At 70.9% G+C, this 55933-nt stretch carries 56 protein-coding genes (1 of these 56 cut by a window edge); 40 read left to right on the top strand and 16 right to left on the bottom strand.

Annotated features, from left to right (window positions below):
• From mqnE to ABZY57_RS10950, 6 genes are all read left to right on the top strand, one after another.
• On the top strand, positions 1 to 933 hold the 3' portion of the coding sequence (mqnE, locus tag ABZY57_RS10975; RefSeq protein WP_356510419.1) for an aminofutalosine synthase MqnE. The gene continues 231 nt to the left of window position 1, outside the view; only the last 933 of its 1164 coding nucleotides appear in the window; the start codon falls outside the window, past its left edge; the stop codon is at positions 931 to 933.
• 119 nt (positions 934 to 1052) lie between these two features.
• On the top strand, positions 1053 to 1577 hold the full coding sequence (locus ABZY57_RS10970) for a GNAT family N-acetyltransferase (RefSeq protein WP_356510417.1): 525 nt from the start codon (positions 1053 to 1055) through the stop codon (positions 1575 to 1577).
• Between the two features lie 108 nt (positions 1578 to 1685).
• Positions 1686 to 2000, top strand: a complete 315-nt coding sequence (locus ABZY57_RS10965) for a DUF4229 domain-containing protein (RefSeq protein WP_356510415.1) — start codon at positions 1686 to 1688, stop codon at positions 1998 to 2000.
• A gap of 174 nt (positions 2001 to 2174) precedes the next feature.
• Entirely contained in the window at positions 2175 to 2282 is a 108-nt protein-coding gene (locus ABZY57_RS10960) for a putative leader peptide (RefSeq protein ID WP_356510414.1), read from the top strand.
• A 202-nt stretch (positions 2283 to 2484) separates the two neighbouring features.
• Complete coding sequence (locus tag ABZY57_RS10955; protein WP_356510438.1) at positions 2485 to 3774, top strand: dicarboxylate/amino acid:cation symporter; 1290 nt, start codon at positions 2485 to 2487, stop codon at positions 3772 to 3774.
• A gap of 87 nt (positions 3775 to 3861) precedes the next feature.
• A complete protein-coding gene (locus tag ABZY57_RS10950) occupies positions 3862 to 4515 on the top strand; it encodes a DUF6461 domain-containing protein (protein ID WP_356510412.1) in 654 nt (217 codons plus the stop codon).
• Positions 4516 to 4839: 324 nt separating this feature from the next.
• Here ABZY57_RS10950 and ABZY57_RS10945 read toward each other — a convergent pair whose 3' ends face one another.
• The 3 genes from ABZY57_RS10945 to ABZY57_RS10935 are packed head-to-tail and all read right to left on the bottom strand — an operon-like array spanning position 4840 to position 6438.
• Positions 4840 to 5382 (bottom strand): sugar O-acetyltransferase, encoded by a 543-nt coding sequence (locus ABZY57_RS10945; RefSeq protein WP_356510410.1) that lies wholly within the window; start codon positions 5380 to 5382, stop codon positions 4840 to 4842.
• 7 nt (positions 5383 to 5389) lie between these two features.
• Complete coding sequence (locus tag ABZY57_RS10940; protein WP_356510408.1) at positions 5390 to 5581, bottom strand: DUF397 domain-containing protein; 192 nt, start codon at positions 5579 to 5581, stop codon at positions 5390 to 5392.
• Positions 5578 to 6438 (bottom strand): helix-turn-helix transcriptional regulator, encoded by an 861-nt coding sequence (locus ABZY57_RS10935; RefSeq protein WP_356510406.1) that lies wholly within the window; start codon positions 6436 to 6438, stop codon positions 5578 to 5580. Before ABZY57_RS10935 ends, ABZY57_RS10940 begins: the two co-directional genes overlap by 4 nt.
• A gap of 157 nt (positions 6439 to 6595) precedes the next feature.
• On the opposite strand from ABZY57_RS10935, the gene ABZY57_RS10930 reads away from it, so the two are divergent.
• On the top strand, positions 6596 to 7060 hold the full coding sequence (locus ABZY57_RS10930; protein ID WP_356510404.1) for an ATP-binding protein: 465 nt from the start codon (positions 6596 to 6598) through the stop codon (positions 7058 to 7060).
• A gap of 319 nt (positions 7061 to 7379) precedes the next feature.
• Complete coding sequence (locus ABZY57_RS10925) at positions 7380 to 8393, top strand: helix-turn-helix domain-containing protein (protein WP_356510402.1); 1014 nt, start codon at positions 7380 to 7382, stop codon at positions 8391 to 8393.
• On the opposite strand, the gene ABZY57_RS10920 is transcribed toward ABZY57_RS10925, so the two are convergent.
• Positions 8339 to 8935 carry a DinB family protein gene (locus tag ABZY57_RS10920; protein WP_356510400.1) on the bottom strand — a complete coding sequence of 199 codons (597 nt, stop codon included), beginning with the start codon at positions 8933 to 8935 and terminating at the stop codon, positions 8339 to 8341. The two genes, ABZY57_RS10925 and ABZY57_RS10920, sit on opposite strands and share 55 nt — an antisense overlap.
• A 196-nt stretch (positions 8936 to 9131) precedes the next feature.
• On the opposite strand from ABZY57_RS10920, the gene ABZY57_RS10915 reads away from it, so the two are divergent.
• On the top strand, positions 9132 to 11000 hold the full coding sequence (locus ABZY57_RS10915) for an AMP-binding protein (protein WP_356510436.1): 1869 nt from the start codon (positions 9132 to 9134) through the stop codon (positions 10998 to 11000).
• Between the two features lie 284 nt (positions 11001 to 11284).
• On the top strand, positions 11285 to 12811 hold the full coding sequence (locus ABZY57_RS10910; RefSeq protein WP_356510398.1) for an alpha/beta hydrolase: 1527 nt from the start codon (positions 11285 to 11287) through the stop codon (positions 12809 to 12811).
• A gap of 30 nt (positions 12812 to 12841) precedes the next feature.
• On the opposite strand, the gene ABZY57_RS10905 is transcribed toward ABZY57_RS10910, so the two are convergent.
• A complete protein-coding gene (locus ABZY57_RS10905; protein ID WP_356510396.1) occupies positions 12842 to 14002 on the bottom strand; it encodes a lipase family protein in 1161 nt (386 codons plus the stop codon).
• A 339-nt stretch (positions 14003 to 14341) separates the two neighbouring features.
• On the opposite strand from ABZY57_RS10905, the gene ABZY57_RS10900 reads away from it, so the two are divergent.
• The 3 genes from ABZY57_RS10900 to ABZY57_RS10890 are packed head-to-tail and all read left to right on the top strand — an operon-like array spanning position 14342 to position 16037.
• Positions 14342 to 15055, top strand: coding sequence for a DUF6232 family protein (locus ABZY57_RS10900; RefSeq protein WP_356510394.1), 714 nt, complete (start codon positions 14342 to 14344; stop codon positions 15053 to 15055).
• Positions 15052 to 15672 carry a DUF6232 family protein gene (locus ABZY57_RS10895; protein ID WP_356510392.1) on the top strand — a complete coding sequence of 207 codons (621 nt, stop codon included), beginning with the start codon at positions 15052 to 15054 and terminating at the stop codon, positions 15670 to 15672. The genes ABZY57_RS10900 and ABZY57_RS10895 overlap by 4 nt, the downstream gene beginning before the upstream one ends.
• Positions 15669 to 16037, top strand: a complete 369-nt coding sequence (locus ABZY57_RS10890) for a hypothetical protein (protein WP_356510390.1) — start codon at positions 15669 to 15671, stop codon at positions 16035 to 16037. Before ABZY57_RS10895 ends, ABZY57_RS10890 begins: the two co-directional genes overlap by 4 nt.
• Before the next feature lie 24 nt (positions 16038 to 16061).
• Here the strand turns inward: ABZY57_RS10890 and ABZY57_RS10885 are convergent, their stop codons facing one another.
• Together ABZY57_RS10885 and ABZY57_RS10880 are read right to left on the bottom strand one after the other, a co-directional pair.
• A complete protein-coding gene (locus tag ABZY57_RS10885) occupies positions 16062 to 16295 on the bottom strand; it encodes a hypothetical protein (protein WP_356510388.1) in 234 nt (77 codons plus the stop codon).
• Positions 16296 to 16355: 60 nt separating this feature from the next.
• A complete protein-coding gene (locus tag ABZY57_RS10880) occupies positions 16356 to 17372 on the bottom strand; it encodes an AraC family transcriptional regulator (RefSeq protein ID WP_356510386.1) in 1017 nt (338 codons plus the stop codon).
• 118 nt (positions 17373 to 17490) lie between these two features.
• Here ABZY57_RS10880 and ABZY57_RS10875 point away from each other — a divergent pair, with 118 nt between their 5' ends.
• Positions 17491 to 19284: a long-chain fatty acid--CoA ligase gene (locus ABZY57_RS10875; protein WP_356510384.1), complete on the top strand. Its 1794-nt coding sequence runs from the start codon at positions 17491 to 17493 to the stop codon at positions 19282 to 19284.
• Positions 19285 to 19362: 78 nt separating this feature from the next.
• On the opposite strand, the gene ABZY57_RS10870 is transcribed toward ABZY57_RS10875, so the two are convergent.
• Together ABZY57_RS10870 and ABZY57_RS10865 are read right to left on the bottom strand one after the other, a co-directional pair.
• Positions 19363 to 20115: a class I SAM-dependent methyltransferase gene (locus tag ABZY57_RS10870; protein WP_356510382.1), complete on the bottom strand. Its 753-nt coding sequence runs from the start codon at positions 20113 to 20115 to the stop codon at positions 19363 to 19365.
• Positions 20116 to 20212: 97 nt separating this feature from the next.
• The gene (locus ABZY57_RS10865) at positions 20213 to 21013 is read right to left on the bottom strand and encodes a thioredoxin domain-containing protein (RefSeq protein ID WP_356510380.1); all 801 of its coding nucleotides are present in this window, start codon (positions 21011 to 21013) and stop codon (positions 20213 to 20215) included.
• A 291-nt stretch (positions 21014 to 21304) separates the two neighbouring features.
• Between ABZY57_RS10865 and ABZY57_RS10860 the strand changes: the two genes are divergently transcribed.
• Positions 21305 to 23041, top strand: coding sequence for a lytic transglycosylase domain-containing protein (locus ABZY57_RS10860; RefSeq protein ID WP_356510378.1), 1737 nt, complete (start codon positions 21305 to 21307; stop codon positions 23039 to 23041).
• 218 nt (positions 23042 to 23259) lie between these two features.
• Here ABZY57_RS10860 and ABZY57_RS10855 read toward each other — a convergent pair whose 3' ends face one another.
• Positions 23260 to 23463, bottom strand: coding sequence for a cold-shock protein (locus ABZY57_RS10855; protein ID WP_112451444.1), 204 nt, complete (start codon positions 23461 to 23463; stop codon positions 23260 to 23262).
• A gap of 237 nt (positions 23464 to 23700) precedes the next feature.
• Between ABZY57_RS10855 and ABZY57_RS10850 the strand changes: the two genes are divergently transcribed.
• The 8 genes from ABZY57_RS10850 (at position 23701) to ABZY57_RS10815 (ending at position 31949) form a co-directional block, all read left to right on the top strand.
• Positions 23701 to 24564: a menaquinone biosynthesis protein gene (locus ABZY57_RS10850; protein WP_243339969.1), complete on the top strand. Its 864-nt coding sequence runs from the start codon at positions 23701 to 23703 to the stop codon at positions 24562 to 24564.
• 193 nt (positions 24565 to 24757) lie between these two features.
• Positions 24758 to 25588 carry an MBL fold metallo-hydrolase gene (locus ABZY57_RS10845; protein WP_356510375.1) on the top strand — a complete coding sequence of 277 codons (831 nt, stop codon included), beginning with the start codon at positions 24758 to 24760 and terminating at the stop codon, positions 25586 to 25588.
• A 139-nt stretch (positions 25589 to 25727) separates the two neighbouring features.
• Complete coding sequence (locus ABZY57_RS10840; RefSeq protein ID WP_356510373.1) at positions 25728 to 26510, top strand: A24 family peptidase; 783 nt, start codon at positions 25728 to 25730, stop codon at positions 26508 to 26510.
• A gap of 138 nt (positions 26511 to 26648) precedes the next feature.
• A complete protein-coding gene (gene mqnC, locus ABZY57_RS10835) occupies positions 26649 to 27848 on the top strand; it encodes a cyclic dehypoxanthinyl futalosine synthase (protein WP_356510371.1) in 1200 nt (399 codons plus the stop codon).
• Between the two features lie 6 nt (positions 27849 to 27854).
• Entirely contained in the window at positions 27855 to 28517 is a 663-nt protein-coding gene (locus ABZY57_RS10830) for a hypothetical protein (protein ID WP_356510369.1), read from the top strand.
• 370 nt (positions 28518 to 28887) lie between these two features.
• Complete coding sequence (locus ABZY57_RS10825) at positions 28888 to 29580, top strand: demethylmenaquinone methyltransferase (protein WP_356510367.1); 693 nt, start codon at positions 28888 to 28890, stop codon at positions 29578 to 29580.
• A gap of 84 nt (positions 29581 to 29664) precedes the next feature.
• The gene (locus tag ABZY57_RS10820; protein ID WP_356510365.1) at positions 29665 to 30576 is read left to right on the top strand and encodes a glutaminase; all 912 of its coding nucleotides are present in this window, start codon (positions 29665 to 29667) and stop codon (positions 30574 to 30576) included.
• A 65-nt stretch (positions 30577 to 30641) separates the two neighbouring features.
• Positions 30642 to 31949 carry a hypothetical protein gene (locus ABZY57_RS10815; protein WP_356510363.1) on the top strand — a complete coding sequence of 436 codons (1308 nt, stop codon included), beginning with the start codon at positions 30642 to 30644 and terminating at the stop codon, positions 31947 to 31949.
• A gap of 91 nt (positions 31950 to 32040) precedes the next feature.
• Here ABZY57_RS10815 and ABZY57_RS10810 read toward each other — a convergent pair whose 3' ends face one another.
• Complete coding sequence (locus ABZY57_RS10810; protein ID WP_356510361.1) at positions 32041 to 32619, bottom strand: GNAT family N-acetyltransferase; 579 nt, start codon at positions 32617 to 32619, stop codon at positions 32041 to 32043.
• A 55-nt stretch (positions 32620 to 32674) separates the two neighbouring features.
• Between ABZY57_RS10810 and ABZY57_RS10805 the strand changes: the two genes are divergently transcribed.
• Complete coding sequence (locus ABZY57_RS10805) at positions 32675 to 33958, top strand: geranylgeranyl reductase family protein (RefSeq protein WP_356510359.1); 1284 nt, start codon at positions 32675 to 32677, stop codon at positions 33956 to 33958.
• 145 nt (positions 33959 to 34103) lie between these two features.
• Here ABZY57_RS10805 and ABZY57_RS10800 read toward each other — a convergent pair whose 3' ends face one another.
• Positions 34104 to 34361, bottom strand: a complete 258-nt coding sequence (locus tag ABZY57_RS10800; protein ID WP_356510357.1) for a hypothetical protein — start codon at positions 34359 to 34361, stop codon at positions 34104 to 34106.
• Between the two features lie 187 nt (positions 34362 to 34548).
• On the opposite strand from ABZY57_RS10800, the gene ABZY57_RS10795 reads away from it, so the two are divergent.
• Positions 34549 to 35562, top strand: a complete 1014-nt coding sequence (locus ABZY57_RS10795) for a hypothetical protein (protein WP_356510355.1) — start codon at positions 34549 to 34551, stop codon at positions 35560 to 35562.
• Positions 35563 to 35579: 17 nt separating this feature from the next.
• Here ABZY57_RS10795 and ABZY57_RS10790 read toward each other — a convergent pair whose 3' ends face one another.
• The gene (locus ABZY57_RS10790; RefSeq protein WP_356510353.1) at positions 35580 to 35906 is read right to left on the bottom strand and encodes a hypothetical protein; all 327 of its coding nucleotides are present in this window, start codon (positions 35904 to 35906) and stop codon (positions 35580 to 35582) included.
• 375 nt (positions 35907 to 36281) lie between these two features.
• Here ABZY57_RS10790 and ABZY57_RS10785 point away from each other — a divergent pair, with 375 nt between their 5' ends.
• Complete coding sequence (locus tag ABZY57_RS10785) at positions 36282 to 36695, top strand: hypothetical protein (RefSeq protein WP_356510351.1); 414 nt, start codon at positions 36282 to 36284, stop codon at positions 36693 to 36695.
• A 230-nt stretch (positions 36696 to 36925) separates the two neighbouring features.
• Here the strand turns inward: ABZY57_RS10785 and ABZY57_RS10780 are convergent, their stop codons facing one another.
• Entirely contained in the window at positions 36926 to 37786 is an 861-nt protein-coding gene (locus ABZY57_RS10780; protein ID WP_356510349.1) for an NlpC/P60 family protein, read from the bottom strand.
• An 884-nt stretch (positions 37787 to 38670) separates the two neighbouring features.
• Between ABZY57_RS10780 and ABZY57_RS10775 the strand changes: the two genes are divergently transcribed.
• From ABZY57_RS10775 to nuoN, 14 genes are read left to right on the top strand one after another with little or no spacing between them, the layout of a single operon-like run.
• Complete coding sequence (locus ABZY57_RS10775) at positions 38671 to 39030, top strand: NADH-quinone oxidoreductase subunit A (protein WP_030010013.1); 360 nt, start codon at positions 38671 to 38673, stop codon at positions 39028 to 39030.
• A 15-nt stretch (positions 39031 to 39045) separates the two neighbouring features.
• Positions 39046 to 39600 (top strand): NADH-quinone oxidoreductase subunit B, encoded by a 555-nt coding sequence (locus tag ABZY57_RS10770; RefSeq protein ID WP_243339941.1) that lies wholly within the window; start codon positions 39046 to 39048, stop codon positions 39598 to 39600.
• Positions 39597 to 40337 carry an NADH-quinone oxidoreductase subunit C gene (locus ABZY57_RS10765; protein WP_356510346.1) on the top strand — a complete coding sequence of 247 codons (741 nt, stop codon included), beginning with the start codon at positions 39597 to 39599 and terminating at the stop codon, positions 40335 to 40337. The genes ABZY57_RS10770 and ABZY57_RS10765 overlap by 4 nt, the downstream gene beginning before the upstream one ends.
• Positions 40337 to 41686: an NADH-quinone oxidoreductase subunit D gene (locus ABZY57_RS10760; RefSeq protein ID WP_356510344.1), complete on the top strand. Its 1350-nt coding sequence runs from the start codon at positions 40337 to 40339 to the stop codon at positions 41684 to 41686. The genes ABZY57_RS10765 and ABZY57_RS10760 overlap by 1 nt, the downstream gene beginning before the upstream one ends.
• On the top strand, positions 41683 to 42438 hold the full coding sequence (gene nuoE / locus ABZY57_RS10755) for an NADH-quinone oxidoreductase subunit NuoE (RefSeq protein ID WP_356510342.1): 756 nt from the start codon (positions 41683 to 41685) through the stop codon (positions 42436 to 42438). The genes ABZY57_RS10760 and nuoE overlap by 4 nt, the downstream gene beginning before the upstream one ends.
• Positions 42438 to 43805 (top strand): NADH-quinone oxidoreductase subunit NuoF, encoded by a 1368-nt coding sequence (gene nuoF / locus ABZY57_RS10750; RefSeq protein ID WP_356510340.1) that lies wholly within the window; start codon positions 42438 to 42440, stop codon positions 43803 to 43805. Before nuoE ends, nuoF begins: the two co-directional genes overlap by 1 nt.
• Positions 43802 to 46309: an NADH-quinone oxidoreductase subunit G gene (locus ABZY57_RS10745; RefSeq protein WP_356510338.1), complete on the top strand. Its 2508-nt coding sequence runs from the start codon at positions 43802 to 43804 to the stop codon at positions 46307 to 46309. Before nuoF ends, ABZY57_RS10745 begins: the two co-directional genes overlap by 4 nt.
• Entirely contained in the window at positions 46306 to 47676 is a 1371-nt protein-coding gene (nuoH, locus tag ABZY57_RS10740; RefSeq protein WP_356510336.1) for an NADH-quinone oxidoreductase subunit NuoH, read from the top strand. Before ABZY57_RS10745 ends, nuoH begins: the two co-directional genes overlap by 4 nt.
• Entirely contained in the window at positions 47669 to 48298 is a 630-nt protein-coding gene (gene nuoI / locus ABZY57_RS10735) for an NADH-quinone oxidoreductase subunit NuoI (RefSeq protein WP_356510334.1), read from the top strand. The genes nuoH and nuoI overlap by 8 nt, the downstream gene beginning before the upstream one ends.
• Positions 48295 to 49107 (top strand): NADH-quinone oxidoreductase subunit J, encoded by an 813-nt coding sequence (locus ABZY57_RS10730; protein WP_356510332.1) that lies wholly within the window; start codon positions 48295 to 48297, stop codon positions 49105 to 49107. Before nuoI ends, ABZY57_RS10730 begins: the two co-directional genes overlap by 4 nt.
• Positions 49104 to 49403, top strand: a complete 300-nt coding sequence (nuoK, locus tag ABZY57_RS10725) for an NADH-quinone oxidoreductase subunit NuoK (protein WP_356510330.1) — start codon at positions 49104 to 49106, stop codon at positions 49401 to 49403. The genes ABZY57_RS10730 and nuoK overlap by 4 nt, the downstream gene beginning before the upstream one ends.
• 9 nt (positions 49404 to 49412) lie before the next feature.
• Complete coding sequence (gene nuoL, locus ABZY57_RS10720) at positions 49413 to 51332, top strand: NADH-quinone oxidoreductase subunit L (RefSeq protein WP_356510328.1); 1920 nt, start codon at positions 49413 to 49415, stop codon at positions 51330 to 51332.
• 1 nt (position 51333) lies between these two features.
• Positions 51334 to 52926 (top strand): NADH-quinone oxidoreductase subunit M, encoded by a 1593-nt coding sequence (locus tag ABZY57_RS10715; RefSeq protein ID WP_356510326.1) that lies wholly within the window; start codon positions 51334 to 51336, stop codon positions 52924 to 52926.
• Positions 52927 to 52961: 35 nt separating this feature from the next.
• Complete coding sequence (gene nuoN, locus ABZY57_RS10710; RefSeq protein WP_356510434.1) at positions 52962 to 54581, top strand: NADH-quinone oxidoreductase subunit NuoN; 1620 nt, start codon at positions 52962 to 52964, stop codon at positions 54579 to 54581.
• 86 nt (positions 54582 to 54667) lie between these two features.
• Here nuoN and ABZY57_RS10705 read toward each other — a convergent pair whose 3' ends face one another.
• Together ABZY57_RS10705 and ABZY57_RS10700 are read right to left on the bottom strand one after the other, a co-directional pair.
• Positions 54668 to 55258: a hypothetical protein gene (locus tag ABZY57_RS10705; protein WP_356510324.1), complete on the bottom strand. Its 591-nt coding sequence runs from the start codon at positions 55256 to 55258 to the stop codon at positions 54668 to 54670.
• A gap of 94 nt (positions 55259 to 55352) precedes the next feature.
• Positions 55353 to 55933: hypothetical protein (locus ABZY57_RS10700; protein WP_356510322.1), on the bottom strand; the 581-nt coding region annotated here is incomplete at its 5' end.

Here is a 55933-nt window from a genome sequence, read left to right as displayed (position 1 = left end):
AAGCCGGGCGAGAAGGACGCGTACACGATGCGCATCGAGGAAGCCGTTCGCCTGGCCAAGACCATGGAGAACGAGAACCTCACCGAGCTGCACATCGTCAACGGCCTGCACCCCAGCCTGCCGTGGCGGTACTACCCGCGCTCGCTCTCCGCGCTGAAGGAGGCGCTGCCGAACGTCTCGCTGAAGGCGTTCACGGCGACCGAGATCCACCACTTCGAGACGATCTCCGGCATGTCGGCCTCCGACATCCTGGACGAGCTGATCGCGGCCGGCCTGGAATCGCTCACCGGCGGCGGCGCGGAGATCTTCGACTGGGAGGTCCGCCAGCACATCGTCGACCACAACACCCACTGGGAAGACTGGTCGCGCATCCACCGCCTCGCGCACTCCAAGGGCCTCAAGACCCCGGCGACGATGCTCTACGGGCACATCGAGGAGCCGCGCCACCGCGTGGACCACGTGCTCCGGCTGCGCGAACTGCAGGACGAGACCGGCGGTTTCCAGGTCTTCATCCCGCTGCGCTACCAGCACGACTTCGTGGACATGAAGGACGGCAAGGTACGCAACAAGCTCCAGGCGCGTACGACGATGGCGACGGGCGCCGAGGCGCTGAAGACCTTCGCGGTCTCCCGCCTGCTCTTCGACAACGTCCCGCACGTGAAGGTCTTCTGGGTGATGCACGGCGTGCAGACGGCGCAGCTCGCCCTCCAGCACGGCGCGGACGACATGGACGGCTCGGTCGTCGAGTACAAGATCACGCACGACGCGGACAACTACGGCACCCCGAACAAGCTGGGCCGCGAGGACCTGCTCGAACTGATCCGCGAGGCGGGCTTCCGCCCGGTCGAGCGCAACACGCGCTACGAGATCATCCGCGAGTACCCCGGCCCGGACGCGGAGCTCCGCGAGACCCCGCAGGCGATGCGGGTCTGACGCCGGTCCCGTCCGTCCCTTCCCGTTCCTGCCCGTCCTGACGCCCTGGGCCCCGGTTCCCCCCTCGTGGGGGCCGGGGCTCTTTGCGCACGGGGTGAGGTAATAGATAATCTCGCCCCATGACCCTTACCTACACCTTCGATCCGGTCGTCGACCCCGCCCTGGTCGAAGACTTCGCCGCGCTCTGGGCCGACGTGTCCAACGCCGGCGGCGCGGTGGGCTTCGTACCGCCCGTCGCCCTGGAGGACGTCCGCCCCGAGGTGGACAAGCACCTCGCCGCGGCCGCCGAGGGCCGCAGCCGCCTGCTCGTCGGGCGCGACACCGCCGGCCGGGTGCGCGCCACCGCCGTCATCGCCCCCAACCAGCACCGGCTGCAGAAGCACTGGGTCTGGGTCTACACCGTCATGGTCGACCCCGCCCTCCAGGGCAGCGGCGCCGGCCGTGCGCTGATGGAGGCCGTCGCGGACGCCGCCCGCACGATGGGGGGCATCGAGGCGATCCGCCTCGGCTGCCGGGGCGGGCTGGGCCTGGAGCACTTCTACGCCGCCTGCGGCTACAAGGAGGTCGGCCGCGTCCCCGGCGCCATCCGCGTGGCCCCGGGCGACGACCGCGACGACATCACCCTCGTGCTGCCGCTGTACTGACCTGCGGGCCCTCGCGGGGCGCGACCCCGGCGGGCCGGTGCCGGGGTCCGGCGTGCTTCACTGGACGGGCACGTACCGCCGTAGGACGACCAGAGAGAAGGGGTCACCGTGTCCCTCAAGCCGAGCGCGACGATCCGTTACACCGCGATGCGCCTGGGGATCTTCGTCGGGTGCCTCGTCCTCGTCGCCGGTCTCGTCCGGCTGGGCTGGGTGCCCTCCGGGCTCGGTGACGCCAACCCCGCCTGGGTCGTGCTGCTCGCCCTCGTACTGTCCGCGCCGCTCTCCTTCGTGCTGCTGCGCAAGCAGCGCGACGAGATGTCCGCGGTCATTGCCGGACGCGTCGCGGGCGCGAAGGACAAGCTCGCCGCGAACCGCAGCCAGGAGGACGACGCGGTCGACGAGGCCGCGCGCGCCGGCCGTTAGGGCCAGTTGGCTTCATCACACACCGAAATGCCTCGGCACCGGGTTCGCCGCCCGTGATGCCGGGGCTTTCGGCGTTTTCCGAGGGGTTCGGCGGGATTCGCGGCCCGCGGTCGAGACAGTTGACCCAAAGGGAGACTTTGAGATTCCCAAAGGTGAAGTGTTAGCGTGTTCAACATGTTGACGACAGCGGCGCACCAGACGATCACGAGCGTTCCGCTCGTGGCGCGCCTGCACGTCGACCTCTGCCGCCGCGCGTCCGCGGCCTGTTGCTGCTGTCGCTGAGTCCCGCGACCAGCCCTGGCACAGCAGCGGTCCCGCCCGCCCGGCTCTTCGCTTTTCCGGGTGCTGCCGCACCGCACCACCACCCCACCGCAGAAACCGCAGAACCACCCGGAGAGTGTCCGTGTCCGCGTCACCGCAGACCCCTGCCGTCGAGGCCCCCGCCCCGGCGAAGAAGTCCTTCTCGTTCCCCTTCTGGGCCCAGATCGTCACCGGCCTCGTGCTCGGCGTTCTGCTCGGCTGGGTCTCCCGCAGCCAGGAGATCAGCTGGCTCGGTACGACCCTGGAGCAGATAGGCGACATATTCGTCCAGCTCCTGAAGCTGGCCGTCGCCCCGCTCGTCTTCTTCGCCATCCTGGTGTCGATCACCAACCTCCGGAAGGTGAACAACGCCGCACGGCTCGCCTCGCGCACGCTGCTCTGGTTCATGATCACGTCGCTGATCGCGGTGGCCATCGGCCTCGCCATCGGCCTGCTCACCAACCCGGGCTCCGGCACCGGCCTCACCCCGCAGGACGGCAAGCTGCCGAAGCGCGAGGGGTCCTGGCTCGACTTCCTGACCGGCATCGTGCCGACCGACGTCATCACGCCGTTCACCGAGCTGAACGTCCTGCAGATCGTCTTCCTCGCCGCCGTCGCGGGCATCGCCGCCCTTCAGCTCGGCGCCAAGGCCCAGCCGGTGCTGAACCTCGCCGAGTCCGTGCTGGAGCTGCTCCAGAAGGCCCTGTGGTGGGTCATCCGCCTCGCCCCGATCGGCACCGTCGGTCTGATCGGCACCGCGATCGCCACCTACGGCTGGGACCTGCTCGGCAAGTACGCCACCTTCACGGTGGACGTGTACGTCGGCTCCGCGCTCGTGATGTTCGGCGTCTACCCGCTGCTCCTGTGGACCGTCGCCAAGGTCAACCCGCTCCAGTTCTTCAAGGGCGCCTGGCCGGCCATCCAGCTGGCCTTCGTCTCCCGCTCCTCGGTCGGCACCATGCCGGTCACCCAGAAGGTCACCGAGCGCCTCGGCGTCCCGAAGGAGTACGCCTCCTTCGCCGTCCCGTTCGGCGCGACCACCAAGATGGACGGCTGCGCCGCGATCTACCCGGCGCTCGCCGCGATCTTCATCGCGCAGATCTTCGACGTGCAGCTCGGCATCACCGACTACCTGCTGATCGCCTTCGTCTCGGTCGTCGGCTCCGCCGCCACGGCCGGCCTGACGGGCGCCACGGTCATGCTCACCCTGACCCTCTCCACGCTGGGCCTCCCGCTGGAGGGCGTGGGCCTGCTGATGGCGATCGACCCGATCCTGGACATGATGCGCACCGCCACGAACGTGGCCGGCCAGGCGCTGGTCCCGGTCATCGTCGCGGCCCGCGAGGGAATCCTGGACAAGGCCGCCTACGCCACCGCCTCCTCCTCCCTCCTGGACGAGCCGGCCGAGGCCGTGGCCCCGGCCGGGTCCGACGCCGAGGACGCAGACCCGGCGAAGGTCCTCGTCACCGCCTGAGGCCACGCGCGTCCCGCTCACCGCAGCCCCCGCCCCCGTCCGGGCGGGGGCTGCGGCGTGTCGGTGGGGGGTGTGAGGATGCGCCGTATGACATCGGAGAGCTCGGCCACCGCCGCCGACTACAGCTGGATACGGGCCTCGCCCTCGCTGTTCGCGTACGCGCTGGAAGGCGGGTACACCCTGACGCTGGTACGGGGCCTCTCGCCCGTGGAGGTCCTGGACGCGGTGGGGGCCGAGCCGCGGGACGCGTGCGAGGGGTTCCACGACCTGGTCTTCGAGCACACGGAGATCCTCGACGCGTACGGGTACTCGCCCGACTCCTTCCTCGCGGGCGCCTTCACCGTCCCGGGCGAGGGCGGGGACTGGACGCTCGTGCTGGAGTTCGGCGGCGACGTCGGGACGCGGCCGCGGTTCATGGAGGCCCTGTCGGCCGGCTCGCGTGCCGTCTCGCACACGAGCAACGGGGGCAAGCCCATGGACTTCTTCCACTGGTACGAGGACGGGGAACTGCGGACGACCTTCGAGTACCCGGCGGACCGCACCGGCAGCACCCCCGACGAGCTGAACGCCGTGATGAGCGAGCTCGGCCTGAACCCGACGGGCGACACGGACCCCGAAGTCGACGAGAAGGCGGCGGTGTTCGCCCTCGCCGAGCGACTCACGGGGGTCCGGGTGACGGAGGCCCTCCTGAGGGAAGCCGTGTACGTGACGGGCGAGGTCGGCGAGGAGTCCCCCGGGTAGCGGGCGGGCCTCGTCAGGCGGTGCGCACCGCCATGAGCAGGCCGCTCGCCCAGGCCAGGCGGAGAGGTCGAAGGGAGGGCCGTCGAACGCCTCCAGCCACGTGCCGCCGTCCCGGACACGAACGTCACCCGCGGGTCGGAGCCCAGTTGCTCCAGGACAGCGTGAAGCCCGCGTCGGCCGCCTTGGCGCGCAACGAGGGCAGGAAGGCGGGGAGTCGGCTCGGCATGTCGCCCATGGGGAGATCATGCGAGCGCCATGTCCCCCGGGCAAGGCCGTTTCCCGGCGGCGCGGTCGACGGGCTCGGCGTGGACCCCGAAGGGGCCGTCACCACGTTCGGCGCACGGTCGCCTTGCTTCCGGTCACCAAGCTGGCCGCCGGAACGTCATCGGCCACGACCGCGCCGGCGGCGATCACGGCGTCACGGCCGATGCTGACGCCCGGCAGGATGGTGGCACCGGCACCGATCCACACGTTCTCCGCCACGTCGATGGGCGCACCGGTGAGGTACAGCCGCCGCTCCTCGGGATCAACGGGGTGGCCGCTGGTGATGAACGTGACCTTCGGTCCGATCATCACCCGCTCGCCGATACGGATGCCGGCGTAGTCCAGGAACGTGCAGTTCTGGTTGATGAAGACGCGCTCGGCGAGGTCGAGGTTCAGGCCGTGGTCCGTGTAGAAGGGCGGATAGATCGTGACTCTCGACGGCAGCGGCTTGCCGAGGATCTGCTCGAACAGTTCCGCCTTGCCCGCTTCGTCTTCGAAAGGCAGGACGTTCAGGCGGGAAGTGAGCTCGGTGACCCGCAGGACCCTCTCGGACATCGCCTGGAACTCGGCGCTGTGGATGCGCATGAGACGGTCGCCGGACATGCTTGCGTCAGCCGGTGGTGGCGTACGCGACGAAGCCGGTCCAGGCGTGGGGCGCGAAGGCGAGGTGGGGCTGCCCGAGGTCCTTGGAGTCGCGGACGTGGACCGTGAGGGGGGTGGCGGCCACCTCGACGCAGGAGTCGCCTTCGCTGCCGCTGCTGTAGCTGCTCTTGAACCAGTCGAGCTCGGGATTGTCGATCATGTCTCTCCCAGCAGTTCCTTGATGAAGTCCTGCGACTCCCGCGGCGTGAGGGCCTCAGCCCGGATGATGCCATAGCGCAGCTCAAGGACTCGGAGTCGCCTCGGGTCGGAGACCGGGCGCCCGTTGAACGCTCCTTCGGAGCGCCCGACGGCCGTGCCGTCCTCGAACTTCAGGATCTCGATTCCACCGCCCATTCCGGCGTGGGCCTCCCGGCTGTTCGGCATCACCTGGAGGGTCACATGTCGCAACCGGCCCAGCTCCAAGAGCCGTTCGAGCTGTTGGCGCCACACCAGTGTGCCCCCGATGGGGCGTCGCAGGGCAGACGCTTCGTGGACGAAGCTGATCGCCGGGGCAGGCGTCCTGCTGAAGACGGACTGCCGTGCCACGCGTGCGGCGGTGTACCGCTCCACCTCGTCCTGTGAGTACGCGGGCTGCCGCATCTCGAAGAGGGCCCGGGCGTGCTCCGCCGTCTGCAGCAGTCCGTGCACGACGTGAGTGCTGTAGACGCCGATCTCGACGGCCCGACCCTCCAGCTTCGCCAGGTCCCGGACCTTCTTCGGGTAGCGGACCTGCTCCATGTCCGCCTTCATCGCGGCGATCTTCCCGCCCGCCCGCAGTACCTCGTCCGCCTTGTCCAGGTACTTGGGGCGGGGGATCCGCTTGCCCGCCTCGACCTTGCGGACGAGGTCCTCCCCGTAGCCGATCTCCGTACCGAAGTCGGTGGCCCGGATGCCCGCTTCCTCGCGCCAGGCCTTCAGCTGGCGGCCGAGCGCGGTCAGGACGGCGACGCCCTGTTCGTCCTCGGGATCGACGTCCCAGCCGGCGTCCTCCGTGCCGTCACCGTCCACGTTGGTCATACGTGCCCACCTCATCCGACGCGCCGAATTCCTCAGCGCTCTGTTCCCGGGACCCGAGCGGGACAGGCGCGACAGCACCGGACAGCGACCGGACAGACGCGGGACGCAGCGGCGATGCCGCTTCTCACGGTACGCACGGGCCACCACGCTCGGTGACATGAATCCGCACATCCGTGACTCCGCGGTCCAGTTCACCGCTCAGCTCGCCGCCACGCCCCTCGGGGCGCGCCAGGCCCGGCGGCTCGCCGTCGAGACGCTCGCCGGGTGGGGGCTGCCCTCCGAGGGGCCCGCGCTCATCGTGGCCGAGCTGGCCGCCAATGCGGTGACCCACGGCCGGGTTCCGGGGCGGGGCTTCCGGATCGGGTTGGCCGTCCGGGGCGGGGTGCTGCGGATCGAAGTGGTGGACACGCGGGGGGACCGGATCCCCGGTGTGCGAGAGGCGAGCGAGGGCTCGGAGGCGGGGCGGGGGCTGGTGCTGGTCGATGCGCTCGCGGACCGGTGGGGGGTGGACCGGGGGCTGCCGCCGTGCAAGTCCGTTTGGGCGGAAGTGGACTTGGGGGGAGGGGCGGGCGGCCGGGTCGCGGGAACCCGGGACGCGGTCGGGTCGGACGCAACCCCCTGAAAGGACCGGTTGAAACCACCCGACCCCACCCCTCCGGCTCCCCGTCGGGGCGCCATCACCCGCATGGGTGAACTGTGCCAACTCGGCTGGATTTCGGGAGGGTTGCCGGGCATATGCTCGGCCCACACAACCTCAGACATGAGACGGCCCCCGCCGGGAGTGCAATCCCGAACGAGGGCCTGACCAAACAGGAAGCACTACCTTCCCCATGGCTCTTCGGCAGCTTAGCGCGCCCTCGCGCGCACCGTCCCGTGTTCCCGCCGGGACCCCCCGATCAGGTGTCGCCCACGTCAACGTCGGGCACGCCGACCGCTACACCGTGATCGGCAACCACCTCCTCCAGCACCACTCGCTGTCGCTGGTCGCGATCGGCCTCGCCGGTTACATCCAGTCGCTGCCCGCCGGGGCCCGCATCGGCATCAAGAGGCTGACGGAGCGCTTCCGGGAGGGGGAGGTGCGGATCTCCGGCGCCTTGCGGGAGTTGGAGGAGTACGGATACCTGGAGCGCAGCCGGGTCCGGTTGGCGAGCGGGCAGGTGGTCACCCGGACGGTGTCCTACGACCACCCGGCCGCGAAGTGCGGTGTGGGCGTTCGCCCGTCGGGGCGGGGGCGGGAGGCGGGGCCCGGGGCCGTACGGTCACCCGGGCCGCTCCCGGGCGCCGCGCCCGATCCCGGACCGCAGCCGGACCCGGTACCCCCGCCGGACGGGAAGCCGATGGCCGTGCCCGTGCCCGTGCCGGAGCCGGGACCCGATCCGGAGCAGGAACCGGAACCGGAACATGGCCCGGAGCGGGACCCGGAACCCGTGCCCGGTCCCGTACGGCTGCCGGAGGCGTCCGCGCTGCTCGCTCGGTTGCGGGGGGACGATCCGAGGCTGCTGCTCTCGGACCGTGACGTGCGGAAACTGGCGCCCGGGGTCGCGGAGTGGCTGGAGCGCGGGGCGGATCCCGCGGCCGTACGGTTCGTGCTGACGTCGGGGCTCCCCGGCGATCTCCGCCATCCCGCGTCCCTCATCGCGCACCGGCTCAAGGCGTGGATCCCGCCGCACCTCCCCGCGGCAGCGCCCGTACGGCCCGCCGAGCGGCGGGACCCGCTCCAGAACTGCGACGGCTGCGACCGGGCCTTCCGCGCACCGGCTCCGGGGCGCTGCCGCGCCTGCCCGCCCGTCGTACGCGACGAGCACCCGGGCCGGGCCGTGCCACACGTCGTCAGCGGCACACGGCCCGACGGAGGCGGCGTTGGCGGTGGCGGGCCCCGTGCTCGGGGTCCCGTGCGGGGTTACGCCTCGCCCCTGCCGGCCTCGCGGGCGACCCGTTCCAGTCGGCCGCGGTAGTCCTCCCACCAGGAAGGGTGTCCGGGAGGGAGGGCCGTGTTGCCCTTGTCCATGCCCACGGCGCCGTCGATGAGCTCGCGGAGGATGTCGGCGTGGCCGGCGTGGCGGTGGGTGTCGGCGATCAGGCGGACGACGGCGTGGTGCAGGGACACCTCGTTCTTGTCGCTCGGCCACCACGGGACCGTGCCGATCGTGTCCAGGGGCAGCGTGTCGAGCGTCGCGTCCGAGTGCGCCCACGCGCGGTGGTAGAGCGCCACGATGTCCGCGCGCGACTGCTCGGCGGTGGCCCACATGTCGGCGTTGGGTTCGGCGTCCTGCGCGATCCAGGGCAGCGGTTCGCCGGAGGGGCGTCCGAAGGTGTCGCCGAGGTAGCCCAGTTCCACGGTGGCCGCGTGCTTGACCAGGCCCAGGAGGTTGGTGCCCGTAGGGGTCAGCGGGCGGCGGGCGTCGTACTCCGAGAGGCCTTCGAGCTTCCAGAGCAGGGCTTCGCGGGCGGACTGGAGGTAGAAGTGCAGGTCGGCCTTGGGGTCGGATGCGGTCATGATCCCAGTCTCCGACCCGGCAGGCTCCTTATCCACCGGAATCCACCCGACTTTCGCCGACAAGGGGGGCACGGCGTGGAGCATCGGTGAAAAGGCGTGCACAAGGGTGTTCAGGCGCGATTACCGATAAGTAGATTACCGCCGGTAACACTCCGTCCGGCCAGGGAGGCAGCCAGTGACCGCCGAATCGAGCCTGGTGAGGGTCGTCAAGCCACCACGGCCCGTCGCGCCCCACAAGACCGTGGTCGGGGGGCGGGTCCGCGAGGTGTGGGTGCCCCCGCTGGCGCCGGTGCCCGCCAGCGGGTCCCTCGGGGACATCCCCTTCGACAATGCCCGGGAGGCGCCGCAGGAGCCCGTACTCGCCCGCAAGGAGCGGGACGGGACCTGGCGGGACGTCACGGCCGCCGAGTTCGCCGGCGAGGTGCTCGCCGTCGCGAAGGGGCTGATCGCCGAAGGGCTGCGGCCCGGCGACCGGCTGGCCATCATGGCGAGGACGACGTACGAGTGGACCCTGCTGGACTTCGCGGGCTGGGCGGCCGGGCTGATCACCGTACCGGTCTACCCGACCTCCTCCGCGATCCAGGCACGCTGGATCATCCAGGACTCGGGCGCCGTGGCCTGCGCCGTGGAGGACACCGTGCAGGCGCGGATCATCAGCTCGGAGCGGGCCAACCTGCCCTGGCTGCGCCACCTCTGGGAGTTCGACACCGGGGCCGTGGCCCGGCTGGTCAAGGCCGGGGAGCACGTGCCCGACGAGGTCGTGACGGCCCGGCGGGCGGGGTGCGCCCCGGAGTCCGTCGCGACGCTGATCTACACCTCCGGTACGACCGGGCAGCCGAAGGGCTGCGTGCTGACGCACGCCAACTTCTTCGCCGAGGTGGACAATGCGGTGGAGCTGCTGCACCCCGTCTTCACATCGGTCAGCAAGGACCCGGCCTCGACCCTGCTCTTCCTGCCGCTGTCGCACGTCTTCGGACGGATGGTGGCCGTCGGGTGCATGCGGGCGCGGGTGAAGCTGGGGCACGCGCCGAGCATCCGCAGCGAGGACCTGCTGGCCGACCTGGCCGGCTTCCGGCCGACGTTCCTGCTGGCGATCCCGTACGTCCTGGAGAAGGTCTACAACACCGCCCGGGCGACCGCCGAGAGGATGGGCCGGGCCTCCTCCTTCGACCGGGCGGCGCGGATCGCGCGCAGCCTCGGCGAGGTCGCGGTCGTGGAGGGCAAACGACCGGGGCTGGGCCTGCGGCTGGGCCGGGCGCTGTACGAACCGCTCGTGTACCGGCGGATCCGCGCCGCACTGGGCGGACGCGTCCGGTACATCCTCAGCGGCGGCTCCCCCCTCGGCCGACGCCTCGCCGCCTTCTACACGGGCGCGGGCATCGAGGTCTTCGAGGGCTACGGGCTCACGGAGACGACGGCGGCCGCGACCGTCACCCCACCGCTGCGGCCCCGGCTGGGCACGGTGGGGTGGCCGCTGCCGGGGACGGCGGTACGGATCGCCGACGACGGGGAGGTGCTGTTGCGGGGACCGCACGTCTTCGCGGGGTACTGGAACAGCGGCATCGCGGTGGGCGGCGAACAGTGGCTGTGCACCGGGGACATCGGGGAACTCGACGCGGACGGGTACCTGACGATCACCGGGCGGAAGAAGGACGTGATCATCACCTCCGGCGGCAAGAACGTGGCCCCCGCGCCCCTGGAGGACTGGCTGCGGGCCCACCCGCTGGTGGGCCAGTGCATCGTGGTCGGCGACAACCGGCCCTACGTCACCGCGCTGATCACCCTGGAACCGGAGGGGCTCCAGCACTGGCGGCAGATGCGCAAGAAGGTGGGCGTGCCGATCGGGGAGCTGGTGGAGGACGAGGAACTGCGGGCGGACCTCCAACGGGCGGTCGACGAGGCGAACCGCCTGGTGTCGCGGGCGGAGTCGATCCGGCGGTTCGCGGTATTGGCGGGGGACTTCACGGAGGAGCGGGGGCACTTGACGCCTTCGCTGAAGCTGAAGCGGGGTGTGATCGTGCGGGATCATGCGCAGCAGATCGAGGCGCTGTACCGCCGGGCGTAACGGGCCCCCGGACCGGAGCCCCAGGGGGTCCGGGCGCAGCCCGGGGAACGGGGGAAGGGCGGGTAGGGGACAGGCCCCGCGCAGCGGTGCCGGGCCGGGTGCGTCAAGGGGCCGGACGGGTGACCGCCTCGCGGAGCGGGGTGTGCGGGGCGCGCTTATGGTGAGCTGACTGGTCCGGGGGGCCGCCCCAGGAGGGTGCAGTGCACCGTTCCCGCTCCCGTTCCCGCTCCCGATACCGCCCCCGCTCGTGTTCCCGCCCCCGTACCCGGATAGCCGCCGGCGTCGTGGGTACCGCCCTGGCGGGGGCCCTGCTCGCCGCCGTGCCCGGACCGTGGCCCGCCGGTGCGGAGCGCGCCGGTGTGAAGCGCGCCGGTGCGGGGATCCAGTGGGAGGCGTGCCCCGGGAGGCCCGTGCCCGCCGGCCTGCGGTGCGGCACCCTGACCGTGCCGCTCGACCACGAGGGCAAGGGCAAGGGGACGGTCCGGATCGCCGTCGCCAAGCTTCCCGCCACCGCGCCCGGCGGCAAGCGGATCGGCTCCCTCGTACTGAACTTCGGCGGTCCCGGCGCCCCCGGCGTCTCCACCCTCGCCGCCGACCCCCATGCCTTCGCGGAGCTCAACAAGCGCTACGACCTCGTCGCCTTCGATCCCCGCGGCGTCGGCCGCAGCGCCCCCGTCACCTGTGGAGGAGGTACCGCGGAGGGGGACGCGGCCCCCGACGGGCCCGCCGCCGAGCTCGCCGCCCTGCGCGCGGCGGCCAGGCGCTGCGCGCTCGACTCCGGCCCGGTGTTCCCGTACGTCGGCACCGTCAGCGTGGCCCGCGACATGGACCTGCTGCGCCAGGCCCTCGGGGAGGAGAAGCTCGACTTCCTCGGCTTCTCCTACGGCACGCGCCTCGGCGCGGTCTACGCGGCGCTGTTCCCGCGCCGCACCGGCCGGATGGTCCTCGACGGGGTCGACACCCTGACCGAGCCGCTCGGCGAGCAGGCCCTGCTGTCGGCGGTCGGGCAGCAGCGGGCGCTGGACAACTTCCTCGTCTGGTGCGCGCACCGGCAGGGCTGCGTCTACGGTACGAACACCCGTACCGCCAGGGCGAAGGTCCAGGCCCTCGTCACCCGTCTGGACGCGGCGCCGCTGACGGGCGAGGGCGGAGTGCGCTTCACCGGGCAGGACGTGGCCGAGGCCATCGGGACCGCCCTGTATGCGCGGAAGACCTGGCCCGACCTCGCGGACGCGCTCGCGCTGGTCGAGCGCAGGGGCGACCCCGTGGGGCTGATGCAGCTCGGCGGCCCGGACGAACCTCCCCCGCCCCCGCGGCCGACCGGGGAGGTGCCCGACGCCGCCGCCCTGCCCGCGGTGCCCGCCGACAACGCCACCGCCGCGCTCGTCGCCGTGAACTGCGCCGACGACCCGGACCGCGGCGACGACCAGGCCTCCCCGGCGGACATCGCGCGGGAGTTGGCGGAGCTCCGGCCGGTCTTCCTCGCCGCCTCGCCGATCTTCGGGCCGCGCCAGCTGATGACGGTGCTGGCCTGCTACGGGCGCCCCGCCGGCACCGATTTCATCCGCAGGATCGACCGCCCGCCCGGCATCCCGCGCATGCTGCTCGTCGGTACGCGCGGAGACCCGGCCACCCCGTACGAGTGGACGGAGGAGACGGCGAAGCGGCTCGGCAACACCGTGGTCCTGGACTACAAGGGCGACGGGCACACCGGGTACGTCGCCTCGCGCTGCGTGCAGGGCTACGTGGACCACTTCCTGATCGACGGCCGGCTGCCCTCCGGGACGCGCTCCTGCCCCGCCGAGGACTGAGACCGGCGGGGCGGGAGGAGGAGTGTCAGGTCAGCAGTTGGGGCGCGGCGCGCGGCCCGCGAAGCGGTCCGCGAGCCAGTTGCCCGCCGCCAGGGACTGGGTGATGACGCCGCTCACGTGCTCGCCGATCCAGATGGTGTCGAATTCCAGGTTCGTGCCCCGCGCGCACCAGTCGGAGCGCAGCCGGCTCCCGACCGCGTACGGGATGAGCTCGTCGCCGAGCGCGTGGTACTGGTACACGGGGGCGGCCGGGGCGGTGCGCCCGAGCCTGCTCTGGTTCAGGCGGGCCTGCCAGTCCGGCTGCGCGAGGGGGTTGCGCGTGGTCAGGTCGGAGATCCGCTTGAAGGAGCCGGCGATGGCGTCGATGGCCACGCAGTTGTCCTTCATGGCGCCCACGAGGAGCTTCCCGGCCGGGTTGAGGTAGGAGTCGAGCTTCAGCTCCGGGAAGGCAGCGTCCTGGCCGGCGGCGGCCATGAAGATGAGGCCGGAGCCGTAGGAGCCGTTGTTGAAGTCGGCCACCTTCAGCAGATCGGCCGGGACGCCGCCCGTCACGGTGCCCTTGACCTGCAACTCCGGTGCGTACGAGCCCTGCAGCTCGGCGGCCCAGCTGCTCGCCTGGCCGCCCTGGGAGTACCCCATGATGCCGACGGGCGTCCAGTCGGACAGCCCGGCCTCGGGGAGGCGGGTGGCCGCGCGGGCGGCGTCGAGCACGGCGTGGCCTGCGGAGGGGCCGACGGTGTAGGTGTGCACGCCGGGGGTGCCGAGGCCCTCGTAGTCGGTGACGACGACGGCCCAGCCGCGCAGGGTGAGCTGCTGGATGAGGTTGGCCTCCATGGAGGTGCCGTACGGGAGGTTGTTGCTCGGGGCGCAGGAGTCGCCCATGCCGACGGTTCCGACGGCGTAGGTGATGAGGGGACGCGGGCCGGTGCGGCCGTCCTGCGGGACGATGACGGTGCCGGAGACGACGTTCGGGGCTCCGTCGGCGGTCGTCGAGTTGTAGTGGATCTTCCAGGCCTTGGTGTGGGTGGGCTGGCCGGGCAGCGGGTGGAACGCGGACGGCGCGCTGCTGACGATGTCGCCGGGGCGGGCGGCGGCCTCCTCGGCGGCCTGGGCCCGGGCGGCGGTCGTGGGGATCGCGGCCGAGAGGGCCAGGGCGGCCACTGCGGCCAGTGCTGAGCTTCGGATACGCATGGGGCGGCTCTCCCAAGGGTCCGGGTGGGGGTGGTAGGTGAGGAGAAGGTAGTGACCGACCGGTAGGAACGTCGCTGACCGCACAGCTCACCTTTCCTGACCCGGCGCCGCATCCGTGCCGTGGCCGGCGCGGCCCGGCCCGGCCGGGCGCTGTACGCGTACGCCGGCGAGATCGGCCGCGACGGCTCGACGGCCCCATGGTCCCCATGAGGCACTCTGGCCCCAACAGGCCTTATTTATCTATGAGTTGGCGAATAATTGATGCTCACACCATGAGGGGTCCCGGTGCTTAATGGTTCCCCGTGCAGTCACACAACTGTGCGGTCGACTGGGGGACTTATGGAATCGAACGGGGCCACCGCACCGCCACCACCACAGCAGCCACCGTCACAGCCGGCCGTGGAGCTGCCCGCGCAGCCGCCCGCGCAGCCGCCTTCGCAGGCACCGCAGTCGCCGCGGCCGCCGCAGGGACCTCCGCTGCCGCCGCTGCCCCGCGGGGCGGGGGCGCGCGGCGTCCACCTGCGGATCAGCCGGCGGCTGCTGTGGGTGGGGCGGGCCGCCTATCCGCTGCACAACATCGTCCGGGTGCAGACCACCGTGCTGACGCCCGACCGGGGGAGGGCCGTCGTCCAGTTCGTGAAGTGGGCGGGCGTCCTGTTCGTGGCCTACATCCTGCTCGCGTTCTTCATCGAGGAGAGCCCGAGCTCTTCGTACGGAGGCTACGAGGAGAGGGACTCCACCGCGGAGACCCTGGTGGGCGTCGAGGTCATCGTGGGGATGTTCCTGCTCGCGCAGCTCGTCTACCGGCTGAGCAGGCCGGACGTGCACGCCATGGTCGTCGAGGTGGCCAGCGCGTCCATCGCGCTGGTGACGATGGAGGACGAAAGCCAACTGGACGTGGTCGTCCAGCACCTGGTGCACGCCATCGACCACCCGGAGGCGGAGTTCTCCATCCGGATGGAGAAGGTGGAGCTGAACCTGAAGAGCTACCACCTCGGCGACAGCGTGAACATCTACGGCGGCGTGGGCAACACGGGCGTGGTGAAGACGTGACCGCGCCGCCGTCCGAGCCGCCGCAGCCGCAGCCGCCGCAGCCACCGGTGGTACCTCCCGTACGGCCGTCGCCGGCGCCCGCGCGGCCTCCGGAGCCGGGGGCGCCGGGGTGGAACCAGGAGGTCGACGAATTCGGTGTCACGCTGCGGGTCAGCCGGCGCCTCCTCTGGGTGGGGGAGGCCGTCTACCCGCTGCACAACGTCGTCCGGGTACGGAGCTTCGTACTCAGACCCAATCGGACGAAAGCGCTGCTCCAGTTCGCGCAGTGGATGGTCGTCGTCGTGGTGCTCAGCCTGCTCAGGGGCCTCCCGGACGGAGCGCGGTTGATCCTCGCCGTGGTGATGATCTTCCTGGTCGCGCTTCTCGTGCGGAGGCTGACCAGGCCGGACGTGTTCGCCATGGCCGTGGAGACCTCCGGTGCGCCCGCCGCGGTGGTGACGCTGACGCATCGCGACGAGCTGCGCCGGTTGGTGCGGAGCATCGTCGATGCCATCGAACATCCCGAGAGGGAGTTTTCGGTCTACGTGCAGCAACTGCAGGTGAAGCTCGGGGACTACCACTTCGGCGACACCGTCAACATCAACGGCGGCAACGGAAACAAGGGGATCCTGAAGTGACGGACAACGGCGGGGACGGCGGCACCCAGTACGGCGACCGGGTCACCATGCACGGAGGCCGGGGCAACATCGGCATCGTCAAGAGCCAGTCCCCGACGATCGCCCAGCAGGCGGCGCCCGCCACCTCCCAGGAAGCGATCCGGCAGCTGGCGGAGCTGCTCATGGAGCTTCGCGCCCAGGTCACCCCGGCCGGCGCGGGGACCATCGACACCAACCTGCCGGTGATCGTCTCCGAGGAGAGCGCCCCGGAGGCGCGGCACGGGGCGCTGATGGCCGTACTCGGCATCGCGACGCTCGCGGGCGAGGTCGGGCTGCCGATCATCGAGGCGGTACGCCGGGTGCTGGAGCTGATGGGGTTGGCCTAGGCCCGCTCTTTCGGATCCTGCCGGTCAGGCAGGATCCGAAAGAGACGGCGGGCCGAGTACGTGGTACACCCCGTACCGCCAGCTGTCCTCCAAGACGGGCTCGTTGCCGGTGAGCGTGACCTTGGACGCGAAGTGTCCCTCGGCGTCGGCGGTGACCGGCGTGGCGACGGTGCCGATCCGGCGTGTGAGCGTGGCGCCCGCGAAGGGCTTGTACGAGAGGTCGCGCGGGTCGTAGATCTTGACGTCACCCGAGACCACGGTGTTCCGCTCTGCCAGCGACTCCCAGTTCGTGCGGGGACGCGGGGTCGCGGTGCGCTTCTAGCTCCCCGACGCGATGCGGTACGCCCCCGGGGTCGTGCCCGTCCAGCGGCGGAAGGCGCGGTGGAAGGCCGTGTCCTCCGAGAAGCCCAGGCGGGCCGCCAGCTCCGCGATGGGTTCGCGGCTCTCCGCCAGGCCGGCGATCGCCGCATCGCGCCGCACGTGGTCCTTCAGCTGCTGGAAGGACGTGCCCTCCTGCTGGAGCCGCCGCCGCAGCGTCGCCGGGGACACCGCCAATCGCCCGGCCACCTCGCCCAGTTCCGGCAGCCGTGGTGAGCCGCGCAGGGCCTGGGTGAGGGTCCGGCGGACCTGCTCCGCGACCGTGGTCCCGTACGCCGGCCGGGACAGGAGGTCGAACGGGGCCCGCCGGAGCATCGCGTCGAGCGCGGCCTCGTCCCGTATCAGCGGGGCCGTCAGCCAGTGCGCGTCGAAGGCCACGGCCGCGCCCGTGCGCGCCTCGCCGAAGCGGACCGGGCAGTCGAAGAGCAACTCGTACTCCGCCTCGTGCGGGGGCGCCGGATACGCGAAGGAGGCGTAGGCCAGGGGAATGCGCCGGCCGATCAGCCAGCTGCTCAGCCGGTGCCAGATGGCGAGCACGCACTCGGTGAGGAAGCGCTCCTCGTCCCGTGCGAACTCGTTCCGCACCGCGAACCACGCCTGCCCGCCCTCGACGTCGAGCGCCAGCTCCGGTCCCCCCGGGAACAGCCCGTAGAAGATCGCGGAGCGCTCCACCGCGGCACCGAGATCGCGGCACCCCAGGGAGGCCCTGCACATCATCGCGAAGGTCCCCGGCCGGCTGGGGACGGTGGACAGGCCCAGGAACTCGTCCTGCGTGGCCCGGTACAGCGCCCTGAACAGCCGCGCGAACTGCGCGGGCGTGACCCGTGCCCGGTCGTCGCCCAGCAGCAGGGGCGGGATCTGCGCCTCCTGGAGCAGCGGCACGGTGTCGAGCCCGCTGCCGCGCGCCCCCGCGAGCACGGCGCGCACGTGGTGCACGGTGACCGTCCGCCTCCCCATGGGTCCGACGGTAGCCGCAATGAGCGCTGAGGTCAGCGGGGGTGACGCTTCCGGTCATGCCGCGGACGCCTCCCCGGTGCCTAGCGTCTTCGGTACCACCGAGGGGGAGGCGAGCCCTATGGACCCGATGGACCCGATGGACCGGGAGCGCGAGACGGACGGGACGGACGGGACGGACGGAGCCCTGCGCCCGCGCACGCTGGCGGTGTTCACGGAGTGGACGGGCGAGCGGTACCCGGCCGAGACCGCGCTCCGCCACAAGAACGGGGAGGGCGGCTGGTCGACCGTCTCCTACGGGCAACTGCGGCTCCGCGTGAGGGAGTCCGGGCGCGCCCTGCTCGGCCTGGGGGTCGCCCCCGGTGAGCGCGTGGCGGTGCTCGCGGAGACCCGGCCGGAGTGGACGTACACCCACTTCGGGGTCCTGGCCGCGGGGGCCGTCCTCGTGCCGGTGTACCCGACGGCCGGGGAGGAGGAGCTCGCCTGGGTGCTGTCGGACTCCGAGTCCGTGGTGGTCGTCTGCGACGACGCCGCGCAGGCGGCCCGGGTGGAGGCGCTGCGCCCGAAGCTCCCCGCGCTGCGTGCGGTGGTGGAGATGGACGGGCTGCGCGCCCGCCCCGCCCCGGCGACGGAAGCCGGACTCCTCGCCCGCGCCGCGGCGGTGGACCCCGCGGCCGACGCCTCCATCGTCTACACCTCGGGCACCACCGGCCTGCCCAAGGGCTGCCGCCTCACGCACGCCAACCTCGGCGCCATCCAGGACGCCACCCTCCCCCTGATCAAGGGCGGCCCGGGGGACTCCACGTACCTCTACCTCCCCCTGGCCCACCTGCTGGCCCAGCTGATCCAGTTCACCACCCTCCTGGAGGGCGGGGAGCTCTGCTACTTCGGCGGCCGCATCGAGGACGTCATCGGCGAGCTCGCCGAGGCCCGACCGACCCATCTGCCCTCCGTACCCCGCCTGTTCGAGAAGCTCCACTCGGTGGTCCTCTCCCTCGCGGAGTCCCAGGAGGGCGGCGGCGCCCGCTTCGCGGAGGCCGTCCGGCTCGGTCTGCTGGCCGCCGAAGGCCGCCTGCCGGCCGAGGACCAGGAGGCCTACGACGCGGCCGAGACATCCTTGTACTCCCTGGTCAGGGGCGCCTTCGGGGGCCGCCTGAAGTGGGCGCTGACGGGCGGCGCCCCGATCGCCCCGGCCACCCTCGACTTCCTGCGGGCCTGCGGGATCGCCGTCTTCGAGGGCTACGGCATGACGGAGTCGGGCGGGGTCATCAGCCTCAATCACCCGGACGGGGTCCGCTACGGATCGGTGGGCCGCCCCATCGCCGGCTGCGAGGTCCGCATCGCCGAGGACGGGGAGGTCCTGGCCCGGGGCCCGATGGTCTTCCCCGGCTACCACGCCAACGACACGGCGACGGCCGAGGCACTGGACGGGGAAGGCTGGCTGCACACCGGTGACCTGGGCGAGGTCGACCCGGACGGCTATCTCTCCATCACCGGCCGTAAGAAGGAGCTCATCATCACCTCGGCGGGCAAGAACATCACCCCGACCGAGCTGGAGTTCGCCGTCCAGCGCTCGCGCTATGTCTCCCGCGCGGTCATGATCGGCGACCGCCGCCCCCACCCGGTCGCCCTGATCACCCTGGACGGGGAGGAGATCGCCGCCTGGGCCGCCCGCGAGTCGGTGACCCTGGACCCCGCCGCCCCCGGCGACCACCCGGCGGTACGGGCCCTCGTCGCGGAAGCGGTCGAGGCGGCCAACGCCACGGTCTCCCGCCCGGCCCGCGTCCGCGCCTTCCGGATCCTGCCGGGGGAGTTCACCGTAGAGTCCGGCACCCTCACCCCGACCCTGAAGCTCCGCCGCCGCGCGGTCGCGGAGCGGTACGCGACGGAGATCGAGGAACTGTACGGGGGGTAGGGGCTGCGGGTGGGGTGGTGGCTGCGCCGGGGTTCCGCAATCCCCCGGGGAAGCGGCCGGGAGGCCCCGTGGGCGGACTCAGGCCGGCTTGCGCCAGACGGAGATGTGCTTCGCGGAGTCCTGGGTGAACGGCGTTCCGTCCCAGTCCGCGACGCGGAGCTCCCGTTCGAGCCCGGCGATGCGGGCCATCAGGTCGAGCTCGGCCGGCCAGGCGTAGCGGTGCCGGGAGTTGTCGCGGCGGTAGCGGCCCTCGTCGCCGTCGCCGCCGCCCTCACGGGTGAAGTGGTGCGAGACGAGCATCTGCTCGACGAGGTCGAAGGTGTCGAAGCCGAGATGCTGCTCGGAGACGTCGAACGGCACGGCGACCTGGCCGGGCGGCAGGAGCCGCAGCGGCGGTACGCCCAGCTCGATGACGAAGCGGCCGCCGGGCTCCAGGTGGCGCGCTGCGTTGCGGAAGCACTCGACCTGCTCGTCCTGCGTGAGCAGGTTCGTGATGGTGTTGTAGACGAGATAGACCAGGGTGAACCCGCCGGGAACGACGGTGGCGGCCATGTCCCCGATGACCACCGGGAGGGTGTCCTCGTCGATCTTGCGCCGCAGGACCGCTGCCATGTGCTCGGAGAGCTCGATGCCCACCACCGGCACGCCGCGTTCCCGGAGCGGGACGCCCACGCGTCCGGTCCCGATGGCGAACTCCAGTGCCCGGCCGTCGCCGGCGAGCTCGGCGAGGAAGGCGAGGGCCGGTCCGAGGGCGGCGGCCGAGGACGTCTCGGCCTCCTCGGCGTCGTAGCGGTCGGCGGTCGCTCGGGTCCACAGCTCACTGCTCGTCACGGGCCGCCAGTTTGCCGGGAGTTGCCGGACGCTGTCGAGGCAATTACCTTCCATCGGCTTCGGTCGTCTCGTCGGGCACGCGTGCCCGGAGGAACGGCTACGTCAGGTTGTCGGCGATCAGCTTCTTGAATTCGTCCGGGGTGATCGAGTCGATCCCCTTGCCGGAGTTCACCGTGAGCTTCGTGCCGTTGACGGAGACGTCCGGAGTGCCCTTCATGTCCTGGTCGTAGAAGGCCTGGCCGACCTTTTCGACCCACGGCATGTAGGTGAGTTCCTTGACCGCCTGGTTGAAGGCGGGCGTCCGCAGGCCCGGGACCTGGTCCGCGAGGTCCAGCAGGGTGGCGGTGGAGCCGAAGGTGTCGTCCGTTTCCTTCTCCGGGTGGTTCTCGTAGAGCACCTGGAGGTACTCCATGAACTTCTCCGGGCTCTCGTTCACCGCCGCCCCCAGCGCGTTGACCGCCCGCTTGGAGCCCTTGCCGCCGCCGAGCGCCTTGTCCAGGAAGGTGGCGAAGTGGTACTCGACGCGGTACGTGCCCGCTTCCGCCTGCTCCTTGACGGTCTTCCCGAGACCGATCTCGACGCCCGCGCAGTAGGGGCAGCGCGGGTCGAGCCAGACGGAGAGGACGTTCTTCGCGTCGGCCTTGCCGTAGGGGATCGCGATCCCGTCCTCGCCGGTGGTGTGGGCCGGCTGGACGAAGGGCTTGCCGGCCCCCTCGTCGACGGAGTCCGAGGACTTCGCCGCGTACATCCCGATGCCGACCGCGAGGGCCAGTACGGCGACCAGCGCGCCGCCCATCAGCACGCGCCCGCGCCGCTTCTCGCGGCGGGCCCGGGCCTCGCGCTCCTCGCGCATCCGTATCCGGGCCTCGCGCTGCTGATCCTTCTTGCTCCTTGCCATCCCCCAAGGATAAAGATCATAGAGCGCTCAAATATGTGCCATTGGTGCGAATCCGGCAGGGACCTAGGTCCTTTGTCCGTTTCGGGGCAAGGTCCTGTGAAGGCCGGGCGAAGGGTGGGACACATCTCTTGGGGCGGCGGTGAGTCGCGCGCGAAGAACTGATAGACAGTTGACCTCCACGGCCCGATCGGCCGTCTGCGCGAAGATGTTCGGGGCGCGCGGAGCGTTATACGACTTTTTACGTTTTACGGTGGCCCGGATCGGCCGCCGCTCTGGGGGGATCGCCGCACTGTGAAGCCACTTCACCGTCACCTCGTCAACACCTCGCGCAAAGTCATGTGCACGGCCGCCCTCGCGGCCAGCCTGACCACTGCCGCGGTCGTGACCAACACACCGATCGCGGGCGCCGGGGAAGCAGAGCCGACCCCCGACAGCCCCCAGGCCACCGATCGCGGTGACGCCCGGCTGGACCTCCCGGACCTGGTCGCCGACCCGCCGCCCGCGCCCCCCGGCGCCGCCAGCCCGGGCGGGGCCACCGCCGGCATACCCGCGACCGCCCTCGACGCCTACAAGCGTGCCGAGATCTCGGTGGCCGCGGCCCTCCCCGGCTGCCACCTGCCCTGGCAACTGCTCGCGGGCATAGGCAGGGTGGAATCCGTGCACGCCTCCGGCTACGGGCTCAAGGCGGACGGGTACACCGAGAAGCCGATCCGCGGGCCGCGCCTGGACGGCAACGGCTTCGCCGAGATCAAGGACACCGACAAGGGCGAGTGGGACGCGGACACCGAGTACGACCGCGCGGTCGGCCCGATGCAGTTCATCCCGTCCACCTGGTCGACCTGGGGCGCCGACGGCAACGCCGACAGCAAGCGCGACCCGAACAACATCTACGACGCCGCCCTGGGTGCCGGCCTCTACCTCTGCGCGGGCCAGCGCAACCTCACCGACGCGGGCGACCTCGACAAGGCGATCCTCAGCTACAACAGGTCGCGCGAGTACGTGAACACCGTGCTCGGCTACATGCGCCAGTACCAGGCCGGCCAGGGCGCGACCCCGGTGCCGAACCCGCCGTCCGGGAACTACCCGACGCCGAACCCGCCGACCCTGCCGACGCCGCCCGCCCCGCCGGCGCCCGTGCCGCCCCCGACGCCGACCCCCACGCCGACTCCGCCCGTCCCGCCGACGCCCACCCCGACTCCCACGCCGAAGCCGACCCTGGACAAGCTGGTCCGGATCGGCACGCAGGAGCTCACGGCCGAGGCCGGGACCGAGTTCGCGCGCACTCCGCTCATCAAGGCGGTGCTGACCGACGGCATGCCGGCCGTCGACCAGGTGATCGTGATCTCCATCGACGACGACACCACCGGCCACACCGTCTTCGCGGCCGACGGCAAGGACTTCGCGGTCCTGCGCACCAACGCCAAGGGCCTGGTCCGGGTCCCGAAGCTGAAGGCGGGCCGCAAGGAGGGCGCCTTCACCGTGCGCGCCTCCGGGTACGCCGCCTCCTCCGAGGTCTCCGTGCGGATCAACGGCAAGGTCACCCCGGCCAAGCCGGTGCCCGTTCCGGAGGCGGACCAGATCGTCCGCAGCGACGCGAACGCCGGCAAGCCGCTCACCGCGGTGGCCGGGACCGGGATCAAGGGCGTGCAGTTCCTGGCGACGGCGAAGGACAAGCCGGTCGCCGGGGCCAAGGCCACGGCAGGACTCGGCACCAGGACCGCGGACGGGAAGTGGGTCCCCGCGGACCCGGCGAAGGCGGGGGAGACCCCGTACTTCCTGGACAAGGACGGCAAGAAGCTGACGGAGCTGGCGCTCCCGGCCACCGGGGCGGACGGCAAGATCGCCCTGCCGGAACTGTCCACCACCGGCGTCGCCGCGGGCACCTACACGCTCCGCGTGCGGATCTCGGACCAGGCGGTCCTCTTCCTGGAGATCACCGTCACCGAGCCCCCGGTCACCGAGCCCCCGGTCACCGAGCCGCCCGTCACCGAGCCCCCGGCGACCGAACAGCCGACCCGGAAGAGCTAGCCGGTACCGGGACCTGGGCCCCGGAAGACGTGCCGGAGCCCCCCGCCGAACTCGGCGGGGGGCTCCGGCACGCCGGTGTGCCCCTCCAGGTGGTCCCGTCCTGCGGGCCGGGGCAAAGGCACAGAAAAAAGGCAGGAGCCCCGTCGACTCTGCTCGCACAGAGAAGACAGGGCTCCTTGGGTACTGCATATCCAACCGCGATTGGTTGGCCCAGGCGACTAGGCCGGGGTGACGTTCTCCGCCTGCGGGCCCTTCGGACCCTGGGTGACGTCGAAGTTCACCAGCTGGTTCTCCTCAAGGGAGCGGAAGCCGGCGGCGTTGATCGCGGAGTAGTGGACGAAGACATCCGGGCCGCCGCCGTCCTGGGCGATGAAGCCGAAGCCCTTTTCAGCGTTGAACCACTTGACGGTTCCGGTAGCCATGAGCCCTCCTATGGGCCAAAGGGTCGCCCTGCTCCAGAACCTGCTAAGAAGTCTGAAAACTACAAAAGCCTGCGGGTCACATTCTCCGCAGGCCTCGTACTGCAAGGGAAACCAAACTGCAACTTGCGTCGAGCCTAGCACGCACCTCCCGGCCGAGACCAGAGGGAAAGATCACGTCACTCGGACGTTTGAGACCCGCCAGACGGCTGACGGAGATGCGGGGGCTAGTCTCGCGATGTGGACGCCTATCGCAGCCGGCCCCGTGTCGGCCACATTCAGTTCCTGAACTGCCTCCCCCTCTACTGGGGGCTGGCCAGAACCGGCACGCTGCTGGACCTGGAGCTGACCAAGGACACCCCTGAGAAGCTCAGCGCGAGCCTCGTCCAGGGCGGCCTGGACATCGGCCCCATCACCCTCGTGGAGTTCCTGCGCAACGCGGACGAGCTCGTTGCCTTCCCCGACCTCGCGGTCGGCTGCGACGGCCCCGTCATGTCCTGTGTGATCGTCTCGCAGGTCCCCCTGGACCAGCTGGACGGTGCCCGCGTCGCTCTGGGGTCCACCTCGAGAACGTCCGTACGCCTGGCCCAGCTGCTGCTCGCGGAGAAGTACGACGTGCGGCCCGACTACTACACCTGCCCGCCCGACCTGGGTCTGATGATGCAGGAGGCGGACGCGGCGGTGCTGATCGGCGACGCCGCGCTGCGGGCCTCGCTGCACGACGCGCCCCGGCTCGGGCTCACCGTCCACGACCTGGGGGCGATGTGGAAGGAGTGGACCGGGCTGCCCTTCGTCTTCGCCGTCTGGGCCGCCCGCAAGGAGTACCTGGAACGTGAGCCGGAGGTCGTGCGCAAGGTCCACGAGGCCTTCCTCGCCTCCCGGGACGTCTCCCTGGAGGAGGTCGGCAAGGTGGCCGAGCAGGCGGCCCGCTGGGAGGCCTTCGACGCGGAACTCCTGGAGCGCTACTTCACGACGCTCGACTTCCGCTTCGGCCCCGACCAACTGGCCGGCGTACGGGAATTCGCGCGGCGGACGGGACTCACCACGGGCTATGCGCCCGATGTGAACGTGGAGCTCCTGCCGGTGGGCGTGCCGGGGCATTAGCGGGGCTTATGGGGTATTCGCCTTTCCGCGGAGCGGAAGGGGCCCAACGGTGAATGCCCGCTGTTTACCGGGAATGCGTTCCCTTTCCACCGCCCGGTGCCCGGGCATGCGCTCGGGCCCGCCCGGGGACACGATGGAGAGGGCGGGTGGCGGTCGCGAGCGGGCTCACCCAGGGGGCCATCGGAGCTCCGCCATGACCACACGCACAGTCGGCCGGGACATCACGGTCCTCGGAGACGCCCTCGAAGTACCCGGAGTCGGTTTCATCCCGGTCAACGCCTTCGTCCTGCACGCCCGGGAGCCCGTGGTCGTCGACACGGGCCTCGGCCTGCCGGACCGGGACTTCCTGACGACCCTCTCCGGGGCCATCGACCCCGCCGACGTGCGGTGGATCTGGCTGACGCATCCGGACCGGGACCACACCGGCGGGATCTTCGCCCTGCTGGAGGCCGCCCCCGGGGCCCGTGTGGTGACCACCTTCCTCGGCGCGGGCGAGATGAGCACGGAGTGCCCGCTGCCGATGGACCGGGTCCACTTCCTCAACCCCGGCCAGCGGCTCGACGTGGGGGACCGCTCGCTCACCGCCTTCCGGCCGCCCCTCTTCGACAACCCCGCGACCGTGGGCTTCTACGACGACCGGTCGCGGGCCTGCTTCAGCTCCGACTGCTTCGGCGCCCCCCTCCCGGACGGCGACCTCGCGGCCGGCGGCGACGCGGCGGCGGTGGGGCCCGAGGACCTGCGGGCCGCCCAGCTGTTCTGGGCCTCGGTGGACAGTCCCTGGGCGTCCGTCGCCGACCGGGAGAAGTTCCTCGGCACGGTCCGGCCGGTCAAGGAGATGGATCCCGAGCTCGTGCTCTCCACCCACCTGCCGCCGGCCGCCGGGATCGGGCTCATCACCCGGATGATCGACACGGTGAGCCTCGCCCCGGGCCTCGACCCCTTCGTCGGCCCGGACCAGCAGGCGCTGGAGCAGATGCTCGCCGGCTTCGAACCGGCCGGCTCGGCGGGTGCGGCGGCGGCCTGATCCTCCAGCCCGTCCGGCGTGCGCGGACCGGGTCCGGACGGAGCCCGGGGAACGGCGGAAGGGCCGGTAAGGGGACAACCACCCCTGCTACCGTCCATCGCCAAGACGCGGCAGGGCGGGGGCGGGGGCGAGAGCTGGCATGGGCATCGCGGGGTTCGTGGCCGGGGTCATCCTCTGGGGCGCGCTGGCAGGCCTCCTCCTGCCCCGCGCCGTCTACCGGCTCTCGGTCGAGGCGGGCCTGCCCTGGCGCTCGGCCTGTCCGGCCGGGCATCCGCTGACCGGCCCGGCCCGCGGCTGGCTGGGCCGCGCGGTGTGTCCCCGGTGCCCGTCCGGACCCGGACCCGCCATCGGCCGCCGCCGGGGCTACGCGCCCTCCGGGGGAGCCGTGCTGGCCACCACCCTGGTGTGCCTCGCGCTCGGGGCCGGGGTGGGGGCGCGGCCCGAGCTGGCCGTCTGGCTGCTGCTGGCGCCCTTCACCGTGCTGCTCTGCCTCGTGGACCGGGCCGTGCACCGGCTGCCCGACGTACTGACCCTCCCGCTGGCCGCCGGGACCGCCGCGGCCCTCGGGCCGGCCGCCCTCGCCGGGGGAGCCGGCGGCTCCTGGACGCGCGCCCTGCTCGGCGGGCTCGTCCTCGGCGGCGTCTACCTCCTCCTCTTCTTCATCAACCCCCGCGGCATGGGCTTCGGCGACGTCAAACTCGCGCTCGTCGTGGGGCAGGTGCTCGGCTGGTACGGGTGGCCCGTGGTGTTCGCCGGCACCTTCGCCGCGTTCCTCGGGGGCGCCGCGCACGGCCTCGCCCTGATCGCCCTGCGCCGGGCGGACCGCACCAGCCCGATCCCCTTCGGCCCGTTCATGGCGGGCGGCGCCCTCGCGGGGGTGGTCTGGGCGGGACTCGGCCTCGGCACCGCGGCGGGCCTCTGAACGCCTCCGAGTGCCTCCGAGCAGGAACCCCGTACGCACCGGTAGGGGGCCAGGGCGGCGGAAGGGGCGGCTGGCGTAGGCTGGATCGGTCCGGAATCTTGACACAGCCGAACGACCCAGCCGAAAGGTGACGCACCGGTGACCGACCAGGCCGCTCTCCAGTCAGTCCTCGACCGAGCCGCCGGCGGGGGCCGGATCACCAAGGAAGAGGCGCTCGACCTCTACCGCCACGCGCCGCTGCACGCCCTCGGCCAGGCAGCCGACGCGGCCCGCCGGCTGCGCTACGCCGGTACCGAGCACATCGCGACGTACATCATCGAGCGCAACATCAACTACACCAACGTGTGCGTGACGGCGTGCAAGTTCTGTGCCTTCTACGCGGCCCCCAAGGACGCGAAGAAGGGCTGGTCCCGCGACCTCGACGACATCCTGCGCCGCTGCGCGGAGACCGTCGAGCTGGGCGGCACGCAGATCATGTTCCAGGGCGGCCACCACCCGGACTACGGCGTCGAGTACTACGAGCACCACTTCTCCGCCATCAAGCAGGCCTTCCCGCAGCTGGTCATCCACTCCCTCGGCGCGTCCGAGGTCGAGCACATGGCCCGGATCTCCAAGGTGTCGGCGCAGGAGGCCATCCAGCGCATCCACGCCGCCGGTCTCGACTCCTTCGCGGGCGCCGGCGCCGAGCTGCTCCCGGAGCGGCCGCGCAAGGCGATCGCCCCGCTCAAGGAGTCCGGCGAGCGCTGGCTGGAGATCATGGAGATCGCCCACAAGCTGGGCGTGGAATCCACCTCCACCATGCTGATGGGCACCGGCGAGACCAACGCCGAGCGCATCGAGCACATCGCGATGATCCGGGACACGCAGGACCGCACGGGCGGCTTCCGCGCCTTCATCCCGTACACCTACCAGCCCGAGAACAACCACCTCAAGGGCCGGACCCAGGCGACCGTCTTCGAGTACCTGCGCATGATCGCCATCGCGCGGCTCTTCCTCGACAACATCGCCCACATCCAGGGCTCCTGGCTCACCGTCGGCAAGGAGGCGGGACAGCTCTCCCTGCACTACGGCGCCGACGACCTCGGTTCGATCATGCTGGAGGAGAACGTGGTCTCCTCCGCCGGTGCCAAGCACCGCTCCAACCGCATGGAGATCATCGACCTCATCCGCAAGGCGGGCCGCGTCCCGGCGCAGCGCGCCACGACGTACGAGCACCTCCTCGTGCACGAGGACCCGGCGAACGACCCGGTCGACGACCGCGTGGTCTCGCACATCTCCTCGACCGCCATCGAGGGCGGTACGGCCCACCCCGAGCTGAAGCTCATCTCCTCGAACTGAGCGCCCGTGCTGACGATCCACACCGCCGAGCTCCTCGTCACGGGGGCCGCCACCGGACCCGGACCGGGACCCGCTCCGCTGCCCGGCGGCGCGGTGCTGGTCGAGGGCGACCGCATCGCCCGGGTGGGCCCGTACGAGGAGCTCGCCGCGGCCTATCCGCACGCGCGCGCCCGCAGCTGGCCCGGGGTGCTGACCCCGGGGCTGCTGGTGCGCGGCGGCGACGAGCTGCTGGAGCGCACGTACTACCCGGACGACCCGTACGAGATCACCGAGCTCGGGGCCGAACCGATCAGCGGCGCCGAGGCGTTGGCGGACCTGAAGCTGACGGAGCCGCGCTGGGGCAACAGCGCGCGGCGCGGTACGCAGAAGCTGCTCGCCCGCGGGGTGGTCGCGGTGGCCGGCCGCTTCAGCAGCCCGGCCGTCCGGACGGCCGTGGTCCGCTCCGGGCTCACCATCGTCCCGCCCGCCCCCTACGAGGGCCCGGCCTCCCTGGACCCGCTCGCCGGCCGGACCGCGGCCGAGGAGGCGTTCCACGGGGTCCTGGAGCCGGGCGCCCCGGCACGGTTCGCGGTGTACGCGGTGTCCGGTCCGGCGGAGCTGCTGGTGGAGGGCCCGACGAGCTGTGTGGCCACGGTCATCGGCGGCAGGCTGCTCCACCGTCGTCGCTGAGCTCGGTGCAGTCCGGGCCCGATTTCCCGGATTCCCGGCTCTTCCCCGTGCCGGCCGGGATCTGCCTGATCACCGGCGCCGTGGGCATCGCGAACACCGCGCCTGCCGCCGTCCCGGAGCGCACCGGGGAGATCGGCCCGCGCCGGGCCCCGGGGGCGCGGGCGCCGGCACGTCAGCGGCCAGTTCCCCGTCGGCCCGGCAGGCCTCTACCGGGCGCGGCGAGCCTCCCGCACCGAACCGGCGGAGGCCCTGCGGCGGTGAGCTGCCGGGTGCGGGTTCCGGGGGGCCTGCGAGAATGGCGGGGCGGTCCGCAGGACCCTGCCGAACCGCTCGCCGCACCATTCGCACCGCACCCGAGGGGCCCACGCCAGTGACCACCGCTTCCCTGGACAAGCAGCCGCACGAAGTCGCCTCCATGTTCGACGGCGTGGCGGCGAACTACGACCTCACCAACGACGTCCTCTCCCTCGGGCAGGCCCGCCTGTGGCGCAAGGAGGTCGCCAAGGCGGTCGGCGCGCGCCCCGGACAGCTCGTCCTCGACCTGGCCGCCGGCACGGCCACGTCCTCGCTGCCCTTCGCCGCGACCGGTGCGTACGTCGTGCCCTGCGACTTCTCCCTCGGCATGCTCCGCGAGGGCAAGAAGCGCAACCCCTGGCTCCCGCTGACGGCCGGCGACGCGACGAAGCTGCCGTTCAAGGACGACTCCTTCGACACCGTCACCATCTCCTTCGGCCTGCGCAACGTCCAGGACACCGACGCCGCGCTGCGCGAGCTCCACCGGGTCACGAAGCCCGGCGGCCAGGTCGTGATCTGCGAGTTCTCGCAGCCCACCTGGGCCCCCTTCCGGACCGTGTACACCGAGTACCTGATGCGCGCGATGCCGCCGGTCGCCCGCGCGGTCTCCTCCAACCCCGACGCGTACGTCTACCTCGCCGACTCCATCCGCGCCTGGCCCGACCAGCCGGCGCTGGCCGCACTGCTGCAGAAGGCCGGCTGGTCCAAGGTGGGCTGGCGCAACCTGAGCGGCGGCATCGTGGCCCTGCACCGCGGCACCAAGCACTAGGCCGGGAGACCCCGGAGACGGACTGCGGACTGCGGACCGGACGCACTGAGCGCACTGGACGGACTGGACGGACTGGACGGACCGATGGACTACCAGGCACTGCTGGAACAGGTCGCCACCGACATCGCCCCCCTGATCGGCAGCGGCACCACCGCCGAATACATCCCGGCGCTGGCGTCCGTGGACCCCCGGCAGTTCGGGATGGCCATCGCCGACCTCGACGGCAACGTGTTCGGCGTGGGGGACTGGCAGACGCCGTTCTCCACGCAGTCCATCACCAAGGTCTTCGCGCTGGCCCTCGCGCTCGCCGAGGGCGGCGACAGCCTGTGGGAGCGGGTGGGCCGGGAACCCTCCGGCAACCCGTTCAACTCCCTCGTGCAGCTGGAGTACGAGAACGGCATCCCGCGCAACCCCTTCATCAACGCGGGCGCGCTCGTCGTCACGGACCGGCTCCAGACGCTGACGGGCGACGCGAGCAGCGAACTGCTGCGCTTCCTCCGGGAGGAGAGCCAGAACCCGGACGTCGCCTTCGACGCGGAGGTCGCCGCCTCCGAACAGGCACACGGGGACCGCAACGCGGCCCTGGCCCACTTCATGGCCGCCTACGGGAACATAGACAACCCCGTGCCGATGCTGCTGGATCACTACTTCTGGCAGTGCTCCATCGAGATGAGCTGCGCCGACCTGGCCCGCGCCGGCCGCTTCCTGGCCCGGCACGGGCTGCGCGCGGACGGCTCGCGTCTCCTCACCCGCAGCGAGGCCAAGCAGGTCAACGCGGTGATGCTGACCTGTGGGACGTACGACGCGGCGGGGGAGTTCGCCTACCGGGTGGGCCTGCCCGGCAAGAGCGGCGTCGGCGGCGGCATCGTCGCGGTGGTCCCCGGCGCGTGCACGCTGGCCACATGGAGCCCGGGCCTCGACGCCCAGGGCAACTCGGTCGCCGCCGTAGCCGCCCTGGACCGCTTCACCACCCTGACGGGCCTGAGCGTCTTCTGACGCGGAGCTATGCTCGGGGGCCGTGTGAACCAACCGCTGCAGGCTGTCAGAGGACGTGACGTGGCGTGATATCCATCCCCCTCGAGCTGGTCGCCGTCTTCGTCGCCCTCGCCGTGCCGGTCACCGCGTGGCTGCTCAGGAGGCGCTCGCGCAGCACCACCACCGCCACCGCCACCGCCACCACCAGCGCGGCCTCGGGCGGGCCCACTGCAGCAAGCGCTGCGGCAGCGGCCGGCGTTCGGCCCGTGTTCCCTCCGGCAGGGCTTCTGGTGCCCGAGGAAGTGCTGCGGTCCGCCGGCTCGACGTCCGCCGCGATCTGGGAGGCGCTCGAAGCCTCGGCGGCACCGGTCGCCGTCGAGTACCACCCGGTCAGCGCCTCGGAGGTCGCGAAACTGCGGACCGTGCCCGTGAACGCGACGGCCCAGCAGGTGATGGTCGGGATCGTGGAGGCCCTCAACCCGAAGAGCCCCACCCTGTTCCGGGTGGTGCTGCCCAAGGGCGCAGAGCTCGTCAAGGCCGTCGGTACCTCCGGATTCCGAGGCTTCTCCCGCACCGACGGCACGACAGCACACGCCGTGCTGAAGCCTGTCGCCGCCGGAGGGGCGATCGCGGCAGGCTGGCCCGTGCTGGCCGTCGCCGCAACCGTTCTGGTGGTGGACATGGTCGGCCGGCGTGAACAGCAGGCACACCAGCGCAAAGTCGAAGCCATGCTGGGACGCCAGGAGGAACGTCACTACGTCGAACGGATCAAGGACCAGCTGTCGGCCGATGCTCAGCTGTCCCGCGTGATCAGCCTGATGCTCGACGGCCGCAATCCGAGTATCGAACTGGCCCTGAAGAGCGCGGACGACGAGTTCTACCGCTCTCAGCAGTTCTTGGAGAAGCACCGCGGGGTCATCGACGAGCTCGTGGAAGAGGACGGCAAGGTCGACTATCGCCGCCTGGAGGAGGCTCTCGGCGGAAAGACGAAGGAGACGGACCACTTCGTCCGCGAGCTCCACCTGGCGCGAGCGGCGATCACGATCCGGCGCAAGGCGATGGTGGCCGACGCGGCTGCGGTAGCGCTCGCGGACCCCACCCATCCCTATGCCGCACTGCGGAAGTTCCTGGAGTCGCAGGTTCGTCAGTGGGAGGACGCCGATGCGCTCGCGACCGAACTGACCGAACGCCTCACCCAGATCGAACTCAAGGGCCGTTGGTACGACTCCGACAGCTCGGTGGCGGAGCGGCAGGAGCGGCTCCGCGACCGGGTCGCCCCGCCCGGAATCGACGGCGACACCGAGATCCGCTACCTCGTGACGCCCTCCGGCGAGATCCTCCAGGTACTGCCGCCCGGGGAGGACGAGCCCTCGCCGCCCGCGCTGGAGGAGTAGATCCGTCTGGCGCGGACACCTCCCCGCGGACCCTTCTCCGCCGGCGCCCGCCCGGGGCCGCGCCCGGGCGGGGCGGCCCCGCGCAGCGGGGTCACGCCGGGGTGAGGGGCAGCGTGTAGCGGCGGGCGTGGCGGTGGCCGCCGGGGAGGGGGAAGCGCTCCGCCAGGTTCATCCCCAGGCGCTCCGCCACCGCGATCGAGCGGACATTGGCATCGTCGATCATCGCCACCACATCCGGAACCCCGGCCTCCCGCACCCGCTCCAGCGTGGCCAGCGCAGCAGCGTAGGCGTACCCCTTCCCCCACGCGGCGCGACCCAGCCTCCAGCCGATCTCGATCTCCCCCACCGGGCCCCACTCCTTCGAAGCCGGCCACGGCTGCGCCCCGGTGAAGCCGATGACCTCACCGTCCTCGTCCAGCAGCGTCCACAGGCAGAAGCCGAGCCGGGCGTCGTGCATCCGCTGTCGCGCGGTGATCTCTTCGTAGAAGGAGAGCTCGGCGGGGCCGCCGAGGAACTCCATGACGTCGGGGTCACGGAAGACCCGGTGCCAGGCGTGCGCGTCCTCGTCCGTGGGAACACGGAGCTGGACGGCGGGGAGCGGCCGGGTCGGCGAGGTGGTCACAAGGCAGCCCTTCGGATCGCGATCTCTCTCGCTGCATAGACTGCACATGTTCTTGTGCCGTTGGGCACCTTTATCGAGTTATCGAGCCTTCGGGAGACCCGCCGTGACCGAGCCCCTCTCCGAGCACTCCGCGGACGTGATCGTCGTCGGGGCCGGTCCCGCCGGCTCGACCACCGCCTACTACCTGGCCAAGGCCGGGCTCGACGTCCTGCTCCTGGAGAAGACGGCGTTCCCGCGCGAGAAGGTCTGCGGCGACGGCCTGACGCCGCGCGCCACCAAGCAGCTCGTGTCGATGGGCATCGACATCTCCGAGGAGGCCGGCTGGCTGCGCAACAAGGGCCTGCGGATCATCGGCGGCGGCCAGCGGCTCCAGCTGGACTGGCCGGAGCTCGCCTCCTTCCCCGACTACGGCCTCGTCCGCAAGCGCGACGACTTCGACGAGACCCTGGCCCGCCAGGCGCAGAAGGCCGGCGCCCGGCTGTACGAGCGCTGCAACGTGGGCGAGCCCGTACGCGATCCCCGCACCGGCCACATCACCGGGGTGACGGCGAAGCTCGGCGAGGAGAAGACCCAGGTCACCTTCAGCGCCCCGCTGGTCGTCGCGGCCGACGGCAACTCCTCGCGGCTCTCCCTGGCGATGGGCCTGCACCGCCGCGAGGACCGCCCGATGGGCGTGGCCGTGCGGACGTACTTCACCTCGCCCCGCCACGACGACGACTACCTGGAGTCCTGGCTGGAGCTCTGGGACCGGCGCGGGGCCCAGGACCGGCTGCTGCCCGGCTACGGCTGGATCTTCGGCATGGGCGACGGCACATCCAACGTCGGTCTGGGCATCCTCAACTCCTCCTCCGCCTTCAAGGAGCTGGACTGGCGCGAGGTCCTCAAGGCCTGGTGCGCCTCGATGCCGGAGGACTGGGGCTACACCCCCGAGAACATGACGCAGCCCATCCGCGGCGCGGCCCTGCCGATGGCCTTCAACCGCCAGCCGCACTACACCAAGGGGCTGCTGCTCGTCGGCGACGCGGGCGGGCTCGTCAACCCGTTCAACGGCGAGGGCATCGCCTATGCGATGGAGTCGGGCCAGATCGCCGCCGACGTCATCGTCCAGGCCCACTCCCGCGCCACCCCGGCCCTGCGCGAACTGACCCTGCACAGCTACCCGAAGGTCCTGAAGGAGACCTACGGCGGCTATTACACGCTGGGCCGCGCGTTCGTGAAGCTCATCGGCAACCCGAAGATCATGAAGGTGGCCGCCCAGCGGGGCCTGAGCCACCCGGTGCTGATGAAGTTCACCCTGAAGATGCTGGCCAACCTGACCGACCCGACGGGCGGCGACGCGATGGACCGCGTCATCAACGGCCTTTCGAAGGTGGCTCCCAAAGCCTGATCGTTCCAGGCCGGGCCGCTCGGTGGGGAGCCGAGCGGCCCGGACGACTCGCACCTCCGGCGTGCCGGAGACGTCCGGCCGCTTCGCTGCGGCGTCCGTCACCGCGTCGTTGACCGGTTCCACGCCGAACCGGGTTCCGATGGTCCTACGGGGCCTCCGGCAAGGCTTCGGCCGCGCGGTGGACCCGGCCGATGCAGCGGGTCAGCAGGACCAGGCCGCAGAGCATCAGGCTGCCCGAGGCCGCCCACTCCAGGGTGAGCGCGAGAGGGGAGCCGGGCTTCTGCCAGGGGCGGGTGGTGGTCAGCAGCAAGCTGCCGAGGGACAGGAGTCCGAGCCCGGCGGCGGCCGGGGCGGCGGGGTCGCCGCCGGCATCGGGGGCTTCGTCGGACGGGCCGTTCGTCACGGATCACCGCTTCCTGGGCGACTCGGGCGTGCTCGCCCCGGCCATCTTGGCAGGGCCTCGCCCGGTCGGCACGGGGTGCCCGCGAGGTGGGACGGGCCCGCAAGTTGCTTTCCAGGCAAGAAGTTTGGCTGACCAGCAGGTGAGCAGACCTTGTCCCGGTACCGGCCGGGCTGTTCAATCTCCCAGAGTGACCAGGTCTTCCGCGATGCGCTCCCGTCCGCTCTGCCGCCCCGCCCTCCGCTCCGCCCCCCGCCCCGTCCTCCCGGCCGCCGTCCTGCTGGCGCTCGTCCTGGCCGGCTGCTCGGATCCGGACGGGGGCGAGGCGCACGGGGAGCCGGAACTCGGTGAGATCGCCGTGGCCCCGGCCACCGCCTCGATCTCGCTGCCCCTGGACGCGTACACGGACACCGACGCCGAGACGGTCCGCATGGGGCAGGTGCAGCAGCGGCTGCTCTCCCGGTGCATGGCCCGGTACGGGTTCCCGTACGAGGAGGTCAGGCCCTCCGATCCGGCAGGCGCCCAGGGTTCCGAGGGCCGGCACCGGACGCTCTTCGGGGCGGCCGATCCGGTGTTCGCGGCGGCCCACGGCTACGACACGACCGCGGGCAAAGGGCGGCCGGTCAAGCCCCCGGCCACCCCGCTGAGCGAGAGCGCGGCCCTGGTCATGCACGGCGAACGGCCGGGAGCGGAGCAGAGCGGAGCGCAGCCCCCGGACGCCCCGAACGAGGAAGAGGCCGCGCGCGTGGACAGCGGCATCGACGTCGGCGGGCAGAAGGTGCCGGCCGGCGGGTGCGTGCGCGAGGCGTACCGCAAGCTGTACGCGCCGACGAAGGACAGCGTGGACCTGCTGTTCCCGTTCGGGCTGGCCTCGGAGGCGCACGAACGCTCCAAGGGGGACTCGCGGGTGGCCGAGGTGCTGAAGAACTGGTCGGCGTGCATGGAGAAGTCCGGGTACACCGGCCTGAAGGATCCCTACGAGGTCGTCCAGAAGCTCGGCCTGGAAGCCGATCCCGGCGGGCCCAAAGCCGTCACCGCGGCCAAGGCCGATGTCGCCTGCAAGCGCGAGGTGAACCTCGTGGGCATCTGGGCGGCGGTGGAGAAGGCCTACCAGGAGCGGCTGGTGGAGGAGCAGGCCGAGACCCTCGCGCTGTACAAGAAGCAGCGCGAGGCCCGTTACAAGCTGGCGGCCGGTCTGCTCTGAGCCGTGCGCGCGCCGGGTCAGGAGGGCCGGGGCAGGCAGGTCCGGTAGGCCTCGCGGTGGTCGCTCTTGAGCGACTGCCACTGCTCGGAGGTGCCGCCGTCCTCCTGCTGTACCTCGCCGGTGACCGGATTCGGGTCCGGATACCAGGAGATGCCCCGTTGCCTCATGCACTCGGAGGACTTGCGCGCGGCGGCCAGTTCCTGCGGGCTCGCCTGGAAGGGGGAGGGTGAGGGGAGCAGCGGCAGGCAGGCCTTCTGCGCGTCGGGATACTGCGGACCGTCCTTCTCCACTATGTGCGGAGCCCCGTTGTCCCCGTAGGAGAGGGTCATTCCGTGCTGCTGCATGCACGTGTAGAACGGGACGTCCCCCGCCGCGATCGAAGGGGCCGCGGTAGGTCCGGACTTTCCCGCGCCGGAGCTCTTCCCCGGGACTTCCCCGCCTCCGCATCCGGTCAGTGCGAGACACAAAAGGAGTGACGAGGATATTTCGCGTACACGCACGAGGTGTTTCCCTTGCGGTCGGCGGAGGAGGAGGTCACGGAGGTGCGGGGGAGGGGCGGAAGGCCGCGGGAGATGGTAATCGGGTGCCGGAAAGCCCGACAAGTCCGTTACGAGCCAGGGTGGTTGAGGCCTGATCAGCCGAGAAGCCGCTTGCCTCGGAGTAGTCCGGAGGGTTTAATCCCGGCCGGAATCAATTCCCTGAAGATGGAGAAATGCCCCATGAGCAGGGCTCTCAAGAAACTCGTCACCGGTTGCGCCGCCGCGGTATCCGTGGGCGCCGTTCTCCTGGCGGCAGCCGGGCCGGCCGCCGCCAACACGGAGAGGAACGGCTATCTGGAAACCAGCGAGTTCGGCCTTTACTACAACTCCTACCAGGGCGGCTGCGTCTTCGACCTGATGTCCTCGGACTGGAACTTCTTCAACAACCTGTTCGTGGGGCCGGAGGACTGCGCCGGCCGGAACCGGGTGACGAACGACGACACCGCGTCCTACCGGAACCGGGACACGTACACGTGGAAGGTGGCCACCGAGGCGAACCTCGAAGGTCTGGTCGGGTCGCTCCCGCCGGGCTACGTCGGCAACGCCAGCCTCAACTTCAAGAACAAGATCACCTCGGCCACGTTCCTCGACTGAGGGGGACGGGGCGGGAGCGTCCCGGGGCGGCTCCCCCGTGCCGCCCGGACGCCGCCCCGACGAGGCACGGACGAAGCCCGCACGCCCCTGGGCGCCCAGGAGCCTCCAGAAGTCCCGAGGAAGCCCCCAGGGAGCTCCCAGGACGCCGAAAGGCCGGTACTCCACCCCCGAGCGGGGCAGTACCGGCCTTTCGTGCGTCACCGGGAGCGGCCCGGGACTGCGGGGAGATGTCAGAGGACGCGGACGGCGCCCGTCGGCTTGTCGTAGCTCAGGGAGCGCTCGACGATGCCGGTGCTGGGGTTCTGTGCCCCGACGAACTTGCCGCCGCCGACGTAGACGGCGACGTGGTACGCGCTGCCCTTGGAGCCCCAGTACAGGATGTCGCCCGGCTGGAGGGCGCTCAGGGAGACCGAGGTGCCGGCCGAGGACTGCGCCTGCGACATGCGCGGCAGGGTGATGCCGGCCTGGCGGTACGCGGCCTGGACCAGCCCCGAGCAGTCGAACGAGGAGGGGCCGGTGCCGCCCATGACGTACGCCTTGCCGACCTGCGCGCGGGCGAAGTTGACGATGGCGGCGGCGGAGCCGGTCGCGGGGGCCGTGACGGTGCCCTTGCCCTGCGAGGACCCCGTGGAGGAGGAGTCGTTCGAAGAGGAACCCGAGTTGCTCTGGAGCGCGGTGCGGGCCTTGCTGCGGCTGGCGCGCTCGGCCTCGGCCTTGCGGTCCGCCTCCTCCTTCGCCTTCTTCTCGGCGTCGGCCTTCTCCTGGGCGTCGGCCTTGAGCTGCTTGGCCTCGGCGGCGGCGCCGGTGCGGGCCGTCTCTTCCAGGGCGTTGAGCTCGCCGTCGACGGCGGCGGCGCGGGTGTTCTCCGCGGCCTTGGCCACGGACGAGGACACCTCGGCGCTCAGGTCCAGGTCGAGGACCGGCATTTCGAGCGTGGTCTCGTGCGCGGGCTCGGCGGAGGGGGTGGCGCTCGCCGTGCCGGCCATGGCCAGGGTGCTGAGGACGCCACCGGCAACTCCGGCGCGGACCGCGAGCTTCGAGGCGCTGCGGCGGGGCTTCCGGTGGCTGGGTATGTGAGCGGTGAGGGACATGGGTACAACCGCTATCAGGGCTCCCCGGTTCCCTTCAAGAAACGTGGTCTGCGCCACAGTTGTGCGCGAAGCGGGCTAACCGGGCGCGTCGGAAGTCTTATTGACGCCGTAACGGGCGAATCGGACAGTCGCTCGCAAGGCTGTGATCATGGGGTTTCCGCATTAAGTCCGAATTGATCCCGCGCCTACCATTTACCCGCACAGATGGCCAAGCCCTCTTTCGGTACCGCGAATTCCGAGTGGCGCAGGTCACAGGAGTGTCACGCCATGCGGACGCTGTGGCCCTCCTGTGACCGAACCGTGAAGCCTCCGCCGGGTCGGGGCGGGGCCGGAGCGGGGTCGCGGGGGCGCCGCAGTGGCATCGGAGGCGGGCCTCGATCGATCGCGAGGGGGTGGCCGGCCCCTCCCGGGGGTCGACTCCGGGACGCCCCGGTCACCTCCGGGGGCGACCCTCCACTCCCCTCTGCCCCCGACTTCGTGAACGCATGCACGCGTCCACTCCCGTCCGTGCGGGGTCCCCCGATCGGGGGACGCCGATCCCTTTATCATCACGCGCACCGCCTCGCCAATTTGCGTGCAGGGGCCACGGTTTGATAGTGCAGCAGGCCCTCCACCTGCGACGACAGGTGCGGATGTCACCTTTGGTGATCATGTGGATGCTTCACGTATGAAGATCACTACTCATTGGCCTTCATGATCGTTCGTCAGGTGGTGGAGATCACAAACTCGTTGTTGTAACCCGTGTCGCAGATCACAGATGGGCGGGCATAAGATGCGCACCAGTCCGGCTTGTGAACTGCCTCACATGCGAGACGTGGGAGGCGGGGCGCGCGGCGCCGGCACAGCGGTCCAACGGTCAAGGACGACTGGAAGGAGCGAGGAGCGTGAATGCGTACGCGCCCATCCTCGTGCTCGGCGCCCTCGGCGCAGGGTTTGCGATCTTCTCCGTGGTCATGGCCACGCTGATCGGCCCAAAACGGTACAACCGGGCAAAACTTGAAGCTTACGAGTGCGGCATCGAGCCCACTCCCATGCCGGCGGGCGGCGGTCGCTTCCCCATCAAGTACTACCTGACGGCGATGCTCTTCATCGTCTTCGACATCGAGGTTGTCTTCCTCTACCCCTGGGCGGTCACCTTCGACTCGCTGGGGATCTTCGGGCTCGTCGAGATGCTCCTCTTCGTGCTCACCGTCTTCGTCGCCTACGCCTACGTATGGCGCCGCGGCGGCCTGGAATGGGACTGAGGGGCTGAATTTTCCATGGGACTGGAAGAGAAGCTGCCGAGCGGCTTTCTGCTGACCACCGTCGAACAGGCCGCGGGATGGGTGCGCAAGGCGTCCGTCTTCCCGGCCACCTTCGGCCTGGCCTGCTGCGCCATCGAGATGATGACCACCGGAGCGGGCCGGTACGACCTCGCCCGCTTCGGCATGGAGGTCTTCCGCGGATCCCCGCGCCAGGCCGACCTGATGATCGTGGCGGGCCGGGTCAGCCAGAAGATGGCGCCGGTGCTGCGGCAGGTGTACGACCAGATGCCCGCTCCCAAGTGGGTCATCTCTATGGGTGTTTGTGCGTCTTCGGGCGGAATGTTCAACAACTACGCGATCGTCCAGGGCGTCGACCACATCGTCCCCGTGGACATCTACCTGCCCGGCTGCCCGCCCCGCCCCGAGATGCTCCTCGACGCGATCCTCAAGCTCCACCAGAAGATCCAGGGCGGCAAGCTCGGCGTGAACCGGGAAGAGGCGGCCCGCGAGGCGGAGGAGGCGGCCCTCAAGGCGCTCCCCACCATTGAGATGAAGGGGCTCCTGCGGTGAGCGAGGACCCGGCCGTGCAGAACGGCCCCCATGCCGGCAACGGCGACAACGTGCCCGCGCCCCGGGGCGCGGCCGGCCCCGAGGTGATCGGCGTCCGCAAGGGCATGTTCGGTGCCAACGACGGCGGCGACACCAGCGGCTACGGCGGCCTCGTGCGCACCGTGGCCCTGCCCGGCGCGAGCGCCCGCCCCTACGGCTCGTACTTCGACGAGGTCGTCGACGAGCTCGAAGGGGCGCTGGAGGAGCAGGACCTCGTCCCGGAGAACGCGATCGAGAAGGTCGTCGTCGACCGGGCGGAGCTGACCCTCCACATCGCGCGCGAGCACCTCCTCCTCGTCGCGAAGACCCTGCGCGACGACCCGGCCCTGCGCTTCGAGCTCTGCACCGGGGTCAGCGGGGTGCACTTCCCCGACGACAAGGGCCGCGAGCTGCACGCCGTCTACCACCTGCGCTCGCTCACCCACGGCCGGATCGTGCGGCTGGAAGTGACGGCCCCGGACGCCGACCCGCACGTCCCCTCGATCGTCTCGGTCTACCCGACGAACGACTGGCACGAGCGCGAGACGTACGACTTCTTCGGCCTGATCTTCGACGGGCACCCGGCCCTCACCCGGATCATGATGCCGGACGACTGGCAGGGCTTCCCGCAGCGCAAGGACTACCCGCTCGGCGGCATCGCCATCGAGTACAAGGGCGCCCAGATCCCGGCTCCCGACCAGCGGAGGTCGTACAGCTGATGAACACCCAGAAGGCATCGCACCACGCCTCCGCCGACCACGCCTCGGCGCGCGAGACGACCGAGGGCACCGTCTACACCGTCACCGGCGGCGACTGGGACGAGATCGTCCAGTCGGCGGCCCGCGCCGACGACGAGCGGATCGTCGTCAACATGGGTCCCCAGCACCCCTCCACCCACGGGGTGCTCCGGCTGATCCTGGAGATCGACGGCGAGACGGTCACCGAGGCCCGCTGCGGCATCGGCTACCTCCACACCGGCATCGAGAAGAACCTCGAATACCGGAACTGGACGCAGGGCACCACCTTCGTCACGCGCATGGACTACCTGACGCCGTTCTTCAACGAGACGGCGTACTGCCTCGGCGTCGAGAAGCTGCTCGGCATCACCGATCAGATCCCGGACCGCGCCTCCGTCATCCGCGTCCTGCTGATGGAGCTCAACCGGCTCTCCTCCCACCTGGTGTGCATCGCCACCGGCGGCATGGAGCTGGGCGCGACCACGATCATGATCTACGGGTTCCGCGACCGCGAGCTGATCCTCGACGTGTTCGAGCTGATCACCGGCCTGCGCATGAACCACGCGTTCATCCGCCCCGGCGGCCTCGCGCAGGACCTGCCCCCGGGCGCCGTGGACCAGCTCCGCGAGTTCGTGAAGACCATGAAGAAGAACCTGCCGGAGTACGACAAGCTCGCCACCGGCAACCCCATCTTCAAGGCCCGCATGCAGGACGTCGGCTACCTCGACCTCACCGGCTGCATGGCGCTCGGCGCCACCGGCCCGATCCTGCGCTCCGCCGGCCTCCCGCACGACCTGCGCAAGACGGACCCGTACTGCGGCTACGAGAACTACGAGTTCGACGTGCCGACCACCGAGTCCTGCGACTCCTACGGGCGGTTCCTGGTCCGCCTGGAGGAGATGCGCCAGTCCCTGCGGATCGTCGAGCAGTGCCTGGACCGGCTGGAGCCGGGCCCGGTCATGGTCGCCGACAAGAAGATCGCCTGGCCGGCGCAGCTCGCGATGGGCCCCGACGGCCTCGGCAACTCGCTCGACCACATCAAGCAGATCATGGGCACCTCCATGGAGTCCCTCATCCACCACTTCAAGCTGGTGACCGAGGGCTTCCGGGTACCGGCCGGCCAGGCCTACGCGGCCGTGGAGTCACCCAAGGGCGAGCTCGGCGTGCACGTCGTCTCCGACGGCGGCACCCGCCCCTACCGGGTCCACTTCCGCGACCCGTCCTTCACCAACCTGCAGGCCATGGCGGCGATGTGCGAGGGCGGCCAGGTCGCCGACGTCATCGTGGCCGTCGCCTCCATCGACCCCGTGATGGGAGGCGTCGACCGATGACAGCCAATCAGCCCGTATCAGGGGTGAGCCTGGGCATGCCCCGGCTTCCGGCACCCGACTTCCCGGCCGACGTGCGCGCCCGGCTCGAAGCGGATGCGAAGGAGGTCATCGCCCGCTACCCCGACAGCCGCTCCGCGCTGCTGCCGCTGCTCCACCTCGTCCAGTCGGAGGAGGGCTACGTCTCGCGCACCGGCATCCGGTTCTGCGCCGAGGTGCTGGGCCTGACGACCGCCGAGGTCACGGCCGTGGCGACCTTCTACACGATGTACCGGCGCAAGCCCTCCGGTGACTACCAGGTCGGCGTGTGCACGAACACCCTGTGCGCGGTCATGGGCGGCGACGCCATCTTCGAGGAGCTCAAGGAGCACCTCGGGGTCGGCAACAACGAGACCACCCCCGACGGCAAGGTCACCCTCGAACACATCGAGTGCAACGCGGCCTGCGACTACGCCCCCGTGGTGATGGTCAACTGGGAGTTCTTCGACAACCAGACCCCCGAGTCCGCCAAGGCCATGGTGGACGACCTGCTGGCCGGCCGCACCGTGGAGCCGACCCGGGGCGCGCCGCTGTGCACGTACAAGGAGACCGCCCGGATCCTGGCGGGCTTCCCGGACGAGCGCGAAGGCGCGGTCGAGGCCAGCGGCGGCGCGGGTCACGCGTCGCTGATCGGCCTGCGCATCGCGCGCGGCGAGGCCCCGCACACCCCGATCGTGCACCCGCGCGGCGAGGCCACCATCGAGGGAGGGGAGTGATGACCGTGTCGACCGAGCTGAGTAAGAACGGCACGAGTCCGGAGAAGCTCCTCGCGCCCGTCCTGTCGGCCTTCTGGGACGAACCGCAGTCGTGGACGCTGGAGACCTACAAGAGGCACGGCGGCTACGAGGGTCTGCGCAAGGCACTCGCCATGAGTCCGGACGAGCTCATCGCCTACGTGAAGGACTCGGGCCTGCGCGGACGCGGCGGCGCCGGCTTCCCCACCGGCATGAAGTGGCAGTTCATCCCGCAGGGCGACGGAAAGCCGCACTACCTCGTCGTGAACGCGGACGAGTCGGAGCCGGGAACCTGCAAGGACATCCCCCTCCTCTTCGCCAACCCGCACTCCCTCATCGAGGGAATGATCATCGCCTGCTACGCGATCCGGTCGGAGCACGCCTTCATCTACCTGCGCGGCGAGACCGTGCCGGTGCTGCGGCGGCTGCACGAGGCGGTGCGCGAGGCGTACGAGGCCGGCTACCTGGGGGAGGCCGAACATCGGGAAAAGAGTGGCCTCGGGAGCGGGCTGAAGCTCGACATCACCGTGCACGCGGGAGCGGGCGCCTACATCTGCGGCGAGGAAACGGCCCTCCTGGACTCCCTCGAAGGCCGGCGCGGCCAGCCCCGGCTGCGTCCCCCCTTCCCCGCGGTCGAGGGGCTCTACGCCTGCCCCACTGTCGTGAACAACGTGGAGTCCATCGCCTCGGTTCCCGCGATCCTGAACAAGGGCAAGGACTGGTTCAAGTCGATGGGGACCGAGAAGTCCCCCGGCTTCACGCTGTACTCGCTCTCCGGCCACGTCGTCGGCCCCGGCCAGTACGAGGCCCCGCTCGGGATCACCCTGCGCCAGCTCCTCGACATGAGCGGCGGCATGCGCCCCGGGCACCGGCTGAAGTTCTGGACCCCGGGCGGGTCCTCCACCCCGATGTTCACGGACGAGCACCTCGACGTCCCGCTGGACTACGAGGGCGTCGGCGCGGCCGGGTCCATGCTCGGCACCAAGGCCCTGCAGTGCTTCGACGAGACGACCTGCGTGGTGCGGGCGGTGACCCGCTGGACCGAGTTCTACGCCCACGAGTCCTGCGGCAAGTGCACGCCCTGCCGCGAAGGCACGTACTGGCTGGTCCAGTTGCTCCGCGACATCGAAGCGGGCAAGGGGGTCATGTCCGACCTCGAGAAGCTGAACGACATCGCCGACAACATCAACGGCAAGTCGTTCTGCGCGCTCGGTGACGGCGCCGCCAGCCCCATCTTCTCCTCGCTCAAGTACTTCCGCGCGGAGTACGAGCAGCACATCACGGGCAAGGGCTGCCCCTTCGACCCCAAGAAGTCGACCCTCTGGGCCGACACGGAGGTGACCGCATGACCGTGACCACCACGTCAGCCTCCGGCGGCGGAGAGGCCGCGGTCCCGCCGGTGGACCAGATCTCCCTGACCATCGACGGCATCGAACTGTCGGTGCCCAAGGGGACCCTGGTCATCCGGGCCGCCGAACAGCTCGGCATCGAGATCCCCCGGTTCTGCGACCACCCCCTCCTCTCCCCGGCCGGCGCCTGCCGCCAGTGCATCGTCGAGGTCGAGGGCCAGCGCAAGCCGATGGCCTCCTGCACCATCACCTGCACCGACGGCATGGTCGTCAAGACGCAGCTGACCTCCCCGGTCGCCGACAAGGCCCAGCGCGGGGTGATGGAGCTGCTGCTCATCAACCACCCGCTGGACTGCCCGGTCTGCGACAAGGGCGGCGAGTGCCCGCTGCAGAACCAGGCGATGACCCACGGCAACGCCGAATCGCGTTTCGAGGGCAGGAAGCGCACCTACGAGAAGCCGGTCCCGATCTCCACGCAGGTGCTGCTGGACCGCGAGCGGTGCGTGCTGTGCGCGCGCTGCACCCGCTTCTCCAACGAGATCGCCGGCGACCCGATGATCGAGCTCCTGGAGCGCGGCGCGCTCCAGCAGGTCGGCACCGGCGAGGACGACCCCTTCGAGTCGTACTTCTCCGGCAACACCATCCAGATCTGCCCGGTCGGCGCCCTCACCTCGGCCGCCTACCGGTTCCGCTCCCGCCCCTTCGACCTCGTCTCCTCCCCGAGCGTGTGCGAGCACTGTGCGGGCGGCTGCGCCACCCGCACCGACCACCGCCGCGGCAAGGTGCTGCGCCGGATGGCCGCGGAGGACCCCGAGGTCAACGAGGAGTGGATCTGCGACAAGGGCCGCTTCGGGTTCCGCTACGCGCAGCGCCCCGACCGGCTCACCACCCCGCTGGTGCGCGGCACCGACGGGGTCCTGGCCCCGGCGAGCTGGCCCGAGGCGCTGGAAGCCGCGGCGAACGGACTGGCCGCCGCGCGCGGCCGCGCCGGAGTGCTGACCGGCGGCCGGCTCACCGTCGAGGACGCCTACGCGTACGCCAAGTTCGCCCGGGTCGTGCTCGACACCAACGACATCGACTTCCGGGCCCGGGTGCACAGCGCGGAGGAGGCCGAGTTCCTGGCCGCCACCGTCGCCGGCACCGGCAAGGACCTCGACGGCCGCGGTGTCACCAACGCCTCCCTGGAGGCCGCCCCGGCCGTCCTCCTCGTCGGCATCGAGGCCGAGGAGGAGGCCCCCGGGGTCTTCCTGCGGCTGCGCAAGGCCCACCGCAAGCACAAGCAGCGGACCTTCGCCCTCGCCCCCTTCGCCACGCGCGGCCTGCAGAAGGCGGGCGGCACCCTGCTGGCCGCCGCCCCCGGCACCGAGCCCGAGTGGCTGAACGCGCTGACCTCGCAGACCGGCCTGGAGGACGGCGGCCACGCCGCCGCCGAGGCGCTGCGGCTGCCCGGCGCGGTCATCGTCGTGGGCGAGCGCCTCGCGGGCGTGCCCGGCGCGCTGACCGCGGCCGTACGGGCCTCCACCGCCACCGGCGCCACGCTGGTGTGGATCCCGCGCCGGGCCGGAGAGCGGGCCGCCGTCGAGGCGGGCGCGCTGCCGTCCCTGCTGCCGGGCGCCCGTCCCGCCACCGACCCGCGGGCCCGCGACGAGGTCGCCGCCGCCTGGGGCCTGGACGAGCTGCCGCACCGCTACGGCCGCGACACCGGCCAGATCGTCGAGGCCGCCGCCACCCGGGAGCTCTCCGCCCTGCTGGTCGCGGGCGTCGAGGTCGCCGACCTGCCGGACCCGGCCCGCGCCAGGACCGCGCTCCAGGAGGCCTTCGTGGTCTCCCTGGAACTGCGGCCCAGCGAGGTCACCGACCACGCGGACGTGGTCTTCCCGGTCGCCGCCGTCGCCGAGAAGCCGGGCGCGTTCATCAACTGGGAGGGCAGGGTCCGGCCGTTCGAGGCCGCGCTCAAGCCCGAGCAGATGACCCGCCGCCTGGCCCCCGCCGACTCCCGCGTGCTGCACATGCTGGCCGACGCGGCCGACCGCCCGATCGAGCTGGCCGACGTACACGCCGTACGGCGGGAGATCGACCGGCTCGGCCCGTGGGCCGGGGAGCGCGCCGCCGGACAGCCCGGAGACAGGGAGCTGCTGCCCCGTCCCGGCGCGGGCGAGGCCGTCCTCGCGGGCCACCGGCTCCTCCTGGACCAGGGGCTCCTGCAAGAAGGCGACGAGGCCCTGGCCGGCACCCGGCACGAGGCCAGCGCCCGCCTGTCGGCCGCCACGGCCGCCGAGACCGGCGTCAAGAGCGGCGACGTCCTCGCGGTGACCGGCCCCGCCGGCTCGGTGGAACTGCCGCTGCGCGTCACCGAGATGCCCGACCGGGTGGTCTGGCTCCCGATGAACTCCACCGGCTCCGGGGTCCTCGCCGACACCGGAGCCCGCCCGGGGGACCTGGTCCGCATCGGCCCGGCCACCCCCGCCGACACCAGCGACTCCCCTGCGGAGGTGGGCGCGTGAACACGGTTCAGATCGCCGCCGAAGACCTCTCCCTGTTCGGCAGGGACGTCTGGTGGCTCGTCGTACTCAAGGCGGTGTTCTGCTTCGCCTTCCTGATGGTGACCGTGCTCTTCTCCATCGTGTGGGAGCGCAAGGTCGTCGCCTGGATGCAGCTGCGCATCGGCCCCAACCGGCACGGCCCCTGGGGCATGCTCCAGTCGCTCGCCGACGGCGTGAAGCTCATGCTCAAGGAAGACCTGATCGTCAAGCGGGCCGACAAGGTCGTCTACGTCCTCGCCCCGATCATCGCGGCGATCCCTGCCTTCATGGCCATCGCGGTGATCCCCTTCGGCCCCTCGGGCAACGAGGTCTCCATCTTCGGCCAGCGCACCACGATGCAGCTGACCGACCTGCCCATCGCGATGCTCTACATCCTCGCGGTGGCCTCGGTCGGCATCTACGGCATCGTCCTCGCGGGCTGGTCCTCGGGCTCCACGTACCCGCTGCTCGGCGGACTGCGCTCCTGCGCGCAGATGATCTCGTACGAGATCGCGATGGGCGCGGCCTTCGCCTCGGTCTTCCTCTACTCCGGGTCGATGTCGACCTCGGCGATCGTCGAAGCCCAGGCGGACCGCTGGTACATCATCCTGCTGCCGGTCTCCTTCATCATCTACGTCATCACGATGGTCGGCGAGACGAACCGCGCCCCCTTCGACATGCCGGAGTCCGAGGGCGACCTGGTCGGCGGCTTCAACACCGAGTACTCCTCCATCAAGTTCGCGCTGTTCATGCTCGCCGAGTACGTCAACATGGTCACCGTCTCCGCCGTCTCCGTCACCCTCTTCCTGGGCGGCTGGCGGGCCCCGGCGCCGATCTCCACGTACTGGGAGGGCGCGAACCACGGCTGGTGGCCGATGCTCTGGTTCGTGCTCAAGGTCCAGCTGCTGCTGTTCTTCTTCATCTGGCTGCGCGGCACGCTCCCGCGCGTGCGCTACGACCAGCTGATGAAGCTCGGCTGGAAGGTGCTGATCCCGGTCTCCGTGGTGTGGCTGATGCTGGTCGCCACCGTCCGGGCCCTGCGCAACGAGAACTACGACTTCCAGGAGATCGTGCTCTACGTCGGCGGCGGGGTCATCGCGCTCCTGCTGCTGTCCTTCGTCGCGGACCTGTTCCGCGACAAGAAGGAGAAGACGGCCCTCGCGGACGCCGAACTGGCCGCGGCCGCCGAACCCTTCGACCCCCTGGCGGGCGGGTTCCCCGTACCGCCCAAGCCCGGCCAGCACCTGGCACCCGTACCGCGCAGGCGGCCCCGCAGTGAGCGGGAGCTCATTGTCAGTGGCGCGGCGAATACTGACAGTGACCGAGAGGAGGGTGCTGAGAATGTCTGACAAGTCTGACGCCGAGCAGGGCGAGAAGTGGCAGAACCCGGTGGCCGGCTTCGGCGTGACCTTCAAGGCCATGTTCAAGAAGCGCCTCACCGAGCAGTACCCGGAGCAGGAAAAGACCACGGCTCCGCGCTTCCACGGGCGGCACCAGCTCAACCGCCACCCCGACGGTCTGGAGAAGTGCATCGGGTGCGAGCTGTGCGCCTGGGCCTGTCCCGCCGACGCGATCTACGTCGAGGGCGCGGACAACACCGAGGAGGAGCGCTACTCCCCGGGTGAGCGGTACGGCCGGGTCTACCAGATCAACTACGCCCGCTGCATCCTGTGCGGGCTGTGCGTCGAGGCGTGCCCGACCCGGGCGCTGACCATGACGAACGAGTTCGAACTGGCCGACTCCAGCCGCGAATCGCTCATCTACACCAAGGAGCAGCTGCTCGCCGGGCTGACCGAGGGAATGGTCGAGGCTCCGCACTCGATCTTCCCCGGGACCGAGGACACGGACTACTACCGCGGGCTGGTGACCGGGGCGGCTCCCGGCACGGTCCGGCAGGTGGCCGTCTCCAAGGGCGAGGTCGCCCCCGGGACCGCGGCATCCGAAAGCACCTCCGAGGGGGTGGGGGCATGAGCGCCATCGCAGCGGCCGCCACCCTCACCTCCTCCGGTGAGGCGGTGCAGTTCTGGATCCTCGGCACGGTCGCCGTCGTCGGCGCGCTGGCCACGATCCTCATGAAGAAGGCCGTGCACAGCGCCCTGAGCCTGGCCGGGACGATGATCATCCTGGCGGTCTTCTACCTCGCCAACGGGGCGTACTTCCTCGGCATCGTCCAGGTCGTCGTCTACACCGGCGCGATCATGATGCTCTTCCTCTTCGTCGTCATGCTCGTCGGCGTCACCGCGGCGGACTCGCTGACCGAGACCATCAAGGGGCAGCGCTGGCTGGCCGCCCTGTGCGGACTCGGCTTCGGCATCCTGCTGATCGCGGGCATCGGCAACGCCAAGCTCACCCACTTCAACGGACTCGGCCGGATCAACTCCGGCGGCCACGTCGAGGGCCTGGCCACGCTGATCTTCACCAAGTACGTGTTCGCCTTCGAGGTCACCGGCGCCCTGCTGATCACGGCGGCCGTCGGCGCGATGGTGCTCACCCACCGCGAGCGCACCGAGCGGGCCGCCACCCAGCGCGAGCTCGCCGAGCGCCGCGTACGCGAGGGCGTACAGCTCCCGCCGCTGCCCGCACCCGGCGTCTACGCCCGGCACAACGCCGTGGACGTCGCGGGCCTGCTGCCGGACGGCACCCCCTCGGAACTCACCGTCAACCAGACGCTGCGCGCCCGCGGCCAGATCAGGGACGTCTCCGGCAAGGCCCTGGACGACCTGAAGGCCCTGGAGCAGCGGTCGTCCGAGCGGCTCGGCCGTGAGGAGGCCTCGAAGTGAACCCGGTCAACTACCTGTACCTGTCCGCACTGCTGTTCACCATCGGTGCGGTGGGAGTCCTGATCCGGAAGAACGCGATCGTGCTGTTCATGTGCGTCGAGCTCATGCTCAACGCCTGCAACCTCGCCTTCGTCACCTTCTCCCGGATGCACGGCAACCTCGACGGCCAGATCATCGCGTTCTTCACGATGGTCGTCGCCGCCGCCGAGGTCGTGGTGGGCCTCGCGATCATCGTGTCGCTGTTCCGTACCCGCCACTCGGCCTCGGTCGACGACGCCAGCCTGATGAAGCTGTAAGGGGTCGCTGTGGAGAACATGATCGCGCTGCTGGTAGCAGCGCCCCTGCTCGGAGCGGTGGTGCTGCTCTGCGGCGGCCGCCGTCTCGACAAGACCGGCCACTGGATCGGCACCCTGCTCGCCGCCGTCTCCTTCGGCATCGGCCTGGCCCTCTTCGCCGACATGCTCGGCAAGGGCGCCGAGGACCGGACCTTCCACCAACAGCTCTTCACCTGGATCCAGGTGGAGGGCTTCCAGGCCGACATCGGCTTCCAGCTCGACCAGCTGTCGATGACCTTCGTCCTGCTGATCTCCGGGGTGGGCACGCTCATCCACGTGTACTCCATCGGGTACATGGAGCACGACGAGCGCCGCCGCCGCTTCTTCGGCTACCTCAACCTCTTCGTCGCCGCGATGCTGCTCCTGGTCATCGCCGACAACTACCTCCTGCTGTACGTCGGCTGGGAGGGCGTGGGCCTCGCCTCGTACCTCCTCATCGGCTTCTGGCAGCACAAGCCCAGCGCGGCCACCGCCGCGAAGAAGGCCTTCCTGGTCAACCGGGTCGGCGACATGGGCCTTTCGATCGCCATCATGCTGATGTTCACCACCTTCGGAACCTTCGCCTTCGGCCCGGTCCTCGGCTCGGTGTCCGAGGCCGGCGAGGGCAAGCTGACGGCGATCGCGCTGATGCTGCTGCTCGCCGCGTGCGGCAAGTCGGCCCAGGTGCCGCTGCAGTCCTGGCTCGGCGACGCGATGGAGGGTCCGACCCCGGTCTCCGCCCTCATCCACGCGGCGACGATGGTGACGGCGGGCGTGTACCTGATCGTCCGCTCGGGCGCCATCTTCAACGGGGCGCCGGACGCGCAGACCGCGGTCGTCGTGGTCGGCGCCGTCACGCTCCTCTTCGGTGCGATCGTCGGTTGCGCCAAGGACGACATCAAGAAGGCCCTCGCCGGCTCGACGATGTCGCAGATCGGCTACATGATCCTGGCGGCCGGCCTCGGCCCCATCGGGTACGTGTTCGCGATCATGCACCTGGTCACGCACGGGTTCTTCAAGGCGGGACTCTTCCTCGGCGCCGGTTCCGTGATGCACGGGATGAACGACGAGGTCGACATGCGCAAGTACGGCGGCCTGCGGAAGTACATGCCGGTCACCTTCGTCACCTTCGGGCTCGGCTACCTCGCCATCATCGGTTTCCCGGGCCTGTCGGGCTTCTTCTCGAAGGACATGATCATCGAGGCCGCCTTCGCGAAGGGCGGCACCCAGGGCTGGATCCTCGGCGGGGTGACCCTCCTCGGCGCGGCGATCACCGCCTTCTACATGACCCGGGTCATGCTCCTCACCTTCTTCGGCGAGAAGCGCTGGCAGCCGACAGCGTCCGATAGCGGCGATGCCGCGGGGTCGGGCCACGCCCCGCACCCGCACGAGTCCCCGAAGTCCATGACCATCCCGATGATCATCCTGGCCTTCGGCTCGGTCTTCGCGGGCGGGTTCTTCGAGATCGGTGACCGCTTCCTGAACTGGCTGGAGCCCGTCACCGGATACGAGCACGGACACCCGCCGATCAGCGCGCTGACGGTCACGCTGGCCACCATGGTGGTCCTCGTCATCGGCGTCGCCATCGCCTGGGTGATGTACGGCAGGAAGCCCGTCCCGGTCATCGCCCCGCGCGGCTCGCTCCTCACCCGGGCGGCCCGACGGGACCTCTACCAGGACGACTTCAACCACGTGGTCCTGGTCCGCGGCGGGGAGCACCTGACCCGCTCCCTCGTCTACGTCGACCACAGTCTGGTCGACGGCGTGGTCAACGGGACGGCCGCCGGAGTCGGCGGGCTGTCGGGCCGGCTGCGCAAGCTGCAGAACGGCTACGCCCGCAGCTACGCGGTCTCGATGTTCGGGGGCACGGCGATCCTGATCGCCGCGACCCTGCTGATGAGGGCGGTGTGAGATGAATTTCCCGCTTCTGACGGTGACGGCCGCGGTCCCCGCGGTCGGCGCGATCCTGACGGCGGCCGTCCCGGCCGCCCGCCGGACCGCCGCCAAATGGCTCGCCCTGTTCTTCTCACTGGCGACCCTGGCCCTGGCCGTGCTCGTCGCGGTCCGCTTCGAGCCCGGTGGCGACCGCTACCAGCTCACCGAATCGCACTCCTGGATCGCGGACTTCGGCGTCCGCTACGAACTGGGCGTCGACGGCATCGGGGTGGTGCTGATCGCCCTCACCGCGCTGCTGATCCCCTTCGTGATCGCGGCCGGCTGGCACGACGCCGACCCGCTGGAGACGCACTCCTCGCGCTGGCGGCCGACCCAGGGCTTCTTCGCCCTGATCCTGCTGGTCGAGGCGATGGTGATCATCTCCTTCGAGGCCACCGACGTCTTCCTCTTCTACATCTTCTTCGAAGCCATGCTCATCCCGATGTACTTCCTCATCGGCGGCTTCGGGGACCGGGCGCACTCCGGGTCGGACGAGAACGCGGCCGCGCAGCGCTCGTACGCGGCGGTCAAGTTCCTCCTCTACAACCTGGTCGGCGGCCTGATCATGCTGGCCGCCGTCATCGGGCTGTACGTGGTCGCCGGGAACTTCTCGCTCCAGGAGATCGCCGCCGCCCGCGCCGCGGGCACGCTCGACATGGCGACCAACACCGAGCGGTGGCTGTTCCTCGGCTTCTTCTTCGCCTTCGCGGTGAAGGCCCCGCTCTGGCCGCTGCACACCTGGCTGCCGAACGCGATGGGCGAGGCCACGGCCCCGGTCGCCGTCCTGATCACCGCCGTCGTCGACAAGGTCGGCACCTTCGCGATGCTCCGCTTCTGCCTCGGGCTCTTCCCCGAGGCCAGCAAGTGGGCCACGCCGGTGATCCTCGTCCTGGCACTGATCAGCATCGTCTACGGCGCGCTGGTCGCCTGCGGTCAGCGGGACATCAAGCGGCTGGTGGCGTACGCCTCCATCTCGCACTTCGGCTTCATCATCCTGGGCATCTTCGCGATGACCTCCCAGGGCCAGTCGGGCGCGACGCTGTACATGGTCAACCACGGGCTCTCGACGGCGGCGCTCATGCTGGTCGCCGGCTTCCTGATCTCGCGGCGCGGCTCCCGGCTCATCGCCGACTACGGCGGCGTGCAGAAGGTGGCCCCGGTCCTGGCCGGCACCTTCCTCATCGGCGGTCTGGCCACCCTCTCGCTGCCCGGCCTCGCACCGTTCGTCAGCGAGTTCCTGGTCCTGGTCGGCACGTTCGCCCGGTACCCGGTCGTCGGCATCATCGCCACCTTCGGCATCGTGCTGGCGGCGCTCTACACGCTGGTCCTCTACCAGCGCACCATGACCGGCCCGGTCAAGGAGGAGGTCCGCACCATGCCGGACCTGCGCCTGCGGGAGGTCCTGGTGGTCGCCCCGCTGATCGCGCTGCTGATCGGACTGGGCGTCTACCCGAAGGTCCTGACCGACATCGTCAACCCGGCGGTGAAGCACACCATGTCGGACGTCAAGCAGACGGACCCGAAGCCGGAAGTGGCTGTCGAGGCCAAGAACGGGGAGGCGGCGAAGTGAGCACAGTGACTGCTGCCCAGAGCCTGCTGCCGACACTGGCGGCCGCGGCGCCGATCGACAAGATCCCGGCCCCGCAGATCGAATACGCACAGCTCTCGCCCACGCTCATCGTGCTGGGCGCGGCGATCATCGGAGTCCTCGTAGAGGCCTTCGTGCCGCGCAGGGCCCGCTACTACACGCAGGTGTTCCTCGCCGTCGCCGCGCTGGCCTCGGCCTTCGCGGCGGTCGTCGGACTCGCCGCCGGCGGGTACGGCAGCTCCAAGGCGCAGGTCGCGGCCATGGGCGCCATCGCCGTCGACGGCCCGGCCCTCTTCCTGCAGGGCACCATCATCCTGGCCTCGGTCGTGGCGGTCTTCACCTTCGCCGAGCGGCGCCTGGACCCGGCGGCCCACGGCAACCGGGTGGACTCCTTCGCCGCGCAGGCGGCGTCCGTACCGGGTAGCGAGAGCGAGAAGGAAGCCGTCAAGGCGGGCTTCACCACCACCGAGGTCTTCCCGCTCGCACTGTTCGCGGTCGCCGGGATGCTGATCTTCCCCGCGGCCAACGACCTGCTGACGCTGTTCGTGGCCCTGGAGGTCTTCTCCCTCCCGCTGTACCTGCTCTGCGCCCTCGCCCGCCGCCAGCGGCTGATGTCGCAGGAGGCGGCCGTCAAGTACTTCCTGCTCGGCGCCTTCTCCTCCGCCTTCCTGCTCTTCGGCATCGCGCTCGTCTACGGGTACGCGGGCTCGGTCTCCTACGCGGCGATCGCGGACGTCGTCGACGGCACCGTGGCGAACATCGACCCGGCGCTCGCCGACACCATGGGCAACGACGCGCTGCTGCTGATCGGGGGCGCGCTCATCCTGACGGGCCTGCTCTTCAAGGTCGGCGCCGTCCCCTTCCACATGTGGACCCCGGACGTCTACCAGGGCGCCCCCACCCCGGTCACCGGCTTCATGGCGGCGGCGACGAAGGTGGCCGCCTTCGGCGCGCTCCTGCGTCTGCTCTACGTGGTGCTGCCGGGCCTGCGCTGGGACTGGCGGCCGGTCATGTGGGGCGTCGCGATCGTCACGATGCTGGCCGGTGCGGTCATCGCCGTGACCCAGACCGACGTCAAGCGGCTCCTGGCCTACTCCTCGATCGCGCACGCCGGCTTCATCCTGGCCGGTGTCATCGCCACCTCGGCGGAGGGCATCCAGTCCGTCCTCTTCTACCTGGCCGCGTACTCCTTCGTGACGATCGGCGCCTTCGCCGTGGTCACGCTGGTGCGCGACGCGGGCGGCGAGGCCACGCACCTGTCCAAGTGGGCGGGCCTGGGACGGCGTTCGCCGCTCACCGCGGCGGTCTTCGCGGTCTTCCTGCTCGCCTTCGCGGGCATCCCGCTGACCTCCGGCTTCTCCGGCAAGTTCGCCGTGTTCAGGGCGGCGGCGGAGGGCGGTGCGGGAGCGCTGGTCGTGGTCGGTGTCATCTCGTCCGCGATCGCCGCGTTCTTCTACATCCGGGTGATCGTCCTGATGTTCTTCAGCGAGCCGAAGGCGGACGGCCCCACGGTCGCCGTCCCGTCCCCGCTGACGATGACGACCATCGCGGTGGGCGTCGCGGTCACGGTGGTGCTGGGCGTCGCCCCGCAGTACTTCCTGGACCTGGCGGGCAGCGCGAGCACGTTCGTGCGCTGACCCGGCGCTCCAGTCCTACGGCAAAGGGCCCGGCCCCCCTTCGAGGGGGCCGGGCCCTTTGCCGTAGGGACCGCGCGGACGGGGAATCAGTGGGGGTGGGGCGCGGGGGCGGTGGTCTTGGGGCAGGTCAGGGCGGGGTTCCAGTTGTGGAAGCGGCCGGCCGGGTTCTTCGCGTACGCCCACATGTGCAGGTCGTAGTGCTTGGGCATGCCCGCCCAGTGGCCCGGCATCGGGCCGTCGAAGGGCAGGCCGAACATGCTCGGCCGGTCGTCGGTGGTCTTCAGGTCCTGGTCCCGGTCGGTGGCCATCCACTCCACCGCCTGGAGCTTGCGCCGGCCGTTCTTGTTCTTCTCCGTGCTGTAGAGGAGGGCGGTCGGCCTGCTCGGGTCCGTCGAACCCCAGTTGGCCTGCTTGACGTAGTGGTAGCCCATGGAGCCCACCCCGAACGGATTGGACATGCACTCCGTGCCGTGCGGTACGTACCCGTCCCTGAGGGCTTGGCGCTCGTCCGCGTACCTGGCCGTCACCGCGATCGCCGTCGCCATGTCCCGCATGGCTTTGGGGTCGCGGGGGTCGGGAGCGGGCCCCTCGACCCCGTGGGCCGGAGCCACGGCGGCCAGGGCGAGCGACACGGCGGCCGCGCAGGCGAGAACGGTCTTCAGGCTGCGTGCGGGCATCGGAACTCCTGGTGTGGTGGGGCCGTTTCGTCCACCATCGCGGGGAGTCGGGAACCCCGCACGCGGCGGGCCTCCGAACGGGGGTCCCGCACCCCTAAGGGCTGGTGACGGGTGCGACCGGGCGGGGCCTGGTGGTGCCGGGGCGGCAGACGACCGACGGGTTGAAGGGCTCGAACCGTCCGGCGGGGTTCTGCTTCCACAGCCACAGGTGCAGCGAATAGTGGACCTTCTGCCCCGCGAAGCGGGAGGGCAGCGGGCCGCGGAAGGGCTGCCCGAACAGGGAGGGGCGGTCGTCGTCGGTGTCCATCCGGCCGTCCCGGTCCACGACCATCCATTCGAGGCCGCCGAGGCGCCAGTTGCCCGCCCCGTCGCGTTCGTAGAGCAGGGCGGTGGGCTTCCGCGGGTCGACGGATCCGTCGTAGGCGTGGTTGAAGTGGGGATAGCCGAGGGCGCCGGCGCCGCCCGACGGGTTCACGACGCAGTACTTGTCGGGGACGTACCCGGCGGCGACGGCCGTCTGGTGCCGGTGGTACTTGGCCGAGGCCTTGTAGGCCTGGGCCAGCTGGACGCCGGCAGCCGGGGCCGGGGCCGCCGGGGCGGCGGCCAGGGTGAGCGCGGCGGTGGCCGCGAGGAGCACGGGGCCGAACTGGGCGGTACGAGGGGCCATGCGAGCAG

The sequence above is a fragment of the Streptomyces sp. NPDC006450 genome (assembly GCF_040612195.1).
Classification (GTDB): Bacteria; Actinomycetota; Actinomycetes; order Streptomycetales; family Streptomycetaceae; genus Streptomyces.
This window is presented reverse-complemented; position numbering and strand designations above follow the sequence as displayed.

What these genes read in the sequence shown, in the direction of transcription:
- ABZY57_RS10970 (WP_356510417.1), top strand. Translation starts at nt 1,053, where the DNA reads ATGACCCTTACCTACACCTTCGATCCGGTCGTCGACCCCGCCCTGGTC.
- ABZY57_RS10960 (WP_356510414.1), top strand. Translation starts at nt 2,175, where the DNA reads ATGTTGACGACAGCGGCGCACCAGACGATCACGAGCGTTCCGCTCGTG.
- ABZY57_RS10950 (WP_356510412.1), top strand. Translation starts at nt 3,862, where the DNA reads ATGACATCGGAGAGCTCGGCCACCGCCGCCGACTACAGCTGGATACGG.
- ABZY57_RS10945 (WP_356510410.1), bottom strand. Translation starts at nt 5,382, where the DNA reads ATGTCCGGCGACCGTCTCATGCGCATCCACAGCGCCGAGTTCCAGGCG.
- ABZY57_RS10940 (WP_356510408.1), bottom strand. Translation starts at nt 5,581, where the DNA reads ATGATCGACAATCCCGAGCTCGACTGGTTCAAGAGCAGCTACAGCAGC.
- ABZY57_RS10935 (WP_356510406.1), bottom strand. Translation starts at nt 6,438, where the DNA reads ATGACCAACGTGGACGGTGACGGCACGGAGGACGCCGGCTGGGACGTC.
- ABZY57_RS10930 (WP_356510404.1), top strand. Translation starts at nt 6,596, where the DNA reads ATGAATCCGCACATCCGTGACTCCGCGGTCCAGTTCACCGCTCAGCTC.
- ABZY57_RS10920 (WP_356510400.1), bottom strand. Translation starts at nt 8,935, where the DNA reads ATGACCGCATCCGACCCCAAGGCCGACCTGCACTTCTACCTCCAGTCC.
- ABZY57_RS10905 (WP_356510396.1), bottom strand. Translation starts at nt 14,002, where the DNA reads ATGCGTATCCGAAGCTCAGCACTGGCCGCAGTGGCCGCCCTGGCCCTC.
- ABZY57_RS10900 (WP_356510394.1), top strand. Translation starts at nt 14,342, where the DNA reads ATGGAATCGAACGGGGCCACCGCACCGCCACCACCACAGCAGCCACCG.
- ABZY57_RS10880 (WP_356510386.1), bottom strand. Translation starts at nt 17,372, where the DNA reads ATGGGGAGGCGGACGGTCACCGTGCACCACGTGCGCGCCGTGCTCGCG.
- ABZY57_RS10875 (WP_356510384.1), top strand. Translation starts at nt 17,491, where the DNA reads ATGGACCCGATGGACCCGATGGACCGGGAGCGCGAGACGGACGGGACG.
- ABZY57_RS10865 (WP_356510380.1), bottom strand. Translation starts at nt 21,013, where the DNA reads ATGGCAAGGAGCAAGAAGGATCAGCAGCGCGAGGCCCGGATACGGATG.
- ABZY57_RS10855 (WP_112451444.1), bottom strand. Translation starts at nt 23,463, where the DNA reads ATGGCTACCGGAACCGTCAAGTGGTTCAACGCTGAAAAGGGCTTCGGC.
- ABZY57_RS10845 (WP_356510375.1), top strand. Translation starts at nt 24,758, where the DNA reads ATGACCACACGCACAGTCGGCCGGGACATCACGGTCCTCGGAGACGCC.
- ABZY57_RS10840 (WP_356510373.1), top strand. Translation starts at nt 25,728, where the DNA reads ATGGGCATCGCGGGGTTCGTGGCCGGGGTCATCCTCTGGGGCGCGCTG.
- ABZY57_RS10820 (WP_356510365.1), top strand. Translation starts at nt 29,665, where the DNA reads ATGGACTACCAGGCACTGCTGGAACAGGTCGCCACCGACATCGCCCCC.
- ABZY57_RS10810 (WP_356510361.1), bottom strand. Translation starts at nt 32,619, where the DNA reads ATGTGCAGTCTATGCAGCGAGAGAGATCGCGATCCGAAGGGCTGCCTT.
- ABZY57_RS10790 (WP_356510353.1), bottom strand. Translation starts at nt 35,906, where the DNA reads ATGCAGCAGCACGGAATGACCCTCTCCTACGGGGACAACGGGGCTCCG.
- ABZY57_RS10785 (WP_356510351.1), top strand. Translation starts at nt 36,282, where the DNA reads ATGAGCAGGGCTCTCAAGAAACTCGTCACCGGTTGCGCCGCCGCGGTA.
- ABZY57_RS10780 (WP_356510349.1), bottom strand. Translation starts at nt 37,786, where the DNA reads ATGTCCCTCACCGCTCACATACCCAGCCACCGGAAGCCCCGCCGCAGC.
- ABZY57_RS10770 (WP_243339941.1), top strand. Translation starts at nt 39,046, where the DNA reads ATGGGACTGGAAGAGAAGCTGCCGAGCGGCTTTCTGCTGACCACCGTC.
- ABZY57_RS10760 (WP_356510344.1), top strand. Translation starts at nt 40,337, where the DNA reads ATGAACACCCAGAAGGCATCGCACCACGCCTCCGCCGACCACGCCTCG.
- nuoE (WP_356510342.1), top strand. Translation starts at nt 41,683, where the DNA reads ATGACAGCCAATCAGCCCGTATCAGGGGTGAGCCTGGGCATGCCCCGG.
- nuoF (WP_356510340.1), top strand. Translation starts at nt 42,438, where the DNA reads ATGACCGTGTCGACCGAGCTGAGTAAGAACGGCACGAGTCCGGAGAAG.
- ABZY57_RS10745 (WP_356510338.1), top strand. Translation starts at nt 43,802, where the DNA reads ATGACCGTGACCACCACGTCAGCCTCCGGCGGCGGAGAGGCCGCGGTC.
- nuoI (WP_356510334.1), top strand. Translation starts at nt 47,669, where the DNA reads ATGTCTGACAAGTCTGACGCCGAGCAGGGCGAGAAGTGGCAGAACCCG.
- ABZY57_RS10730 (WP_356510332.1), top strand. Translation starts at nt 48,295, where the DNA reads ATGAGCGCCATCGCAGCGGCCGCCACCCTCACCTCCTCCGGTGAGGCG.
- ABZY57_RS10715 (WP_356510326.1), top strand. Translation starts at nt 51,334, where the DNA reads ATGAATTTCCCGCTTCTGACGGTGACGGCCGCGGTCCCCGCGGTCGGC.
- ABZY57_RS10705 (WP_356510324.1), bottom strand. Translation starts at nt 55,258, where the DNA reads ATGCCCGCACGCAGCCTGAAGACCGTTCTCGCCTGCGCGGCCGCCGTG.